The organism is Stenotrophomonas sp. SKA14, assembly GCF_000158575.1.
GTDB classification, from domain to species: Bacteria; Pseudomonadota; Gammaproteobacteria; order Xanthomonadales; family Xanthomonadaceae; genus Stenotrophomonas; species Stenotrophomonas forensis.
Genome location: NZ_DS999412.1, coordinates 2033611 through 2084126 on the forward strand (window position 1 = coordinate 2033611; position 50516 = coordinate 2084126).

Below are 50516 nucleotides of genomic sequence, written 5' to 3' on the forward strand. Positions count from 1 at the left end.
GCCGTATCCGCCTGTCGATGAAGGCCGTGGAAGAAGGCGACGCCGTCAGCGCCGAGTAATCGGCCTCCGGTCGATTACGGTGGGTGTCAACCTTGGTTGACACGCTTCTGCAATCGCTGAAATGAAAAAGCGGGCTTCGGCCCGCTTTTTCTTTGCCCGCGATCTGCGGCTGGCGTGCCGCTATGCTTCGCCCATGGACACCCTTCGCCTGCTCGATCTGGACATTGACCGCCCGGCACAGCGGGTCAGCCGCGCCGGCCAGATCCTGCCGGTCAGCGGCCTGAGCTGGACGCTGCTGGACGTGCTGCTGGCGCACGGTGCCGAGGTCGTCGATTTCGACACCCTCGCGGCGCAGGTCTGGGCACCGGCAGTGGTCGGCGAAGACGCGGTCAGCCAACGGGTCAAGCTGCTGCGCCAGGCGCTGGGCGATGACAGTCGCCGGCCGCGCTACATCCGTTCGGTGCGCGGGCGCGGCTACCAGCTGTGCGCGCAGCCGTTGCCGGGTACCGCACAGCCTGCCCGGTCGCATTGGCGCGGCAGGGCAGGGCGGGGCCTGATGGCGGCCGTAGCGCTGGGCGTCGCCGCAATGACGCTGGTGTGGTGGTCACGGTCGACTGCGCCTGGTGCGGCGCAGACGGCGCTGCAGAGGGCCGATTACTACGCCGGCATCGGTCAGGCCAGCAACAACGAGCGGGCGATCAGCCTGTACCGTCAGGCGCTGCAGGTCGATCCGGAGTCCGCGCCGGCGCGGCGGGGACTGTCGCGTGCGTTGGCGGCGCAGGGCTGCCTGTTCAACGGCTCGCCGGGACAAGTGAAAGAGGCGCTGGCCCTGGCCAGCGAGGAGCGCAGGCGGGCGCCGCGCGATGCTGCCGCCCATGCGCTGTGGGGCTATGCGCAGGACTGCCTCGGCGACATGCCGCACGCGATGGCGGGTTACGTGCGCGCCCTGGAACTGGATCCCGCCGACGAACGCAGCCGCGCGTCGCTGGCGTATCTGCGGCAGGAGCGCGGCCAGCTGGTGACGGCGCTGCGCGAGAACCTGTCATTGAAGGCGCCCGGGCGCGTGCGTTTCCGCGACGTGCAGGTGGCGCGCGAGCTGGAACTGCTGGGCTTCACCCAGGCTGCAGCGCAACGCCACGCGCGCAACTTTCAGCTCTACCCGGACAACGTCTTCTCCAATATCGCCTGGCCGCGCAGCCTGTATCTGGCCGGCGCGCCGCAACAGGCCAGGCAGGCGCTGGACGAGGCGCTGGCGCGGGGCACGCCGCACCCGCAGCTGCTGCGGATGAAGGGCGAGCTGGCGCTGCTGGCCGGTGACCCGGTGACTGCAGCAGCGGCGTTCGAGCACGGTCGCCAGCTGCGGCCCCAGCAATCACTGGGGCAGACGCTGGCGGGCCTGTACGGCGCGCAGCCGGCGCAGGCCGCGTGGATCGGGCAGCGTCTGCAGCAGCTCGATGCCAGCGGCAGCGACGGCTGGTCCGACACGGGCGTGGAGCGGGCACTGCTGCTGCAGGCGGCTGGACGTACAGATGCGGCCGTCGCCGCATTGCATCAGGCCGTCGATGATGGCTTCCGTGACGTGGCATGGCTGCGTGCCACGCCGCTGCTGGTGCCCCTGCACGGCGCCCCGGGCTGGCCCGCGTTGCTGGAGCGCATCGATACCGACATCGCCCGGCAGCGCGCGCAGGTGCTGGCCGCCGCCTGGCGGCCGGAGGACCTGGCCGCCCTCAGCGCAGCGCCGGCAGCAGGAACTCGGTGAGGATGCGCCGCGACTGCGGATGGGCGAAGGAGCGGTTGAAGGCCTGGCTGGTGACCACGGCCACCACGCGCTGTTCGGGCAGCACGAACACATAGTTGCCGCCATTGCCGGACATCGCCCACACGGTGCGCGACGAACCCTGCACATCAAGCTTCAGGCCCCACCACTGGTAGCCATAATCGCTGCCATCGGGGGTGGTCGCCTGCGCCTGCACCATCGCCGCGATGTAGTCCCTGGGGACCAACTGGCGACCCTGCCAGCGGCCACCGTCCAGTACCAGTTGGCCGAACCGTGCCAGGTCGCGCGTGCGGTAGCGGGTGCCGCCGCCGCCCATGCCGATGCCCTCCGGCGAACGGTTCCACTGGCTGTGGGTGATGCCCAGCGGCTGCTCCAGAACGCGTGCGGCATAGTCGGCCAGCGGTTGGCCACTGGCCTGTTCAAGCACGGCACCGAGCACGAACGGGTTGGCGGTGCAGTAGGCAAACGCGCGGCCATGCGGGCTGTCCTGCGGCCGCTGCATCCATGGCGCAAAGCCCTTCACCGGCAGCGCCAGCGCGAAGTCCAGCCACCGCTCGGTGACGTACATGCGTTCTTCGTGGCCGGCCGAGAACGGGTTCTCGTCATCGCACTCCCACAGGCTGCTCATGGTCAGCAGGTCCTGCAGGGTGGTGGCGCGCAGGCGCGGGTCGACCGCGTGCTGCGCGGTGAACGCCGGGAAGTAGTCGTACACCCGGGCCTGCACGCCGGGCACGCGTCCCTCGCCGATGGCAGCGCCCACCAACAGTGCTGTCACGCCCTTGCTGGCCGATCGCACGTCGTGCAGGGTCTGTGCGTCGGCGCCATTGAAGTAGCCCTCGTAAACCACCTGGCCATCGACCTGCAGCAGCACGCTGCGGATCTGCTTTAGCTCATCGCGGGCGATGGCCTGCTGCAGCGCCAGCAGGCGTGCCGGATCTGGCGGCGCGGCACGAGCGGTGAAGGTCGCGGCACACAGGGCGCAGAGCAGGGTGAGAACGGGCAGGATCGAACGCATCGGCGGGCTCCATCGAAAGGGAGCCCGATTGAGCCAGCACCGCATCTGAAGTGCTGGAAAGCCGCCTGAAGAATTCTGAAGCCCTTGTGCCAGAAGGCGTTTCGATCCGGTAGGTGTCAACCTTGGTTGACACGCTCGAGCCCCGGGTGGGTGTCAACCTTGGTTGACACGCTGTTGGAGGCATCGCCGGAGTCGAACACGCTCGGCGTTACCGGGCATCTTCTTCCTGCTCTTCCTCCCCCAGCCACCAGACCTGGCCCGGCTCGGGCTCACTCAGCAGATGCTCGCGCTGTTCGATGGCTTCCAGCACGCGTCCCGGTGCCGCAGCGGCCCACGTTGCCAGCAGTTTTTCCACCGCGGCACGCCCTTGCGCGGCAATGCCGAGATCGCGCGCGCGCGCCCAGCCATCCGTGCGCCCCGCTGCGTCATCGTCCTGGTGCGGCGTACCGTAGCTGCAACGGCGGCACAGCCTGCGCACGGTCGCGCTCCAATCCTCGACCATGCCGATCCCGGGCAGGTGCATGGCTTCCAGGGCAGCGATGTCATCGGCGGAATCACACTGCACGAACACGGTGAAGGTGGCCATGTCCGATGGCTGCAGGCGCTGCATCGCATTGAACACCGGCACACTCTGCTCCCGGTAGCTGCGGTGGCCGGTCGAGGCGCCGTCATGCAGCACGATGTCACCGAAGCGGAAACCGCTTTCCGGCAGCGGCACATTGTCGATGCGGGCGCGCACCGGATCGATGCGGCGCATGTAGACCACCTCGGCGGCAGACCACGGCGCCAGGCGCAGGCAGGCCACGCCGAAATCGCCGTCGATCGGCCCCGCGTCGCCGGGAACGGTGATGCCGCAGCGGCTCCATTGGCGCCGCGCCTCGGTCCAGTCGCCCAGTGCAGTGGCGGCGATACCGGCATTCCATGCGGTGGCTACATCGAACGCGTCGCGCAGCTGTTCCGACTGCAGGTTGTCCCGCAGCGAGGCCGGCCAGTCGCGCAGGTACTTGTGGGCGAGCCCGCGCATGTAATGCAGGTAGGGAGCCTCCGGGGCATGCCCGGTCAATTCACCGAACAGGGCCACGGCCCGGGTGAGGTCGCCTTCGTGGAATGCATCATAGGCACGGGCTTCCAGTACCTGCAGTTCGTCGAGGGGGGCGTCATCCAGCCGTGCGCCGTCGTCGCTGTTGTCGTGGTCGGTGCTCATGTCCATGCGGGGTTGAAGATCCGCGGCTACCTTAGCCGATGCAGGGGAGGGAGAGCGCGGCGTCGGCGGCTGTCCTGTTGCGGCGCAAGATGGCAGTGGTGTGACCGCTGGGGTGTCGTCCTGGGCGGGAGCGCGCGTGTCCACTGGACGACATGCCGCGACATCCGTACCGCAGGCACATCGGTTTGCTAACGTGGCTGCGCCTTCGAACCGGGAGATCCCATGTTGCGCCAGACCGTGGCTGTCCTTGCCGTGCTGATTGCCGGCGCCCTGCCCATCGCTGCACACGCCGCTGCGGCACCGCAGGCGCCGATCTTCGGTGCCTACTATCCTGGCGGGTCGGCCGAGCGCTATCCGGTGTCGAGCATTCCGGCCGAACGCCTGACCCACCTGTTCTATGCGTTTTCCACCATTGAAGACGGGCGCTGCACGGTCGGTGCCGAAGCGCCGGACAACTTCGCTGCGCTGGCCGAGCTGAAGAAGGCGCATCCGCACCTGCGCACGTTGATTTCCATCGGCGGCTGGGGGGCGGGCGGTTTTTCCGATGCGGCACTGAGCGAGGCCAGCCGCAAGCGCCTGGTCGATTCCTGCATGGCGCTGTTCTTCGATCGCCACGCCGGCAGCTTCGATGGCGTGGACATCGACTGGGAATTCCCGGTCAGTGGTGGGCCGAAGGAGCTGGCGCACCGCCCGCAGGATCGCGCCAACCTGACCAGGCTCGCGCAGGCGTTCCGCGTCGCACTCGACGCGCGCGGGCGCAAGCAGGGGCAGCCGATGCTGCTGACCGCCGCGTTGGCCGCCGGTCGCCTGCAGACCGATGGCCCCTACGATCCGGCGGCCAGCTACTACCTGCCGGCGCTGGCCAGGGTGTTCGATTTCATCAACCTGATGAGCTACGACATGGGCACCGGCTTCTCGGCGGTGTCGACCTTCAACGCCCCGCTGCATGAAGTTCCATCCGATCCGCTGGCACCGGAACTGCGGCGCTGGAACAACGTGGCCGGCGCGGTGCAGTACTACCGCGACCACGGCGTGCCGGCCCACAAGCTGGTGCTGGGCGTGCCGTTCTATGGCCGTGGTTTCAAGGTCACCGGCGACGCCGCCGATGGGCTGTACCAGTCGTACAGCGCTCCGGCCGACGCGGGCGACTGGCGGGTGATCAAGGCGCGCTATCTCGACCAGCCCGGCTGGACGAAGCACTGGCAGCCGCAGGCGCAGAGCCCGTGGCTGTACAACCCGCAGCAGAAGATCTTCATCAGCTACGAAGACCCACGCTCGATCGGGCTGCGCGCGCAGTTCGCCCGCGAGCAGGGCCTGGCCGGGGTGTTCATGTGGGAGCTGACCGGCGATGACGAACAGGCCAGCCTGCTCAACGCCATGCTTGGCCCGTGGCAGAAGGCCCGCATCGGCGATTGAGGGTTGGCAGTAGCGCCGGGCCATGCCCGGCGCTACCTCAATTGGCCCAGACGCTGTTGGGATCGCCGTTGCGCGCGCGACGCTGGCTGGCCAGGGCCAGCCGGGCAAAGCCGAACGCCATGGCCAGTGCGATCGCATCGACCCAGAACAGCGGCCAGTGCCCATGCGCGGCCGCGCGCCACAACCAGTCACCGCTGAGGGCGCCATGCAGCACCGGCACCAGCGCGGTGCTGATCGCGGCGGCCCAGAGCAGCTCGCGTGCCGCCTGGGCCGGGCGGCGCAGTGCCGCCCACAGCGCGCAGGCGGCCCAGCTGCCGAAACAGGCCCAGCGGATGCCGTGATCAACGGCGGACGGTGCCACCCGTTCCAGCACCAGGGCGCTGGCGAACGCGACCGAGATCGCCACGCACAGGCCGATGCACACGCCCACCGTGGCCCGCGCCATGTTCACCCCGGAGCGCGGCTGCTGTGGTTGCCGGCGCTTGCGCCGCGATTCGATCCACAGCAGGTTGCCCGAATAGAACAGGAAGGCACCGCCCAGGCCCAGCAGGAAATACAGCCAGACCACCACGCCGTTGCCGAACTCACCGAAATGCAGCGCATAGGCGGCGCTGAGCGTGGCGTGGTTGGCATCGCGGTGGCCGGGCAGCTGGCTGGCCAGCAGGCGGCCACTGGCGACGTCCAGCGCGACCGAGCCAAGCGGGCCGAGGGTGCCGCTGGATTCACCGGTGATCTCGATGGTGGCATTGGCGTCACCGCCGTTGGCCAGTTTCAGGTAGGCCGGTTCGAAATCGGTCACGCCCTGCGCGCGCGCCACTTCCAGCGCGCGCGCATGCAGTTCGCGCAGGCTGCCCGGAGCGGCCGGCACACCGCTGGCGGCGCGCACGGGCGCGGTGTCCATCGCCGTCGGCACCGCCTGCATGGCCTTGCCTTCGAAGATGAGCGGGTTGAGCAGGGCGATCTGGATGAACACCAGGCAGAGCAGGGTACCGGTCACGGCGAACATGAGGTGGAACGGCAGGCTGAGCACACCGATGACGTTGTGTGCGTCCTGCCACAGCTGCTTGAGGTTGCGGCCCGGACGCAGCGCGAACAGGTCGCCGAGCAGTTTCGGCAGATGGATCACCAGGCCACTGAGCAGGGCCATGCCATACAGCAGGCTGACGATGCCCATCACGTAGATGCCGGCCACCGGCAGGCCCAGGCTGTAGTGCAGCTCGTTGACCAGTTCGGCCAGGCCCGACTGCGGCGGCGTCGGGCTGCCGGCGGTCTGCCCCGGCCAGGCATAGCGCCACCCCCCGTCGTCGGCCTGCCAGTAGGCCAGCGGCTGCGGATGCTCGGCACCGGGGAAGGTCATGCCGACATGCCGGCGTGCTTCCGCATGCGCGGTCAGCACGTCCTCCAGCAGGTACTGCGCGTCATCCAGGCTGGCGGGCAACGCAGTGGCCGCGCCCGGTGTCTGCCACAGCGGCAGGTCGTGGTGGAACAGGGTCAGCGCACCGGCATAGAAGGCCACGAACAGCCCGAAGCCGGCCACCAGGCCGACCCAGGTGTGCAGGGTGGTGAACGTGCGCAGGGTCTGCGAGCTGAACTTCATGCGATTGATCTCATTGCACGGCGCCGGCCATGCGCAGCAGCCCGAGCACAGCGAAGCCGGCCGCCGCGCTGCCGGCCAGGGCCAGCCAGGCATACCCCGCGCGGCGGAAACTGAAGGCCCACAACGCTGCCAGCATCCACAGCGGCACGAAGGCGATCAGCGCAGGCACCAGGGCGTTCTGCCATGGGCCCGGTGGCAGCCAGGTGACCAGTCCGGTGGCTGCGGCCGCCAGGAAGAAGCCGGCGAAGATGCCGGCAAACGCGCGCGCCCACATCACGGTGTCTCCGCGCCGGGGCGATGCCACGCGGCCAGTGCCGGCAGCAGCATCGCCGACAGCATCCACGTGCACAGCATTGCGACCAGGCCAGCGGCGAAGCCCAGCTCGGCCATCCACAGCCACAGCGATGCGGCAGCGGCGACCAGGCCGATCTGGTGGCCGAGGCGTCCTGCGCGGCGCAGGCGCGGCCAGCGGCAGTGCGGCGAGGCGGCATAGAAGGCCAGCGCCGAGAACATCGCCGCCAGCATGCCCAGGCTGCAGAATCCCAGCGTCGACAGGCCTACCGTGATCATCGCGGGCTCACCATTGGTAGCGCAGGCTGGCAGTCACGGTACGCGGGTAGCCGTAATAGCACCAGGTCGCGCTGTTGCAGGCCGACACGTACTTCTTGTCGGCGGCGTTGGCGGCATTGACCTGCAGGCGCCACGGGCCGCGGTCGTAATGCACGCTGGCATCGATGAGGGTGAACGACGGCGTGTACCAGTCGTTGTAGATGTCGCCGTAGATGCCGCCGCTGTAGCGGACGCCGGCACCGAAGCCGAACCCGCTCAGCGCGCCGGCGGTGAAGGTGTAGTCGGCGCCCAGCGACGCGCTTTCCTTCGGCACCAGCGCCACCCGCTTGCCCACCGAAGCGGCATCGGTACTGCGCCGGACCTTGGCGTCGAGGCGGGTGTAGCTGCCGTACACGCTCAGGCCCTGGCCGATGTTCCAGCGCCCTTCCAGCTCGGCACCGCGCACGCGGGTCTGGCCCTGCTGGATCGAGAACAGGGTGTGCTGCGGGTCGACGGTGAGCGTGTTGTCCTGCTCGATCTGGTATGCCGCCGCAGTCAGCAGCAGGCGGCCCCCCTCGGGCTGGTACTTCACGCCGGCCTCGAACTGCTCGCCGGTGGTCGGCACGAACGCGCGCCCCGCGTAGTCGGTGCCGATGGTGGTCTGGAACGACTGCGACCAGCTCACATAGGGGCTCACGCCATTGTCGAACAGGTAGTTCACGCCGACACGGCCGGAGAACCTGTCATCGCTCTGGTGGGCGCGGCTGGCGGTACCGATGCGCTGCTCGGTATCGGTACCGACCCAGTCCTGGCGGCCGGCCAGCGTGACCAGCCAGCGGTCGATGCGGATCTGGTCCTGCAGGTACAGGCCCAGCGTGCTCTGTGTCTGCACCTGGCGCGAGGTGTAGTCGGGCACCTGCACCGGTGCGCCGTACACCGGGTTGTAGGCATCGATGCCGGGCGCGCCGAACAGGAACGCCGAGGCGTAATCGTTGCGCGCGCGACGGTAGTCGAGCCCGGCCAGCACCGTGTGCTCGGCACGGCCGGTGCGGAAGCGGAAGGTCAGGTTGTTGTCGATGGCCACGCTTTCGGACTTGTCCAGGCGCGGGTAGTAGTAGCGCACCAGCTCGGTGCTGTCCGGCGACACCAGCCCGAACAGGCCCAGGCTGCCGCGGCTGGCGTCCACTTCGGCCCAGCTGTAGCGCGCGTTCTGGTTGAACACGGTGCCATCGCCGAAATCGTGGCGGAACTCATAGCCGAGCGCGGCGCTTTCCTTGGTGTAGTCGTTCACACCCGGCTCGCCGCTGAAGAAGTGGCGGGAGATATAGCGGCCGTTGGCGCCGGGCACCACCGTGCCCTGGTAGGGCAGGAAGCCACCGGTCTCAACCGTGTCGTTCTTCTGGTAGCGGGCCAGCACGGTCAGTGCGTTGGCATCGTCCGGCGTCCAGGTCAGCGAGGGGGCGAGGTAGTAGCGATCGTCATGGACGTGGTCGATCACGTTGTCGCTGTTGCGGGCCAGGCCGACCAGCCGGTACAGCACGCTGCCGCTGTCATTGAGTGCACCGCCGATGTCGAAGGCGGCCTGCTTCAGGCCATAGTTGCCAACCTGCAGTTCCACTTCCTGCAGCGGGTTGGCGTGCGGCCGCTTGCTGACGAAGTTGATCAGGCCGCCCGGCGGCATCGCGCCGTAGTTGACCGAGGCCGGGCCCTTCAGCACGTCGATGCGCTCCAGGCCATAGGGCTCCAGGCGCGATTCGCCGGTCCAGGTGCCTTCCACCATGGCCAGGCCATCGAGGTAGCGGGCCGGATTGAAGCCGCGGACCAGCAGCCAGTCGCTGCGCGTGTCCTCGCCGAACTGGCCGCCCTGGGCGCCGGCGGTGTACCACACCGCCTCTTCAACGCCATGGATGCCGCGGTCGCGCATCTGCCGGTCGGTGATGACCGAGATCGACTGCGGGATCTCGCGCAGCGGGGTATCGGTCTTGGTCGCGCTGCCGCTCTCGGTGGCGATCGGGGCGGTCACCTGCACGGTGTCGAGCGTACGCGCCTCGTCGGCCGCGGCCAGGCCCGGAAGCATGCCGGAGACGGCAAGGGCGAGGGCGGAGAGTGGGGCACGGAGCAGGCCGGCACGGGCCGGCAGCGACAGCGTATACATGGGTGGGTCCAGGGCCAGGAAGGGGCGCGCCACACGCGAGTGAGAAACGCCTGCGTATGGTAATCATTGATATTTGGCCCCGCCAGCGACGGCCATTCAGCCGCGTTTGCCGGCGGCAGGCCCCGGTCGGCTTGGGCTTTCCTCCCTGCTGGTTTAAGATCGTCGCAGACCCCTGACTGGAACAAGGTGGCCCGCGCCCAGCGCCGGCCGAGCGTGCGACATGAGCACTACCACCGCCCACTGTTGACCTGCCCCCGAAGGCCCTGTGTTCCAGGCGCCCTCGCGGCGCTTTTTTATTGCCCGGGCCATGGCCCGGGAACGCTTTCCAGCCCGCCCGGCGGGCCCCGCACGAAGCCACTGCGATGATCAATATCACCCTTCCCGACGGCAGCCGCCGCGAGTTCGAAAACCCCGTCAGCGTCATGGACGTCGCCCAGTCGATCGGCGCCGGCCTGGCCAAGGCCACCATCGCCGGTGCGGTCGATGGCGTGCTGGTCGATGCCAGCGATGTCATCGACCACGATGCCAGCCTGCGCATCATCACCGCCAAGGACGAGGAGGGCGTGGAGATCATCCGCCACTCCTGCGCCCACCTGGTCGGCCACGCCGTCAAGCAGCTGTACCCGGACGTCAAGATGGTGATCGGCCCGGTGATCGCCGAGGGCTTCTACTACGACATCTACTCCGAGCGCCCGTTCACCCCGGAAGACATGGCGGCGATCGAGAAGCGCATGGGCGAGCTGATCGCCCAGGACTACGACGTCATCAAGAAGATGACGCCGCGCGCCGAAGTGGTCGAGATCTTCAAGGCCCGTGGCGAGGACTACAAGCTGCGCCTGATCGAGGACATGTCCGACGACATCCAGGCGATGGGCATGTACTACCACCAGGAATACGTTGACATGTGCCGTGGCCCGCACGTGCCGAACACCCGCTTCCTGAAGGCCTTCAAGCTGACCCGCATCTCCGGCGCCTACTGGCGCGGTGACGCGCAGAACGAGCAGCTGCAGCGCATCTACGGCACCGCCTGGGCCGACAAGAAGCAGCTTGAGGCGTACATCAAGCGCATCGAAGAAGCCGAAATGCGCGACCACCGCCGCATCGGCAAGCAGCAGGACCTGTTCCACCTGCAGGAAGAGGCCCCGGGCCTGGTGTTCTGGCACCCCAAGGGCTGGGCGCTGTGGCAGGTGGTCGAGCAGTACATGCGCAAGGTCTATCGCAAGACCGGCTACGGCGAAGTGCGCTGCCCGCAGATCCTGGACGTGAGCCTGTGGCAGAAATCCGGCCACTGGGACAACTACCAGGACGCGATGTTCTTCACCGAATCGGAGAAGCGCACCTACGCGCTCAAGCCGATGAACTGCCCGGGCCACGTGCAGGTGTTCAACCAGGGCCTGCACAGCTACCGCGACCTGCCGATCCGCTATGGCGAGTTCGGTGCCTGCCACCGCAACGAGCCGTCCGGCGCGCTGCACGGCATCCTGCGCGTGCGTGGTTTCACCCAGGACGACGGCCACGTGTTCTGCACCGAAAACCAGGTCGAGGCGGAAGTGACCGCGTTCCACCAGCAGGCGCTGGCGGTCTACCAGCACTTCGGCTTCGATGAGATCCAGGTCAAGATCGCCCTGCGCCCGGAATCGCGTCTGGGCGACGACGCCACCTGGGACAAGGCCGAAGGCGCGCTGCGCTCGGCACTGTCCAGCAATGGGGTCGAGTGGCAGGAACTGCCGGGCGAGGGCGCCTTCTACGGCCCGAAGATCGAGTACCACCTGAAGGACGCCATCGGCCGTACCTGGCAGCTGGGCACCATGCAGGTCGACTTCATGATGCCGGGCCGCCTGGGTGCCGAGTACGTGGACGAGAACAGCCAGAAGAAGCACCCGGTCATGCTGCACCGGGCCATCGTCGGCTCGATGGAGCGCTTCCTGGGCATCCTGATCGAGCACCACGCCGGCCAGTTCCCGGCCTGGCTGGCGCCGACCCAGGTGGTGGTGGCCAACATCACCGACGCCCAGGCTGAATACGTCTCGGGCGTGACCAAAACCCTTGCGGAGCAAGGCTTCCGCGTCAGCTCGGATTTGCGTAACGAGAAGATCGGCTATAAAATCCGCGAGCATACGTTGCAGCGCGTGCCGTACCTGCTGGTCATTGGTGACCGCGAGAAGGAAAACGGCGCTGTAGCGGTGCGTACGCGTTCTGGCGAAGACCTGGGCAGCATGAGCCTGCAGGCCTTCATCGAGCGGCTCCACGCCGAGGGCGCGTAAGCAAAGGTCCGGTCCGGGCGCACAGGCACCCGGACCGGTTCGATACCCTTGGGAGAACGTAATATCAGCACCCCTGACAACAAACAGAACCGCAAGAATCAGGAAATCCGTGTGCCGCGCGTCCGCGTGATCGGCAGTGACGGAGAAATGATCGGCGTGTTGTCGCGCGACGAAGCGCTGTCCATGGCCGAAGATGAAGGCCTGGACCTGGTCGAGATCCAGCCGCAGGCCGATCCGCCGGTCTGCAAGATCATGGACTTCGGCAAGTTCAAGTTCGAAGCGCAGAAGAAGGCCAACGAGGCCAAGAAGAAGAGCAAGCAGGTCGAGATCAAGGAAGTGAAGTTCCGTCCGGTCACGGACGAGGGCGACTACCAGATCAAGCTGCGCAAGATGCGTGAGTTCCTCGAAGATGGTGACAAGATCAAGGTCAACATCCGTTTCCGTGGCCGTGAAATGAGCCACCAGGAACTGGGCCGCGAAATGGCCAACCGGATCGAGGCCGATCTGGGCGAGGACATCGTCATTGAATCCCGTCCGCGCCTGGAAGGGCGTCAGATGGTCATGATGATCGCGCCGAAGAAGAAGACCTGAGGCCTGACCGGCCGCCTTCCGGGGCGCCTGGCTGAATGGTTCAGGGTGAGGGGGCGCCGATGGCGTCCCTTTGCTTTTGCGGCATCCCGGTGAATTGCCGGTGAAAGGGTTGCAGGGGCTGGTGACAGGGCGGTTTTGCCTGTATCATGCCCGGCTCGACCCACCCAGGACGGGTCGTACGCCGATCATGGCAGGACGGAAAGAGCGGCCCAGGCCGCCGCCAGATCAGTCAGAAACCAGGGTCAAATCCCATCAAGGACATTGCAATGCCCAAGATCAAGACCAACCGGGCAGCGGCCAAGCGTTTCCGCAAGACCGCCTCGGGCAAGTACAAGTGCGGCCACGCCAACCGTAGCCACATCCTCACGAAGAAAGCGACCAAGCGTAAGCGTAATCTGCGTCAGACGGGCCATGTCCGTGCAGAAGACGCAGGCCGTCTGGACCGCATGCTCCCTTACCTCTGAGGAACTGAAAAATGGCACGAGTTAAGCGTGGCGTACAGGCGCGTCGCCGCCACAAGAAAATCCTGGATCTCGCCAAGGGCTATTACAACGCCCGTCGCAAGGTCTTCCGCGTCGCCAAGCAGGCGGTCATCAAGGCACAGCAGTACGCCTACATCGGCCGTAAGCAGAAGAAGCGCAACTTCCGTTCGCTGTGGATCACCCGTATCAATGCGGCTGCCCGCATCAACGGCCTGAGCTACAGCCGCTTCATGAACGGCCTGCTGAAGGCCGGCATCACCCTGGATCGCAAGGTCCTGGCTGACATCGCCGTGCACGACGCAGCCGGTTTTGCCGCGCTGGCCGAAAAGGCCAAGGGCGCGCTGGCGGCATAAGTCCTTCCCGATGCCGTAACCGTTCACTCGGAACGGTGTCAGGTCAAGGCAATGCATGGGGAAGGGCGCAAGTCCTTCCCCATTCTTTTTTGGGTCCCGGCGCGGCCACAGCGGCAGCGCAGGGACGGCGGTGGCGACAGGGGTCGGCCCTTCGCGCATCGCGATGGCAGATCGACTGGAGTTCCGGCCCCCCATGAGCGACATCCAATCCCTCACCACCCAGGCGCTGGCCGATGTGGCCGCCGCACAGAGCCCCGACGTGCTGGAACAGCTGCGCGTGGCCCTGCTTGGCAAGAGTGGCAGCATCACCTCGCAGCTCAAGCAGCTCGGCGCCCTGCCGGCCGACGAGCGCAAGGCAGCCGGTGAAGCCATCAACCAGGCCCGCGATGCGCTGACCCGCGCGCTGGGCGAGCGCAAGGCGCTGCTGGAAGACGCGGCACTGGATGCGCGCCTGGCCGCCGAAGCCATCGACATCACCCTGCCGGGCCGCAATGGCGATCGCGCCGGCCTGCACCCGATCACCCGCACCCTGGAGCGCATCACCGGCATCTTCGGCCGCCTGGGCTACGAGTTGTCGGAAGGGCCGGAGATCGAGGACGACTGGCACAACTTCGAGGCGCTGAACTTCCCGCCGCACCATCCGGCGCGCGCGATGCATGACACCTTCTACTTCGGCGACGGCCGCCTGCTGCGCACGCATACCTCGGGTGTGCAGGTGCGCTACATGGGCGACCACGCGCCGCCGCTGCGCATGATCGCCGCGGGCAAGGTGTACCGCAGCGACAGTGACCAGACCCACTCGCCGATGTTCCATCAGGTGGAAGGCCTGCTGGTGGACGAGCATTCGACCTTCGCCGACCTGAAGGGCACGCTGGCCGAGTTCGTGCGCGCCTTCTTCGAGCGCGATTTCGAAATGCGCTTCCGGCCCAGCTACTTCCCGTTCGTTGAACCGGGCGCGGAAGTGGACATCGCCTGGCAGCAGCCCGATGGCAGCACCCGCTGGCTGGAAGTGCTGGGCTGCGGCATGGTGCATCCGAACGTGCTGCGCAACGTCGGCATCGATCCGGAGCGCTACACCGGCTTCGCCTTCGGCATGGGCGTGGAGCGCTTCGCGATGCTGCGCTACGGCGTCAACGACCTGCGCGCGTTCTTCGAGAACGACGTGCGCTTCCTGAAACAGTTCGCGTAAAACGACAGCTTCCAAATTCGCAGGCCCAGGCGCATGCGCCGGGCCCACCAGGGTGACACCATGAAATTCTCCGAAAACTGGCTGCGCAGCCACGTCCCGACCAGCGCTTCGCGCGATGAACTGAGTGCGGTGCTGACCGCCATCGGCCTGGAAGTGGAAGAGGTGACCGCGCTGGGCGAAGGCCTCGATCACGTGGTCGTGGCACGCATCGTCGAGGCCGTCCGCCATCCGGAAGCCGACCGCCTGCAGGTGTGCAGGGTCGATGCCGGGCAGGGCGAGTTGCTGCAGATCGTCTGCGGGGCGCCGAACGCGCGCCCGGGCCTGGTCGCGCCGCTGGCGATGGTCGGCGCGCAGATCGGCGAACTGAAGATCAAGCCGGCCAAGCTGCGCGGCGTCGAGTCCAACGGCATGCTGTGCTCGGCCAAGGAACTGGGCCTGGACAACGATGCGTCCGGCCTGCTGGAACTGCCCGATGACGCTCCGGTCGGCCAGGCCCTGGTCGAGTACCTGGGCCTGCCCGATGCCAGCATCGAGATCAAGCTGACCCCGAACCGCGCCGACTGCTTCAGCCTGCGTGGCATCGCCTTCGACGTTGCCGCTGCGACCCGCAGCGAAGTGCTGGATTTCGCCGCCGACGCCATTGCGGCCGTCGGCAGCCGTGAACTGTCGATCCAGCTGGATGCCGGTGCCGAAGCGCCGCGTTACCTCGGCCGTGTCATCGAGGGCGTCAACGCTGCGGCCAAGACCCCGCTGTGGATGGCCGAGCGCCTGCGCCGCAGCGGCGTGCGCCCGGTGTCGCTGCTGGTCGACATCACCCAGTACGTGATGCTGGAGCTGGGCCAGCCGATGCATGCCTATGACCTCGGCACCCTGCAGGGCAGCATCGCCGTGCGCCGTTCGCGCGCGGACGAGACGCTGAAGCTGCTGGACGGCCGCGATGCTGCGCTGGACGACAGCTTCCTGGTGGTCACCGACGCCGACCGCGCAGTCGGCCTGGCCGGCCTGATGGGCGGCTTCGACACCCGCGTCACCGACGCCACCACCGCCGTGTTCCTGGAAGCCGCACACTTCGCGCCGGCCGCGATCATGGGCCGTGGCCGCAAGCTGGGCCTGCACACCGATGCCGGCCATCGCTTCGAGCGCGGCGTCGATCCGGCACTGCCGCGTACCGCCATCGAATACGCCACCCGCCTGGTGCTGGACCTGGCCGGTGGCATCCCGGCACCGGTCACCGAGGCCGTGCGTGAGGCCGATCTGCCGCAGCCGGCAACCATCGCGCTGCGCCGCGCGCGCATCACCCGCGTGCTCGGCATCACCATCGAAGACGCTGAAGTCGAGCGCATCCTGCGCGCGCTGGGCATGGACGTGAGCGCGACGGCCGAGGGCTGGCAGGTGGCCGCGCCGAGTCGTCGCTTCGACATCGCCATCGAGGAAGACCTGATCGAGGAGCTGGCCCGCATCCACGGCTACGAGCAGATCCCGACCACGCTGCCGGGCGGTGCCTCGCGCGTGGCGATGCCGAGCGAAACCCAGCTGGATGCGCTGAGCGTGCGTCGCCAGCTGATCGCCCGTGACCAGCAGGAAACCGTCAATTTCGCCTTCGTCGACGACGCGCTGCTGACCCAGTGGCAGCTGCGCGATGGCCTGGTGCCGCTGGCCAACCCGCTGTCGGCCGAACTGGCGGTGATGCGCCCGTCGCTGCTGCCGGGCCTGGTCGCCACGCTCGGCCGCAATGCCGCCCGCCAGCTGGGCCGGGTGCGCCTGTTCGAGCTCGGCCGGGTGTTCGCCCAGCAGGCCGGCGACGCGTCGCCCGGCGAACGCCGGCCGGCACCGCTGGAAACCCCTCGCGTGGCCGCCGCGGTCTGTGGCGATGCGCAGGCGGTGCAGTGGGGCCTGCCGAGCCGCAAGGTCGATTTCCATGACCTGAAGGGCGACCTGGAGTCGCTGGCCGCCGCCAGTGGCGCGCAGCTGGAGTTCCGCCCGTCGGCCCGTGCCTACGGCCACCCGGTGCGTTCGGCCGAGGTGCTGCGCGATGGCGTGGCCATTGGCTGGATCGGCCAGATCCACCCGCGCCTGGCCAAGGCGATGGAGATCGAGGCCGATGTCTATGCCTTCGAGCTGGACCTGGAGCCGTTGACCGCCCGCCGCCTGCCGCGTGCCGGCGAGCTGTCGCGCTACCCGGCGGTGCGCCGTGACCTGGCGTTCCTGGTGCCTGAACAGGTGGCCTGGGCCGATCTGGCCGCCACCGTCCGCCAGGCGGCCGGGCCGCTGCTGCGCGACCTGAACCTGTTCGACCGTTATGTCGGCCAGGGCGTCGAGCCGGGATTCAAGAGTCTCGCTATGGGCTTGATTTTGCAGGACAAGTCGCGCACTCTGACGGACCGCGACGTGGATGCGGTGGTGGCCGAGGCGGTCACTGCCATCGAGCGTGAACACCACGCCCGGATCCGCGGCTGAGCGGGCAGCACTCGGGGGTAGCAGGCAATGGCATTGACCAAGGCGGAGATGGCGGAAAAGCTGTTCGACGAAGTCGGTCTGAACAAGCGGGAAGCCAAGGAATTCGTCGACGCGTTTTTCGATGTGCTGCGTGAAGCATTGGAACAGGGACGTCAGGTGAAGCTGTCGGGCTTTGGCAATTTCGACCTGCGGCGCAAGAACCAGCGCCCGGGTCGCAACCCCAAGACTGGCGAGGAAATTCCGATTTCCGCCCGTACGGTGGTCACCTTCCGTCCGGGCCAGAAGCTCAAGGAGAGGGTGGAAGCTTATGCTGGATCCGGGCAGTAACCGCGAACTACCGCCGATCCCGGCCAAGCGCTACTTCACCATCGGTGAAGTCAGCGAGCTGTGCGACGTCAAGCCGCACGTCCTGCGCTACTGGGAAACCGAGTTTCCCAGCCTTGAGCCGGCCAAGCGCCGAGGCAACCGTCGCTACTACCAGCGCCACGACGTGCTGATGGTGCGGCAGATCCGCAGCCTGCTGTACGAACAGGGCTACACCATCGGTGGTGCACGCCTGCGCCTGGACGGTCCCGATGCCCGCGAGGAATCGGCGCTGAGCAACCAGATCATCAAGCAGGTGCGCATGGAGCTGGAAGAAGTGCTGCAGTTGCTGCGCCGCTGATCCCATTTCCTTCGCAATCCGCTATACTTCACGGCCCGCCGCACTGGCGGGCACATCGCAGCATCAGTCGGGGCGTAGCGCAGCCTGGTAGCGCATCTGCCTGGGGGGCAGAGGGTCGTCGGTTCGAATCCGGCCGTCCCGACCACTGTGATGAATCAAGAAGCCTGCGCAGCGATGCGTGGGCTTTTTTGTGCGCGTGGCGCAGCGCGATCAATCACCCTCGAAGCGGTAGATCCGTTCCGCATCGCCCTCGTCCAATCCGTGCACGATGCCGCTGTCGACGAAGCCCGACGCAGCAAGCAGGCGCTGCATGCTGCTGTTGGAGCTGTTGGTGGAGGTGAACAGCTTGCCGCCGCCGCGTCGCGCAATGGCGTGGCGAAGCAGGGCGGCACCGATGCCTTGGCCGCGCCGTGCCGGGCCCACCATCAGCATTTCAACGAAGGCTTCGCCGAAGAAGTGGTGATGGATGACCAGGTAGCCGACAGCCACGCAATCCTGCTCCGCCACGTGCACATGGCCCTGCGCAAGCCACTGGCCGATCTGCGTCGCCCGTCGCGGATCATGTGCCGCCACACTGTCCAGCGCGATCAGCGCGGCGGCATCGCCGGGGCGGGCGTCGCGGATCTGCAGCCTCGTCGTGGAGGGATCCGGCGGTGTCATCAATCGTTCCTCGGGCGGTTGCATGCAGTCTATCGGTCACGCCGGTTGCGATCACTGATCCGCCGCAGCCAGCGCGTGCTCGGCAGTCAATAGACCCGGAACTCGGCACGGCAGCCGTCGCTGACCCAGATGCCACGGCGGTCCCAGCCCCAGTTGCGGTCCTCGACACAGGTCGTCACCGACTTCTGCTTGACCAGGCGCACTTCGTGGCGCACGCGGATGCGGCATTCCTTGTCCTTCTTCTCGTACGACTCGCAGACCAGGCGTTCGCCCTCGTCGTCGCGATCACGACCGCGCCCGGGCCAGCGACCGTACTCGTCGGCGACGAACTCGGCGCGGCAGCCGTCAGTGACCCAGAGCATGCGGCGGCGCTGGCCCCAGTTCTGGTTCTCCACGCAGCGGGTGACCGACAGCTGCCGGGCCAGCCGCATCGGGCCTTCGATGGCGCACTGCTGGGTCTTGTTGAACTGCGATTCGCAGCGCAGCGCTGGAACGTGATCCGTGTCGTAGTCGTGGGCGGCCACGGCGGTGGCAACCAGCAGCAGGACAAGTGCGGCGGCGGTGATCGGCAACAGCAGGCGGTGGGTCATCAGGGGCCTCGGGTGGGGGATCGGGCGGCAAGAATGACCCAGCCCGGGGCCGCCGGAACGCACCGTTCCGGAACGGGCTCAGTGGGGGTTTAGTAGTACGCGCGGGCCCATGCAAAGGCTTACATCCCGTATCATCGCTGCACATCCGATCGCATCGGTTTACACCTTCTTACATGTCTTCCACGCCTGTCGGCGCAGCCTGCGGCTGCCGTCACTGGTGTGCGGGCGGCCTGTGGGGGAGGATGCGCGGACCACGACGACCACAGGGGGTTGCGTTGATCAGCAGTACTGTCATTCATCGCTCGGCCGACACCGGCGCCGAGGTGCAGGTCCTGGACACCACGTTCAAGGGCAAGCATGTGTTCATTGCGTGGGGCCTGCGTGGGCCGGAACTGACCCGAAGCGCGGACCCGGCCACGACCGTGGCCGCCCGCAAGGCGTTGCATGCCGTGGCCGGGCACAGCGAAGGGCCGCGCAGCCCGGAAGTGTTCATCGCCAACCAGTCGGCGGTGGCGATCACGGTGTATCGCCTGCTCACCGAAGCGCGTTCCGGCGATGCCATCTTCTTCCTGTGCGATTCGCAGGCGGTGGTCGACTGGTTGATCACCGCGCTGGAAGTGCAGGGCGCGGACTGATTCCGCGCCGCATCGCAGGTGGGGTCAGGCTAGCGCCGCGTCCACCGCGGCCCGCGCATGCAGGGTGGTGGTATCGAACAACGGCACCGCGCTGTCCTCCGGCCGCACCAGCAGCATGATCTCGGTACAGCCGAGGATGATCGCCTCCGCGCCGCGCGCGATCAGGCGCGCGATGACCGCGGCATAGACCCGCCGTGACTGCTCGCTGACCACGCCGGCGATCAGCTCCTGGTAGATGATGTCGTGCACGCTGCGACGATCTTCGGCATCGGGCACCAGCACCTCCAGGCCGAAGCGCTCCTGCAGCCGGCCGCGGTAAAAGTCCTGCTCCATGGTGAAGGCGGTGCCGAGCAGGCCCACCCTGCGCGCACCCGCCTGCACGATCGCGTTCGCGGTCGGGTCGGCGATATGCAGCAGCGGCAGGGGGCAGGCGGCTTCGATGCGATCGGTCAGCTTGTGCATGGTGTTGGTGCAGATCAGCAGCAGATCGGCGCCGCCGGCCTGCAGGCGCCGTGCGGCATCGGCCATGTGGTCGCCCAACGCATCCCAGTCGCCGTCGTGCTGCAGCTGCTTGATGCCGGCGAAATCCACCGACCACAGCAGCAGCTGTGCCGAGTGGGCGCCGCCGAGGCGATCACGGATCTCCTCGTTGATGAGCCGGTAGTACTGCGCTGAGCTCTCCCAGCTCATGCCGCCGATCAGGCCAAGGGTCTTCATGCACCGCTCCATGCCAGGGGCCTCCATTGCAGCACAGAAGGCGCGCGGCTGCCGATCCCGGAATCTGTAACCACTGCATCCACGGTGGGCTGTATGTTCCGTGCGTTGCGCGCACGCCCTATGCTGGTGCGGTCTTCTGGAGTGGATGTGCGCGATGGCCCTGCATACCTGGTGGTGGTTCCTGGCCACCGTGTTCGTGCTGTGTGGCACCCCGGGGCCGAACATGCTGCATATCCTGGGCCGCAGCGTCGGGCTTGGTTTCCGTGGCAGCGTGCCGGCAATGGCGGGCTGCCTGCTGGCGATGCTGCTGGTGCTGGCTGCGTCCGCGGCGGGCCTGAGCGCGCTCTTGCATTCCTCGCCGATGCTGTTCGAAGGGCTGCGTTACCTGGGTGTGGCCTACCTGGCCTGGCTGGGGCTGAAGGCATGGCGTGACAGCGGCCGCCCGGCGCCGCCGGTGACCGTGGATGCAGGGCTGGCGGTCGCGCCGGCACTCGGCGCATGGGCAGTGTTCCGCGGGGGACTTCTGGTCGGCCTGAGCAATCCCAAGCTGCTGCTGTTCGCGACGGCATTCCTGCCACAGTTCGTCGACCCCTCGCGCGGCCAGGCGTTGCAGTACAGCGTGCTGGTGGCCACCTTCGCCGGCTGCGAGCTGTTCTGGTACGTCATGTATGCGGCCGGTGGCCATGGCCTGCGCCGCTGGCTGGCAAAGCCGTTTGCACGGCGCTGGTTCGAGCGGCTGGTGGGCAGCGTGTTCCTGGCGTTCGCGGTGGCCCTGCTGCGTTTCCGCCCGCGCTGATTCACGCCGCGCACGCGGCCTGTTCACGAGTGCCGCATCGGCCACGGCCTAGCCTGATCATCCAGTACGCAGTCCCCGCGGGGAAAGGTTTGACATGATCAAGTGGGCCATCATCTTCGCCATCATCGGCGTCATCGCAGGCGTGCTCGGCTTCGGCGGCATTGCCGGCGCGGCGGTCGGCATCGCCAAGTTCCTGTTCTGGGCCGGCATCATCATCGCCGTGGTGCTGTTCCTGCTGGGCATGACCGTGGCCAAGAAGGTCAGCTAGCGCGCGTCGCGCGGCAGCGTGCTCAGTGTGCGCTGCTGCGCGAGAACAGGTTGATCACCAGCACGCCGGCGCAGATCAGCCCGATGCCGATCAGTGCCGGCGCATCCAGGCGCTGCTTGAAGACCACCAGCCCGATCACCGAGATCAGCACGATGCCGATGCCGGACCAGATGGCATAAGCGATGCCGGTCGGTATCGATTTCATGGTCACCGACAGCAGGTAGAAGCACAGCCCATAGCCGACCAGCGCACCGAGCGTGGGCAGCAGCCGGCTCATGCCGTCGGAGGCCTTGAGCAGCGACGTGGCGATCACTTCCAGCACGATCGCGGCGGCGAGGTAGACGTAGGGATTCATCGCAGGCTCCGGCTCACAGAGGATCACACAGCTTCAGGGCCTGCTCGGCCATGGCCAGTGCATTGACGCGTTCTTCCTCGTCCAGCGGCCGGCCGTAGGCGGTGGCCCAGTAGCCGTCGGCAACACAGCGCGCCGCATACAGGCGGGGATTGGCGGCTTCCTCCGGGAACTCGGCCAGCATGCGCCGCAGCCAGGCGCCCCACTGCGCAAGCAGTGCAGGTTCAAGCATATTGCCCAGGGTCAGTCCGATGTCGTTCACCCGTTCCTGCTGCACCAGGTGGTCGAAGTTGGCGCGCACATAGGCACGACTGAAGCAGCCGTAGTGTGCGCTGTCTGCCATCAGGGCACGTACCTGCGCTTCGAATTCGGCGATGAGCGTGGCGATGGCGGCATCGACCAGCGCCTGCTTGCTGGCGAAATGATGGAACAGTGCGCCCTTGCTGACGCCAGCCGCCTGTGCGATGTCCTGCACGGTCACTGCGGCCAGTCCCTGCCGTGCGATCACGTCGATGGTGGCCTGCAGCAGCGACTGGCGCACGCTGTCGGGCGCCTTGCGGCGCGAGCGGGAGGAAGATGCGGACATGGCGGGAAGAAACCGACTGGACGGTACGATTGTAACGCAGGCCTGGCGCCGGGCAGCCACTGCCGGCCGCGGCCGGCAATGCGGATTCAATCGTCGATACGCGCGAAGCGCGGCTGCGGGCCGTGTTCGCCGGGTACCTGCTCGACGAACATCGGGTAGGGGCGCACCCACAGCCCACCTTCGCCATAGAGCGCCCGGTACAGCACCAGCGGCTCCAGCGTTTCGCTGCTGCGGACGATGTCGATCACTTGGTACTCGCCGCCCTTGAAATGGCGGTAGCGGCCGGGTGCAAGGGTGGGCAGCGGACTGAGCTCAGCCATGGTGCGCGCGGCTCACTTGCGCGCCGGACTGGCCGGCTTCGCACAGTAGGCATCGATCGATTCGGCGGTATTGGCCAGCCCCTGGGCCTGCGCCAGTTCCCACGGCCGCTCGCAGCGCTGGCTGTATTCGCACCACTGGTAGCCGGCCGAGCCGATGCAGCCATGGGCGTCGCGATCAGCGCCGACCGTCGGCGTGGCCGGCGAGCTGGCTGCGGCATCGGCGCTGGCGGCCGCCTGATGCTGGTTGGCGCAGGCGGACAGGACCAGCAACGCTGGAATCAGAAGAAGCACTTTCATCGGGCGAACTCCATGCCTTGAAGCAACAGTTTCTGCTGGCGCGGTGCTGCCAGCAAGCACTCAATGCATGGCGGCGCGGATCAGTTCTTCGATCAGCACCAGATAGCTGGCCACGAAATAGAACTTGAGCAGCGTCCCGCGCTGCTGCGAGAAGAAGGTGCGCATGTGGAAGGGGCCCCTGTTAGTGACGGTAGTGTGAAGCTGAACCGACTCCGTGACAAGGATCACGGAATGAACAGGCTAAACAGGCTCAGGGATGTGATGAGCGTGGAGTTCTGACACCCGGGCGCGGCTTTTTCGTACTTATCTGATAGGACCGCGCTGGTGGGCTGGCTACGGTGACGTCATCAGCAGAGGGTCTTGCGCCCCTGCGCCGTTTCCCCACAAGGAGCCTCCCATGGTCATTACCGTCAAGTGCAGTGCCGCACAGTGGTCCCTGCTGGACCCCGCCGCAGGCGTGGCCGAAGCCTTCAGCAGCGGCGCCGCCGCCTTCGATGCCGCGGTTGGCCGGGCCAGCGCCCACCACCGCCGCACCGGCCAGGGCAGCACGGTACGCGTGGAAGCGCTGGGCAACAGCGTGGAAGCCGTGCATTTCGAGGCACTGCCCGCCGCCGCCGCGCCGGTCAGCGGGCGGCATCCTGCGCCGGTGGCGTAACGCCCGTCGATTCATCGCGCAGTGCCTGGCTGATGAAACGGCACAGCCACAGTGGGTTGACCGTCTTCGCATAGACGTGCCCGACCTGGGCTGGCAGGGCGCGATCCTGCAGCAGGCGCAGGGGTTGCTGGGCCAGGACCAGGATGAGCAGGTCCCTGCGCAGGCAGCAGATCTGGCGCAGCAGCGGCATGCCATCGGTCTGGCCCACGGTGGGCATGCACGGATCGATGACCAGCACCTTGCAGTGGCGGTTGGCGATCTGCACCAGAACCTCGGCGGGCGAGCGGGCTTCGCTCAGCGCCTTGCCATCCAGATGGGGCTGGACGCTGCGCACCAGTTCACGACGGACCCAGGGGTTGGGATCGGCGATGACGAGGGTGGGGTCTGGCAACGCAAATCCATTACGGGTGCTGCTGCCTGAAGCAAGCGGATCTTCATTGACTGCTCGAAGCGTGGGCATCTTGGCGCTTGGAGGGCGCTCTGCGAACCGCTTGTTGAATATATCCATACGGTCGAGGAGGTCCGTGGCTGGATAATCCCAGCCCGGTGGCTGCAAGGGTGTGGTGGGCCTGTCTGTGGCGGGTCTTGATCACATGCGTGTCGAGTTCCAGCGATGGAAGCCGCGCCAAACCTGGATGGCGCGGCGCCATGATCAGGTTTTGCATTCGTTGGGCAGCAGGCTCTTGTCGGCGACGTTGCTGGTGCAGCTCCACGCTCCATCGCTATCACGATTGAGTGACAGCCTTTCCGAGTCCTGGTCGCCATACATCAGCGCGCAACTGATCTCTACACGTGAATAGTCGGACGGGTCCACGTTGACATCTATTCTGGCGCAGCGTTTGGTATAAAGGCGGATGCCAATTTTTGAGTAATAGATACCCGGCGAGACGCCTCCCTCCGCGAGAAGGACTTCGAAGCCTGCCTTGCCCGGCGCAATCTCTGCCAGGGCAGCAGTGAATTTGGCCTTGGTCGCGAACTTCTGATACTGCGGCAATGCGATCATGGCAAGGACGCCAATGATGGCCACTACAACCATCAGTTCGATGAGTGAAAATCCGCGTTGAGTTGAGCCGGGCGATGTGCTGCGGCATTCGGGGGTGATCGACATGATGGATTCCTGTCATTCGCGGGCGTGCGAAGAAGCAGGGACCGCAATTCGCTTATGCACTGCCCCTGCTCCTGCTTAAAAGGTCTAGGCCTTGCAGGCTTCCGGCAGAACGGTCTGCTCATAGATCGAACTTGAGCACGTCCAGCGGCCCTCCAGGTCTCGCTCCAGGCTCAGCGTCTGGCTCTTGCCGTAGTTGGCGTCGTCCGTCAGATTGCAGGTGAGGCTGCCCTCGCCAGCGTCATTCACACTGACATCGAAGCTCGAGCACCTCTTGGTGGAATACCCCGGCATTCCCAGTGCTACTGCGTCCACATTCTTGAAGTCTGAACCTTCAGCCAGCAGTGCTTCAACGCCAATCTTGCCGCTTGCCAGCTCGGCCAGTGCCGCAGCGACTTTCGACTTGGTCGAGAATTTCTGGTACTGCGGCAGCGCGATCATCGCCAGGATGCCGATGATCGCCACCACGACCATGAGTTCAACAAGGGAGAAACCTTTTTGCCGGGAGGCGCGCATGCCTGTGCGCGGGGCTGGGCCGAATACGGTATTCATGATAATCCTCTGTGACGTGGGTGATTCATGGGTCATGGCCGCGAATAGATGCTTCGTGGCGCAGCCCTAGAAAATCACGAATGCCGCGATGGGGATATTCCACAATTCGTAAAATGGAATGGATCAAGTGTCTGGGATTGCTTTTTACAAATAATCAGACGCCGCGCTCTCATTCCGCAGGGCACTCCAGCGGAATTGGACGCACGCCGGGAACGCGCGCACTGCACCGCCACTCGCCGGAAGCGGTGCGCGACCACCGGACGCTGCCGCGCAGGGCGGCCGTTTCGCGCAGCTCGCAGGACAGCACGGCATGTCCTGTATCCGGCAGCGAAGCGCGCAGATGGCTGCAGTACGCGGCACTGGCAGGCAAGCCCAGGTGCTGGTCGGTCAAGGTGAGATCGCCCGCGGCGTAACTGGCTTCGACGGTGGTGATGGCACGGCCCAGCGCGTTGGCCGCATCACGCAGGCGCACGCGGCTGGCATGACCGTCCACGGCGGGAGCAAGCAACAGAATCGCGTAGACGGCCACCAGCGCGACGGTAATGCCCGTCGCGGCCCAGGGCGGGTAGCGCGGTGACACGTCGCGCGCTGCGTGCGCTGACGATCCAGCTGGCATGCAAGGGATTCCCGATGGTGAGTGGGGTGTGCGGGGCGCACTCGCAGGCCGGGGCCGCTCTCCCCAGAGCAGCCCCGGCGTTTCCATCCCCTGTCTGTCGTTGCCGTGTGTTACAGCGCTAGCGAACTTTCCACGTCCAGCACCATGCGCCGGGCGAGGGCCAGGTTGGCCTTCTGGCGGTCCAGTACCACGTAGAAGAACAGCCCCTTCTTGGCCGACACCGGGCGCAGCACGTGGTACGCACGTCCCAGCGTGATCAGCACGTCTTCGATGTTGTCGTTGAGGTTCAATGCTTCGGCGGTCTTCATTTTGGCGCGCAGCACTTCGGTGTTTCCTGCGGCCGCCAGTTCCATGTCCACGCCCGAGCCGGCTTCACCCAGCAGCATGCCGCTTTCGTAGTCGACCAGGGCAACGGCTTGCGCGCCGTTGATCTGCATGAGCGTGTCCAGGCATTTGTTGATGGCGATATTCATTTCAGTGGTCCGTTGCGGTTGTGAGGGGGTGAACAGGCGTCTGAGCAGTGAGAGGGACATGCATCAGTTCGTGCTGTCGGCCAGGGCGCGCACGCACTGCTTGGCATGCCAGAGCACGTTGCCGATGACACAGCGGTGGTCGCACGCGGTCATCAGCAGGCGCGGTTGCTTCCCGGGAATGGCGAGCATCAGTACCTTGCCGTCCGCGGCGTCGAGGATCAGCGTGTCGAGCTCACCGAAGTGCAGTTCGCGGCCCAGTGCGCTGGCCAGGCCGAGCATCGAACTGGTCATCGCGGCCAGGCGATCGGCGACATGGCCCTGCGGGCCGGCCTGGGCCAGCGCGAAGCCATCGGTGCTGGCAACGACGAGGGCCTGGATGCCGGTGACGTCGCGTACCAGCGCGTCCAGGGGTGAAATGCGGCCGATGTCATGCATGGGTGACCGCCATGGCGTTGCATTCGATCTGGCTCATCAGCAGATCCATCGCGGTGATGGCCTGTGCCATGTCGCGTGGGTCCAGTGGCAGTGCCGGCAGGTGCGGTGCATGGTCCTGCAACCAGTCCTGCCAGTGCGGCTGTACCGGGTCATCGGTGCTTCCGCATCGGGTGAAGCCGATGACCACCGGCAGGCCCGGTGCGCTGTCTGCGATGGCTCTCAGATGCTGCCCGGCCAGCGTGCTGTCCACGCCGGCGCTGCCATCGATCAGGACGATGGCACCTTCGGCACCGGCCAGCAGGATCGGCCAGATGTATGAAAAGCGTTCCTGCCCGGGCGACCCATACAGGCGCAGGCGGTCACCACCGGGCAGGTCGATGTCGCCATAGTCCATGGCCACGGTGGTGTACTGCTTGCCCACGGCGGGGTCGGTATTGCGGGCCTCGGTCACCACGGCCTTGCCCCGGGTCAGGGTCTGTACCAGGGTGGACTTGCCCGCGCCGAGGGGGCCCATCACTACGATCTTGTGCTCACGCACGGTCATGCACTCCAGCGGATGCGAAGTTGTCGCCACAGATTGACGAGGCCGTCGGTGGGCGAGGGGCGCACGGGCGCGTCCTCGCCCACCACGGGAAAGGCGTAGGCGGTGAGGAAGGCCGCATTGAAGAACGACTGCACGCTTTGGCGGGGCAGGTCGAGGATGGCGGAGCACGCCTGCACGGACGCGCCCTGCTTGATCAGCAGCGCACACAGCCGGAAGTGATCGGGACGATGGGCCAGGATGCGGAAGTCCGGCCAGCGCCGAAGGCGCAGCTTGGTGCCGTCATGCAGGGGCTGCATCGGCGTGCCATGCCCGGAAGTGGCCAAGGCGATGTTCCACAGCGTCAGGCGCAGTGGAATGTTGCTGGACACCGTCGCACGCTGCACGAACACATCCTGCGACACCGGCACCAGACTGAGCGCAGGGTCTGCATCGCCCAGCAGCTTCTGCAGCAGCGTCAGCGTGATCGGCGCGGGTGCAGTGGTCATCATCCGATCGTTCCTGGCATCCAGCCAGCACACGGTGGCGCCGTCATGGATGATCGCGGCATGGGCCGGGCGTCGTTGCAGCGCGCCGTCGCTTGCCAGGTGCAGGCGCAGCTGCTGTACGAACGGCAATGCGGCCGTTGGCAGGGCTGCCGGCGTCAGCGGTTCTGCTGCAAAGGGCTCTTGCAGATCCTCAAAAGGTCGACGACGGAAACGGACCATGGGGTGTCCAGTGCAGCGAGTGATCGGAGGTGACTATGTAAGCGGCGCTCCCGGTTTTCTGGAATGAAACTATTGGGAAAATTGCAGTGCCGTCCGTGTTTATGCAGCTGGCTGCAACTAATGGAATTGGCCGGTTGATGCTGCTGCGATGACATCAATTGCAGTGCGTGATTGTTAAGTTGACGTGGCCTGGAATGATTACTAGCGTCTTCGCTGCGCACTGCGGCGTGACTATTGACGGGTAATCAGCATGCTCACTCGAATTGCCATTGCGGATGATCATCCACTGGTCCTGCTTGGCACGCGCATCGTGATCGAGGCCGGTGGCCGCCATCGCGTGGTGGCCGAGGCGCGATGCGCGGAAAGCCTGCTGGCGGTGCTGGCCGAAGAACCGGTGGATCTGGTGGTGACTGATTTTTCGATGCCCGATGGCGGGCGCTCGGACGGCCAGGCGATGCTGCAGGCGTTGCGTCGCAATCACCCCAAGGTGCCGGTGATCCTGGCCACGATGGTCACCAATGCCACCACCTTGAACATGGCCATGCGCACCGGAGTGCGTGGGCTGGTGTGCAAGGGCAGTGGCGTGGATGGCATCCGCAGGGCGGTCGATACGGTGTTGAGCGGAGGGATCTACCTGGACCCCGAATTGGCGCACTGCCTGCAGGATGCCGGGCGCGAGCGGTCGCTGTCGGTGCTGTCACCGAAGGAGCTGGAAGTCCTGCGGCTGTATGTGTCGGGGCCTTCGATCACCGAGATCGCCGCGCAGTTGCGGCGCACGGTCAGTACCATCAGCCGGCAACGCATTTCCGCGATGAGGAAACTGGGCATCAGCAATGACGCCGAACTGTTCGCCTATGCGTTCGAGGAACGGCTGGGCAATGCCAGTGGCATGGGCAGCGGGGCCGAGAACGGCGGTCCATGAGGCCACGTCGGTCCAGTCAGGTCCGGTTGGGTTGTTTGAATGGAGGAAAAACTGCCGTTACGTTTCCCACTGTGCGGCGCGCCGCGAATCCCGGATGCTTGCGCCATCGTATTCATCTGGAGATCTCGATGGGCAAGGCACTCAGCTGGCGCACCCTGGCCTGCACCCTGCTGCCAATGCTGGCGGCCGCAGGCGGCGCCCAGGCGCAGAGCTATGGCTACGGCTATGACGATGACCGCTATGGCGGCCGCGAGGGCGGCGGCATCGTGCGTTGCGAATCGATCAAGAACCGCAGCAACGAGTGCCGCCTGGAAGGCCGGGCGCGGATGATCCGCCAGCTGTCCGGATCGCCCTGCGTGGAAGGCGAGACCTGGGGCCAATCGCGCAGTGGTGTATGGGTTACCCAGGGCTGCCGTGCCGAGTTCGTCGGCGAGTACCGGCGGGGCGGCTGGGGCGGCGGCCGAGGCAACGGCTGGGGCAACAATGGCAATGGTTGGGGCGGCGGTGAGGTGATCGCCTGCCATTCCAATGGGCATCGCCAGGAATACTGCGATGCGCGTATCCGTCGTGGCGTGCGCCTGGTCCGCCAGGATTCGCGCAGCGCGTGCATTGAAGGCCAGACCTGGGGTTGGGATCGCCGCGGCATCTGGGTGAGCGACGGCTGCCGTGCCCAGTTCCAGGTGAATTGAGCGTTCCTCTCGAAAATCAGAATAATCTGATACAGCTCACATTTTGAACGTCGTATCGTCTGCGATCAGGGGCACCTCCGCGTGCTCCTGATTCGTCGCGACAAGGCCTGCCGCAATCAGCATGCCCGTCCCGCCCCCGTCGATACGCTGTCTCAAGGAGTGAGCCGCATGTTGATCCGCCTGCAATGCGAGCAGCGCCAGTGGCGCGTGCTGCACCCGGATCGGCCGGAGCCGATCGATTTCCGCGACGGTGCCCGCGCCTTCGATTTTGCTGAAACCCTCGCACGCCTGCACTTCGTCGACACCGGGCAGCGCGCAGCCGTGCGCGTGGAGGCCAGTGGCGCCTTCGTGGAAGCGGTCAGCTACGGCTGAGCACGGGGGCCGCGCCAGATCATTCTTGCCGGCGCGTCATCCACGCAGGGCGTGGATCGGTCTCCGTTTCGCTGTAGATCCACGCCATGCGTGGATCCACCGGGCCTGCAGCGGCCTCAGCCTGCCGCGCTGAGCGGCGGACTGCCCACGGCCAGCTGCGGCCAGCGCTTCAGCACCGCGGCGCGGATGCCCGCCGCGTCGATACCGGCTTCGGCCAGCAGGTCCTCACGGCTGGCGTGGTGCTGGTAGCTGTCGGGCAGGCCCAGGTGCAGGATCGGGCGCAGCACGCCTTCGGCATTGAGCAGTTCGCCAACGCCGGAACCGGCGCCGCCGGCCACCACGTTGTCTTCGATCGTCACCAGGCCTTCGTGCCCGGCGGCCATGGCCAGTACCAGCTCGCGGTCCAGCGGCTTGATGAAGCGCATGTTGACCACGCTCAGGCCCAGCTCGCGGCCGACCTGTTCGGCGGCGGCCACGGTGCTGCCGAAGGCGAGCAGGGCGATACGGCTGCCCGGCAGGCGCAGCTCGCCCTTGCCGATCGGCAGCGTGGACAGGTCGGTACCGGCGGCAACGCCGGTGCCGGTACCGCGCGGATAGCGCACCGCGGCCGGGCCCGGATGCTGCAGGCCGGTGCTGAGCATCTGCCGGCATTCGGCTTCGTTGGACGGCGCCATCACCACCAGGTTCGGCACGCAGCGCAGGAAGCTCAGGTCGAGGTTGCCGGCATGGGTCGCGCCATCCGGGCCGACCACGCCGGCACGGTCGATCGCGAACAGCACGTCCAGGTCCTGGATCGCCACGTCATGCACCAGCTGGTCGTACGCGCGCTGCAGGAAGGTCGAATAGATCGCCACCACCGGCTTGCCACCCTGGGTGGCCATGCCGGCGGCGAGGGTGACCGCGTGCTGTTCGGCGATGGCCACGTCGAAATAGCGCTGCGGGTACTCCTTGCTGAAGCGCACCAGGCCCGAGCCTTCGCGCATCGCCGGGGTGATGCCGAACAGGCGCGGCTCGGCGGCCGCGGCGTCGCACAGCCAGTCGCCGAACACATCGGTGTAGGTCGGCTTCCTGGCGCCGGACTTGGCCACCAGGCCCTTGTCCGGATCGAACGGGCCGACCGCGTGGTAACCGATCTGGTCGCCCTCGGCCGGCTCGTAGCCCTTGCCCTTGGTGGTCATCACGTGCAGCAGCTTCGGGCCCTTGGAGGCGCGCAGCGTCTTCAGCGTGGACAGCAGCGCCGGCATGTCATGGCCATCGATCGGGCCGGTGTAGTGGAAGCCCATTTCCTCGAACATCGTGGACGGCACGAACATGCCTTTCCAGTGCTCTTCCCAGCGCTTCACGAAGCGGGCCGGGTTGTTCTTCTTGTCGCCGAGGATCTTCTTGCCGCCTTCGCGCAGTGCGTTGAGCGTGCGGCTGCCGGTGGCGCGGCCGAGCATCTTGGTCAGGCCGCCGACCGCCTCGGAGATCGACATGTTGTTGTCGTTGAGGATCACCAGCAGGTTCGGCTCCGGTTCCATGCCGCCGGCATGCATCAGCGCCTCGAAGGCCATGCCGGCAGTCATCGCGCCGTCACCGATCACCGCCACGACCTTGCGGTCGTCGCCTTCGGACTGGCGGGCGATGGCCATGCCGAGCGCGGCCGAGATCGAGGTCGAGGAGTGGCCGACGCCGAAGGTGTCGTACTCGCTCTCTTCGCGCTTGGGGAACGGGGCGACGCCGTCCTTCTGCTTGACGGTGTGGATCTCGTCGCGGCGCCCGGTGAGGATCTTGTGCGGGTAGGTCTGGTGACCGACGTCCCAGACCAGCTGGTCCTGCGGCGTCTGGTACAGGTAGTGCAGGGCCACGGTGAGTTCGATCACGCCCAGGCCGGCAGCGAAATGGCCGCCGCTCTTGCCGACCGATTCGATCAGGTAGGCGCGCAGCTCGTCGGCGACCGCCGTCAATTCGGATTCGTCGAACGTGCGCAGGTCATCCGGTGTCTGGATGCGCGCGAGGCGGGGATAGCGGGCAGAGTCGATCATCGTGTTCGCACTTTTTCTGAACGCCCATTTTCGCCCTCAAACGGGGGTGGGGCAAGCAAACGCCGCCGCCCGTGACAGGACGGTGAGGGTTGCATTTTCGGCCGTTCAGGTGCTCAGTTTCGATCGCTTCGGCAATTGCGCCTTCAGGAAGGCCATCTGGTCGGCCAGGATGTTGCGGTTGGACAGGATCAGGTGCTCGATCCAGCTGGGCCGGTAGGGCACGGCCAGCAGGGGCATTCCCGCCTGCTGCGGGGTGCGGTCGCTCTTGCGCGAGTTGCAGTAGAAGCAGGCGGTGACCACGTTTTCCCAGCAGTCCAGGCCACCCTTGGACAGCGGCATGACGTGGTCGCGGGTGAGGGTAGGGCGGTTGAACTGCTGGCCGCAGTACATGCACAGGTGCGCATCGCGGGCGAACAGGGCCGGGTTGGTCAGGTTCGGCGTGGGGTCGATCGCGCGGGAGCGGGCGTGGCCGCGGGCGGCGATGATCGGGTGCAGGTCCATGCCGCTTTGCAGGCCGCTGAAGCGGTTGGTGCCGCCGTGGATGTGCAGGCAGGGATCGCCCAGCGTCCAGGCCACGGCTTCACGGGCGTAGAGGCAGGCCGCATCCTGCCAGGTGATCCAGTCCAGTACGCGTCCGTGGGCATCCAGCGAGAGCAGCCGGACCGAACCGGGGCGATGCAGCGGGGTGACGTTGGGCGATGCTTCGGCGCCCGGAGCAGAAATCGGAGCTCCGGCTTCGATCAGACCCAAGCGTGTAGTGTCTGTCTCCATCGGGAGAACAGCTTATACCTGAATGTTGACGATTTGTGTATCGCCTGTCGGCGATACGCAAATCGTCAACATTCAGGTCCGCGCATTCCTCCTAATCCCCGCGCCGTTGGCGCGCCCCCTTTAACAAAAGGGGGCTTTTCTCCAGAGAGATGATCGAGGGTCGCCAGGTCGCGGTCGGATCCATTTCCGCAGGAAAGGTCTCAGACCCCTCATCCACGCATGGCGTGGATCTACTGGTGGGATGGGCTCAGGCGCCGAAGCGCTCGTCGTCCATCGCCATCAGCGGGGCGGCGCCGGCCTGGATCGCGGCGGCGTGGCTGAGCGTGCGCGGCAGCACCCGGGCGAAGTAGAACCGAGCGGTCTCGCGCTTGCCCTGGGCGAAGGCGGCGCCGTGCGCGCTGGCATCGGCGGCGGCCACGCTGCGGGCCCACCAGTAGGCCAGCACCACGTAACCCGAATAGAACAGGTAGTCGTAGCTGGCCGCACCCAGTTCGTCCGGGTTGGCGGCCGCGCGCTTCAGCACGTCCATCGTCAGCGCGCCCCACTCGGCGGCCTTGGCGCGCAGCGGGCCGATGAACTCGGCCAGCGCCTCGTTGCCTTCATGTTCCTTGGCGAAGGCTTCGATCTCGGCCAGCATCAGCTTCAGGCCGGCGCCCTGGCTGGACGCGGTCTTGCGCCCGATCAGGTCGAGTGCCTGGATGCCGGTGGTGCCTTCATACAGCGTGGTGATGCGTGCATCGCGGGCCAGCTGTTCCATGCCGTGTTCGCGGATGTAGCCGTGGCCACCAAAGCACTGCAGGGCGTTGTAGGTGTTCTCGATGCCCCATTCGGTCTGGCAGGCCTTCGAGATCGGCGTGAGGAAGCTGACCAGGGTGTCCGCGCGCTCGCGCTCGGCGGCGTCCTCGGCGTGGTGGGCCACGTCGATCAGGGTGGCGGCGTGCAGGGCCAGCAGACGGCTGCCTTCGACCAGCGACTTCACCGTCAGCAGCATGCGGCGCACGTCCGGGTGGACCAGGATCGGGTCGGCCGGCTTGTCCGGGAACTTGGCGCCACTGAGTGCACGCGACTGCAGGCGCTCACGGCTGTACTTCAGCGCGTTCTGGTAGGCGCGCTCGGACAGGCCGATGCCCTGCAGGCCGACGCCCAGGCGTGCGGTGTTCATCATGGTGAACATCGCCTGCAGGCCCTTGTGCGGCTGGCCGACCAGGTAGCCCTGCGCACCATCGAAATTCATCACGCAGGTGACCGAGCCCTTGATGCCCATCTTGTGCTCGATCGAGCCGCAGCGCAGCGCGTTGCGCTCGCCGACGTTGCCGTCGCGGTCGACCTTGAACTTGGGGGTGACGAACAGCGAGATGCCCTTGGCGCCCGCAGGGGCGTCGGGCAGCTTGGCCAGCACCAGGTGCACGATGTTGCCGGTCAGGTCGTGCTCGCCGGCGGTGATGAAGATCTTGGTGCCGGTGATGGAGTAGCTGCCGTCGGCGTTCGGTTCGGCCTTGGTCTTGAGCAGGCCCAGGTCGGTGCCGCAGTGCGGCTCGGTCAGGCACATGGTGCCGGTCCAGCGGCCTTCGATCAGCGGCTTGAGGAAGGCCTCGTGCTGCCAGGCTTCGCCATGCTGCTTCAGCGCTTCGATGGCGCCGTGCGAGAGCAGCGGGAAATTGCCCCACGCCAGGTTGGCGGCATTGATCATTTCGTTGAGCGGCACGCCCAGGGTATGCGGCAGGCCCTGGCCACCCAGTTCCGGCGAGGCGGTCAGGCCGGTCCAGCCGCCATCAACGAACTGGTCGTAGGCCTGCTTGAAGCCGGGCGGCGTGGTCACCTCGCCGGTGGCCTGGTCGAGCACGCAGCCGATCTCGTCACCCACGCTGTTGAGCGGGGCCAGCACGGTGGCGCTGAAGCGCCCGGCTTCTTCCAGCACGGCATCGACCACGTCGGCGGTGGCGTCGGTGAAGCCCAGGCGGGCGAACAGGGGTTCGACCTTGAGCACGTCGTGCAGGGCGAAACGGAGGTCGGAAAGCGGGGCGGTGTAGCTGCTCATCGGTACGTCTCGATTGGATCAGGGGCAGGGGAGCGGCGCCGGGCGCCGCGGCGGAAGCGGGGATTCAGCGCAGAACGCCGGGCAGGCCGGGGGCCTGGTTGAGGGTGCTGCGGCTGCTGATGTCGAAGCTGCGCTGCTTCTTTTCCTGCGGCGTGGCGGCCACCGTTCCCTTCAGGCCGTAGGCCAGGGTGCGGTTGCCGGCCAGCGCGTCGGCCACGATCAGGCGCGCGGCCGAGCTGGGCACAAGATCGACATTGATGACGTCGGCCGAGGTGCCGCCGATGGAAATGCCCGGCCTGGCCTGCAGGGTGCCGGCTTCGCTGTCGCCAACGGTCAGTGCCAGCGAAACGTCATCGAAGGTCATCGGCATCGAGCTGAAGTTCTGCAGGCGCAGGGCCACGGTCCAGTTGCCATCGGCGCGCACGGTCAGTTGCTGCAGGCTGGCCGCCGGTTCCGAAACACGCTTGACGATGCCGTTGTTGCAGGCAACAACGGCGAGGGTGCACAGAACGATCAAGGCGATACGGAAACGGTGGAGCATGGGCGCAAGTCCTCTGGAGGGGGTGCGTTGGGATAAGCATACTACGGCGTATGGTTGTTTGGATCGCCGGTGACGACCCGCCGCAGAGGGTAGCGCGTGAAGATGGCGGCCGGGCGTGCGCGGCGCCGGATCGTCCACGTCGGGTGCGCGGCTCGCGCCGCGGTTCACTCGGCGGGCGGTTCGCGCAGCGGTGCCATCTGGCGCAGCGGGCCGAGGTCGTAGCCCATGGATTCGGCCGTTGCCTTGAGCTGTTCGAACCGCGCGCGCTCCATTTCCGGCACGCGCGAGAGAATCCACAGGTATTTGCGGCCGGGTTCGCCGACCAGGGCCCATTGGTAGTCCGGGTCCAGCGCCAGCACCCAGTAATCGGCCCAGACCAGCGGTACCCAGCTCAGCCAGTCCGGCACGAAGCGCACCTGCAGTTGGCCGGGGTGGCCGGGTACCGGGCGCGCCACGCCTTCGGCAACCACGCGCTCGCCTTCGCCGTTGCGGCAGGCATTGGTGACGCTGATCCGGCCGTCGCGGCGCAGCCCGTAGTTGGCGGTGATCTCGCCGACGCATTGCTTCTGGAACGAGACCGGCAGGTGTGCGATCTCGTGCCATTGGCCGGCGTAGCGATCGATGTCCAGGGTATCGACCGCGCGCACCGGCTCGACGGCGAGCGCCGGGGTGGTGGCCAGCAGCAGGCAGGCGAGCAGGGCGGGGCGCAGGTGCATCGACAGGCTCCAGGCAGGAGTCTGGAGCGTAGGTGGCGCGGCAGGTGCCGGTGTAAATGTTTCGTCAATCCGGCGCTGGAGTCCCCATGCGGGCACGTCGCATGGAAGGAAACCGCAGACAAAAAAAGACCTGCATTTCTGCAGGTCTTTGAAGATGGTGGCCGAAGACGGAATCGAACCGCCGACACGGGGATTTTCAATCCCCTGCTCTACCAACTGAGCTACTCGGCCAAATTGTGTGGCAACCGCGATGGATGCGGCTTCCGGAAAAAAAAAGACCCGCATTTCTGCAGGCCTTCGAAAGTGGTGGCCGAAGACGGAATCGAACCGCCGACACGGGGATTTTCAATCCCCTGCTCTACCAACTGAGCTACTCGGCCACATGTTTCGTTGCAGCGAGGTCGCTGCCAAGGAGGCGTATATTACGGAGGTCGGTTGTCTTCGGCAAGGGTTTTGCCAAGATTTCTTCACATTGCCGTCTGCGCGCTCGCAAGTGCTTGATCCTCCGTTGTGGGGCGGGGCGGGCCAATCGATCATCGCCTGCGCTGGAATTCAGCAGGTCGCCGCGATCGCCAAAGCTGCAAGGGCAAGGGTTGCGCCGGAGGTGCGCGGGTCCGGGCAATGGAACGCTGTTTTCGTGGCCGCCACAGGCGGTCGCTGCGGCGTAGTGTCGGCAGTCCTTTCCCGATCCTGGCCACAGCAGAGACCGCCGCCATGTCCGATTCCCCGACCACCTCCCGCATCGTGCTGGCCTCGCGTCCGCAGGGCGCACCGAGCGCGGCGAACTTCCGCCTGGAGCAGGCCGCACTGCCGGCATTGGCAGAGGGAGAGGTATTGCTACGCAATCGCTACCTGTCGCTGGACCCGTACATGCGTGGCCGCATGGACGAGGGTCCTTCGTATGCGGCGCCGGTGGCCGTGGGTGCGGTGATGGAAGGCCAGACCGTGGCGGAGGTGCTGCAGTCGAAGGCCGATGGCGTGTCGACAGGCGAGCTGGTGCTGGCCCCTGGAGGGTGGCAGACCCACGCGGTGCTGCCGGCCAGGGCACTCGGGCGTCGCCTCGATCCGGCCGGGTTGCCGTTGAGCACGGCGCTGGGCGTGTATGGCATGCCGGGGTTCACTGCGTATTCCAGCCTGCATGAAATCGCCCGGCTGAAACCGGGTGAGACGCTGGTGGTGGCCGCCGCAACTGGGCCGGTGGGCGCCACCGTCGCGCAGCTGGCCAAGCTGCAGGGCGCGCGCGTGGTCGCCATTGCCGGTGGCGAAGCCAAGCGCGCCTATCTGCAGACGCTGGGCGTGGACGTGGCGCTGGATCATCGCGCCGCTGATTTCGCCGCGCAGCTGCGCGCGGCGGTGCCCGCGGGTATCGACGTGTACTTCGAGAACGTGGGCGGACACGTGCTGGATGCGGTGTTGCCGCTGCTCAACGACTTCGCGCGCATTCCGGTGTGCGGCACCATCGCCACCTACAACGATCGCGGCATCGAGCAGCCGGGCCCGGACCGGCTGCCGGCACTGTTCAGCCAGATCCTGCGCCAGCGCCTGACCGTGCGGGGTTTCATCGTGCACGACTTCAATCACCTGTGGCCGGACTTCGAGCGTGAGATGCCGCAATGGCTGCGCGAGGGCCGTATCCAGTACCGTGAGGATGTGGTGGACGGACTGGAGAATGCGCCGGAAGCGTTCTTCGGACTGCTGAAGGGGCGCAACTTCGGCAAGCTGGTGGTGAAGCTGGATTGAGTGCTTGGCGGGCGTGCCGATCAGGGTCGGTGGCTACCGGGTGGCGTCAGGCAGTCGAGGCCTTTTCCCGGCGCAGCAGTTCGCGCTTGCGCGCGACGCCCCAGGCGTAGCCGGACAGGTCGCCATCGCGGCGCACCACGCGGTGGCAGGGCACGGCCACTGCCAGTGGATTGCTTGCACAGGCCCTGGCCACTGCGCGGCTCGAGCGCGGTGCGCCGATGCGCGCGGCAATATCCGCATACGAGGCAGTCTGCCCGCGTGGAATCTGTTGCAGCGCCTGCCAGACCCGCTGCTGGAACGCGGTGCCGCGGATGTCCAGCGGCAGCGTGGTGCCACGGGTGGGGTCCTCGACCAGGCCCACGACCTGCGCCACCAGTTGTTCATAGCCGCTGTCGGCGCCGACCAGTTCGGCCTGGCGGAAGCGCTGCTGCAGCGACTGCAGCAGTGTCTCCGGATCGTCGCCGAGCAGGATTGCGACCACGCCGGTCCCGCTGCTGGCCACCAGCACGCTGCCCAGCGAGCTTTCGGCAAGCGCGAAGTGGATGACTTCGCCGCGACCACCTGAGCGCCACTGCTTCGGGGTCATGCCCAGCAGGCGCGGGGCGTTCTCGTAGAAGCGCCCGCTGGAACCAAAGCCGGCGTCGTGGAAGGCATCGGTGATGCGCTCCTGTTGCTCCAACCCGGTGCGCAGGCGGTCGGCGCGCAGCGCGGCGGCGTACTGCTTGGGGGTCAGCCCGGTCGCCTGCTTGAACAGGCGATGCAGGCGCGTCGGGCTGCAGCCGGCGATGTCGGCCAGTTCCTGCAGCGAGGGCTCGTCGAGGCTGGCCTGCAGATGGCGGCAGACCCGTTCGACGCGGGCATCGAGGGTGGTGGTGGCGGTACTGTCCATGGCCGGATTCTGGCATGTGCCGGTTCTGCGGAAACTCCGTTTCCTGCACTGATCGGGCAAGCCCGGAAACGGAGTGTTGGCGAGCCGAAGGCGCGGCATCGTGGCGGCCACTTCACAACCGATACCGCCACCATGCGCCTGAACAACAAGATCGCTCTCATCACCGGTGCCAGCGCCGGCATTGGCCGCGCCAGCGCGCTGCGGTTTGCCGCCGAAGGCGCGAAACTGGTGCTCAACGCACGGCGGCTGGAACCGCTGCAGGCACTGGCCGAGCAGATCCGCGCCGCGGGGGGCGAGGTGGTGGTGCATGCCGCCGACGTGGCCGACCCTGACACCGCGCAGGCGCTGGTCGATCTGGCCCGGCACTCATTCGGGGGCCTGGATATCGCCCTCAACAATGCCGGCATGCTCGGCCCCGGTGTACCGGCCGCGGAATTCCCAGTGGATGCCTGGCGCGAGGTGATGGCGACCAACCTGGATGCCGCCTTCCATGCTGCTCGCGCGCAGCTGCCGGCATTGCTGGCACGTGGCGGCGGCTCGCTGGTGTTCGTCGGCACGTTCGTCGGCCATACCGTGGGCTTCCCGGGCATGGCGGCCTATGCATCGAGCAAGGCCGGGCTGATCGGCCTGAGCCAGGTGATCGCCGCCGAATATGGTGCACGTGGCGTGCGCAGCAACGTACTGCTGCCCGGTGGCACCGATACCGAAATGGGCCGGCAGGCCGCGCCCAGTGGCGACGCGCGTGATTTCGTGCGCTCGCTGCACGCGCTCAAGCGCCTGGCCGAACCGGAGGAGATCGCCAACGCCGCGCTGTTCCTGGCCAGCGATGAAAGCAGCTTCGTGACCGGTACCGCGATGCGCGTGGAGGGTGGGGTGTCGATCACCCGCACCTGAGTGGGGGCATCGGCGAAATCAGGACTGCAGCTGCACACGCTGTTGGCGCAGGACTGACCTGCTGATTACCCGGCGATCTCTAGGGTAGGGGTAGCGTCGGTGTCCCGCCGGCGAAGGAGCGATGGATGAGCGAGCGCGAGAAAGACCAGGGCGACCCGAAGCAGGGCGTGCAGGAAAGCCGCCAGGACAGGAAGCAGGACGATGTGGCCAGGCAGCGGCCGGGGCAGCGCGACCAGCAGGTGCGTGATGCGCATTCGCGCGATCCGAAGCGCAAGGATGGCGGGCAGGATCCCGCCTGAGCGGGCCACTGAAAAGAAAAAACCCGTAGATCGCAGGATCTACGGGTTCTTCTGAAAAGTGGTGGAGCCAAGGGGAATCCCGATAATCGCCGGAACCCTTGGGCTGCAAGGGTTCCGAGACTTTGGGGTCGTGACATGCCCCCAGATATGCCCCCGGCTCATGCAGCCTTGGGTAGGCCGCGCTCATCGACGTTGCGGGCCTCCATTTTGGACCGAATCCACGCGTTAATTTCGTCCTCAGACCAGGCCGAACAGTTGCCGCCGAGGTCAATCTGCGCAGGAAACTCCCCGCGGCGGATCCGATCGTAGATGGTGTTCTTGGCCAGACCGGTCCTCGCGCTGACTTCTTTCAGGCGGAGCAGGTTGGGGACGCGGGGCAGGGTGATGGGGTCGTTCATGCTTCCTCCTTCGGCGCGCCGGCGGCGGCCAGATTGGTGCCGCGGTGGCGGCGTTTCGATACGGGGGCCATGATGCGTTCGGCTTCGGCCCGGTCCCCTCGGGACAGTTCAATCATGGCCAAGCCACGGGCCTCCCAGGCACGCACGGTGGCCTTGCTGGCCTTGCCGAGGTCTACCCCCGACAGGCTGGCCAGCACGTGGCCCACCTCGCGGAAGTCGGGCACGTCGGTGCCCTGCAGCAGGTCGGCGCTCGGGCGGCGGTCCTCCATTGCAGCGGTGAGCAGCTGGTCAGCCATGGGCCTGCTCCAACGGGAATCCGAACAGATCAGCAGCCACAGGCATCGTCGCGCCGGGGCACACATGGCTGGCCTCGGCTGCCATCTTCAGCTCCAGAGCCTCGACCATCGGTGCGTGCAAGTTGAACACTGCGCGGCATGCGCTGCAGAACACCGAGACGGTCCGTTCCTTCGTGCACACGCCCCAGGTGACGAGGCTCATTTGCCCACCGCCTGGCTGTCGAACGCAGCAAATGCAGCCTTGCAGCCCGGTTTTCCGCAGCGCTGGCGGCCAGTGATCGTTTCGGCAGCAACCTCGGTCTCCTCAGTGTGGAACGGGATACCGCAAGCGGGTCCACGGTCTGCCCCCCACTTGTTGCCGGGGCGGTCTACGATGGCGTGCCACTTGGGCGGGCGCGGGTTGTGCCCGTGACCACTTGGGCAGGCGTAGAACGATGCATCGCGCAAGGCGGCCTTCACGATTGCACGTCCTGGCTATCGGCCATCCGCTGTCGCCGGGTGTCGACCACATCCAGCACTGAGTTGCGGCGCACCACGTCGTGCCCATCGATCTGGCCGACCACGTTGACCACGCAGACGGCTCGGCGCAGTTCGTCCAGGTCCACGACCTGCGCGGGCTGCCCGATCACCTTCGTGGCTTCTGCACGAATCGCGGCGCCGATGCTGCATCCGTCCCAATTTTTCGCTACCCGGTCGATCACGGACCACGAGTCCACGGCCTGCGGGGTCGGGGCGGCGTAGAGCGGGATGCTGTATGCGGCATCGATCTTGCGAATCCCGTTGCCGGTCTCACCTTCTTTCAGGGCCTGCTTCGTGCTATCGGAAATCACCATGTGCTCATGGTTCTCTCCGCAGTGCTGCCAACCGACAATCTCACCCACCGGCTGGCGGGCGGCGAGGTGGCGCATGTTCGGGCATTCGGCGGTGTGCAGCTCACCCTCGGGCTGGGCGCAGCATCCGTAGATGCGAACCGGCTGGCGGGCGGCGATGTTGGAAAGGCCGCGCAGGATCGTGCGGCAGTTGCTCGCAGCCTCGTGGAGGTATCCCCCGAAGTCCTCACCCGCATAGGCATAGGGGCCGGTTTGGTAGCCGAGCGACACCGTGCTGAGGATGCTGGAAACGAGCTTATGCAGCTGCTCGATCTCCGGTGCCCACTGGCCACCCGGGGAGGGCTGGGCGGAGAGGGTGCAATGCGGGCAGGCTTCGATGTTCCCGATGCTGCCGCCGCTGTCGTCCACATCCACGTCGACGTCAAAATAGCCTCTGCCCTCGCACTTACTGTAGCGGACGCCATCCCCCAGCCTCACCCTCCCACCGGGCTGCGCGTCCGCCAGGGTCTTGTTGTCGGTGCTCATGCTCGTTTCTCCAGAAGGAAGGTGGGGTCGATCTGCCAGCCGGCCTCGCGGGCTCCCTGCAGGCGGAGTTCGTTGGCATCGAATTCGTCCAGACCGAGCGCCTGTATCGATGCCTCCAGGTGCTCGGGCGCCAGTGGACGGTTCACCGCGAACAGGGAATAGACGGTGTGTGAGCTGCGGCCCCATGCAGGGGCCAGGTCCATCAGCCGCATCCCTTCTTCGCGGAGGTGGCGGCGCAGCAACTCCCGCACGGTGCGTGCGTCCTTGGCGATGACCAGTGGGCGGCCGGTGATCTTCCGGCGCACGTGCATTACCTGGTGGCGGCGAGCGCTCATGCTGCGTCCCTCATCAGGCTCATGGCCAACGCCTTCGCCGTTCGGTTCGGGACCGCGTTGCCGATCTGCTTGGTGATCTCGGTTGCGTTGCCGGCGAAGTCGTAGACCTCGCCCTCGTCATCAAACGACGTGGCCCGGGCCAGCTCGCGCCAGTGGAGCATCCGGTAGTTGATGTCGATGCGGACCTCGTCGGCCACGTCTGCTGCAGCGGCAGCCAGGCCCAGCTCGCCCCGGTTGGCGCCGGTGATGGTCGGCAGGGGCTCATCGACGCAGCGCACGCGCCCGCAGCCGTGGTGGGTGACCGGCATGGTGAATGGCTCGGCCAGCGCCAGGGACTCGGAGCAGGTGATGGTGGGCATGGGCTCGCTGGCCGGCCGCATGTCGCCCGTCCGGCCGGTGCCGACGTTGCCGCGCATGACGATGGGTTCGGCGAGAGCCATCTCGTTCGACCCGGTCAGCGCGGGCATCGGCGCATCAGCGTCCAGCACGCGGCTCACGGGATTGCGGCCGTCGCTGTCGCCATGCCCGGCACGCATCAGCACCGGCTCGGCCAGGCCGAAGCGGGCCTTGGTGGTCACCGACGGCACGGGCTCAGCCACGGACTGCGCGGTGGCCGTGGCTCCGTAGTACTGGGCCACCAGCGGCACAGCCAGCGCCTGGTCGCCGCCCTTGGCGGTGGTCACGGTGCGGATCGGCTCAGCGGCAGAGCGCGGCACGCCGGCGCTGCTGGTGTTCGAGGTCGGAACGATGATGGGCTCGATCAGGTGCGGCCGCGCGCCATTGCCGCCCGTCGTGATCGTGGGGACCGGGTTATCGACGCTACGCGCGGTCCCTCCGCTGGCAGTGGCCATCACCAGCGGTTCCACCAGCTGTGGCCGTGCACAGCCGGGGCGCTCGGCGCCCGCACCGCCGGTGGTGATGGTGGGCAGCGGCTGGTCCAGGTCGCGCGCTGCGCCGCCGCTGCTGGTGGCCAGCACCAGCCCGACGTGGCCGCCGCCGGCGGTGAGCGTGGGCAGCGGCTCATCGGGAGACTTTGCCGTGGACTGGAGGTGCTGCTCGCTAGTCCCGCGCAGGTGGACCAGCACAGGATCCGCGCTGACCAGGTCCAGAGCCACAGCTTCGGCGCGGCTGAACACCAGTCGCGGGGCTTGGCCGTCGAGCAGGGCCTGCACGGCATCGATGTAGGGCCGGGGCCAGCTGTACTTCACTGCACCGGCGAGGATCCGCCGCAGGGTGTTTGGCTTCAACGGCTTCGTGCGGGTGAAGATGCTCTTGCCGGTCATCGTCCAGTCGATGACCTCGCGCGCACCGCGCCAGCGTGGCCGGCTGCCCAGCAGGTCGGTACCGCCCACACGGTCGTGAGTGGGCTCGGGCCAGGACAGGCGCTTGCCGTCGCTGCGGCCGATCAGGAAGAAGCGGCGGCGGGTGGTCGGGTCGCCGAAGTCGGCGCAGCAGACGACCTTCCAGTCGACCTTGAAGCCCACGGCCTCCAACGCGGCGACCCATGCACGGAAGTACTCGCCGCGGCGCGATTTGATCGGCCGGCCAGTGACCAGACTGCACGGGCCCCAGTCCATGAACTCCGGCACGTTCTCCACCAGCACACGGGCGACGCGCAGCTCGGTGCACCAGCGCACGACGTGCCACGGGTCCATGCGCTGCTGGTCGTGCACCGGCCGGCCGCCGCGCGCGCGGCTATGGAAGACGCAGGACGGGGCAGCGGTGAGCAGGTCCAGGCGACCCTCGGGGACGATTGTCAGCGGCAGCGCCGATTCCAGGTCCGCGCAGTGGATGCGGTCGGCGTGCTCCTTGTGGTTGCGGCGGTTGGTTTCGATGGCGACCGGCCAGTGGTTCACGCCGATCATCTGGACCGGCAGGCCCAACTGGCGCATGGCGCGTGCGGTGCCGTTGGACAAGCCGCCGGCGCCGCAGAACAGGTCGGCCACCAGCACCGGGCGGGTCTTGCGTGCTACGTGGATCTCTGGGGCGCGGGAGCCGTCAGCCATGGTGTTCTCCTGTGAGTTCGGCGCGCAGCTGCTCGACGCGCGTGCGCCAGTAGTCGATGGTTTCGTCGCTGCTGCTGCGCAGCGTTTCGTGGTGGCCGAGGGCAGTTGCTGCGGCGACCAGGTCGGTAACCAAGCCCGGCCGTGTGGTGCTGGTGCTGCCGCCGGCGCGCAGCTCGGCCACCTCGGCCTGCAGCTGCTCGATGCGCTCGTTGGCCTGGTTCAGCCACTGGCGATAGGCGTCCTTCGTCGGCTGCCGCATCCGGGCGGGGATGCCCGGGACCTCCGGCGCCGGCACCAGCACCAGGCCGCTCATCCCCGGGCCTCGCGGCGGGCTTCGGCCAGGATCTCGCGCAGGTCGTCCTGCACCTTGCGGTCCTCGCCCTGGGCAACGGCGGCAGCCAGAGCACGCTCCAGCGCGTAGGCGCGGTCGTTCGGATGAATGTAGGTCATGGCAGAATCGGCTCCAGGCCAATAGGGGAGACCACGGGATGGCTTTGGGATTTGCTGAGTGCCTTTCGATGAAGGCGAAGTGCGCGGTGTTTTGGTCCGGTTGGGGAGTTGTTGTGACGGCACTCGTCGGATTGCTGACGCTCGTGGTCGCCGTGCTTGCTTGGAGAACATCTCGACAAGCCGCGAAAATTGCCACACAGCAGCACGAAGAAGCGGGGGCTGCCCGCAATGCACAGGCGCGGATCATCGGACAGCTCTTGCTGCACGAGGTCTCGGCACTTCCCGCGAGGCTTAAGATGCTCTCCATCAACTACAGGCGTGCAGGGGCAACCAGCCTGAATGGCGACGTTTATTGGCCGGCGGTTAAAAGTGCGATTGAGGATTGTCAGGTGCCGCTTCTGCCGAGTGCTGAGAAGCTCGAAGATAGAATTCACAACCTTCCTGATGCACTCGGGGCGGATCTCGCCACGATGATTAGCCACTGCCGGAGCCTTAGTTCGGAGGCGGCGGCTGTGAGCTTGAAGATTCGGCCAGTGCTGCCAATGGGCGAAGTTGGAAAGTCGGGCTTCGTCTATGAAGGAACGACCGTTTTGCTCGACAACGTCAGTATTCATCTCGAGCTCTTCGCTGAAATGTCGATTGGCTTCGCAAACGCATTCCGTGGGTTTGTCTTCGGAGATGGCGCCCCCGATGTGACTCAGTGATGCAGCCGCAGGAAAGCTGGATTTCATGCCGCAATTCCCAGCGCCACGAGGTCGATGTTGTCCACCTTGTCGCGCAGGAACAGTCGCGCGCGGCGCAGGTGGCCGGCGATCACCGGGCGGTCCTCATGGGCGAAGAAGGTCAGAACGTGCATGTGCAGCGCACGGCGGTGGTCGCGGCGGTACAGTCGCCAGGTGACGGCGCTGCCGTCCGTGGTCGGGAACCGGCCCCAGGCGAAGCCCAGCGTTTCCTTCGGCGCGCGGCGGGCGATGTGGCGGCTCATGCGTTGGCCGCCTTCTTCGCGCTGCGGCGACCGTGGCCACCCTCAACCACCTGAAGGCGGCTGATCGTGCTCTTATCGATGCTGCTGGTGCCCAGAACCTGGACCTTGCCGCCGGCGGCCTCGAAGCGTGCGAAGTCGCTGGCCAGCTTCTGCCGGTCCTGCTCCTTCTCGCGATCGGTGGCGCCGCTGAAGACGGGCTTCACGTGGATGCTGGTCATGCTGCTGCTCCTTCGTAGACCCAGCGGCGCACAGTCCCGAACGGGACGCCCAGCGCGGCGCTGATCTGGTTGACGGTGTTGCCGTTTGCCCGGAGCTGCCGGGCGCGGGGTTTGGTGGTGACCGGCGGGCAAGAGCGCTGTTCGCCTGGTGGCCATGGTCGCGCTGACCTACTTTGCGTTCCAGGCGCCGATGCTGGCGGGCTGGCTGGCCAAGGCGGGCTTGTCTGGTGCTGGTCTGGCGGCAGCACGTGCGGGCGTATATCTGGCCGGCAGTCTGTTGATCAACAAAGTACTGCAGCCCAAGCAGCCCAGCGCCGCCGCGCCCGCCGAAAGCACCTTCGCTCTGTCCGCGCCCCGCAACCGCCCACGGCCCTACGAGCCGCTGGGCCTGTTGTTCGGGTCGGTGCGCATCGCTCCGGACGTGGCGAGCCTGCCGTACACGAACTACGAGGGCGATCAGCAGTTCGTCTCGCTGCTGCTGACTCCCGGCATCAACGTCGCCAGAGTGGAAGAGCTCTACAACGGGGATGCGTTGCTCTCCAGCTTCGAAGGGGTGCAGGTCTGGTACCACGGCTTCTCTGGCATGCCCGACCAGGACATCCCGATCTACAGCAACGTGGCTGTGGTCGATGGTGGCCGGCTGCTCGACACCAGTAGCGACCCCAAGAATCGGCCGGGGCAATGGGTGCAGCGTACCGGCGGTGAGCGGACGATCCGCCTGGTGGTGGGCGTCGAGTTCCAGATCTGGGACGTGACGTCGAAGGGAAAGGAAAAGGACAACCGAGAGCAGCTTCAGGTTCAGTACCGGGCCGTCGGCACCGGCAACTGGCTGAGCTTCGGCAACTACAGCGTCTCTGGCCGCACCCAGAAGACCCAGAAGCGCAGCTACACCTTGGATGTGCCCGAGGGGCAGTACGACGTGCGCGTGCGAGTGGCCGGTCAGAACACCGATGGCAGCGGCGCCCAGGCCAACTTCACCTGGACCACGCTGACCAGCGTCCGACGCGAGCCGTCGGGATACCCGGGCATTTCGCGCATCGGCATCCGTATGCGGGCCTCGGGCCAGCTCAACGGTGCGCCTGACGAGATCCGATGTGTGGCGCACTCGGCTCCGATCCCGGTGTGGAAGGGCGATGCCATCGGCTGGGTGACCGAGTCCAGCAACAATCCAGGTGCGCAGATCCTTGCCTATGCCCGAGGCTTCACTGACCCCACCGGCAAGCGCATTGCCGGGATGGGGTTGCCCGACCGTCAGATCGATGTCGAGGCCCTGAAGGCCTTCACACTGCACTGCGCTGCGAACGACCTGACATACGACCATTGGTTGACTGAGGTGCGCAGCCATCAAGGCGTGCTTGACGCGATCGCGCTGGCCGGTTTCGGCCAGATCGCTTGGCCCCGCGGCCGGCTGGCCGTGGTGTGGGCAGCTGACGAACAGCCACTGTCGGGCGTGGTCAACATGGCCACCATCAAGAAGGGGCAATTCCAGGTCGATTACACCCTGGCCAGTGCCGCCGATGGCATCGAGTACAGCTACCTCGACCGCACTACGTGGGAGGCCAAGACGCTGCGCGTGCCAGCACCGGGCGTGACGACCATGCTCAATCCGGCACAGGTGTCCGGCGAGGGCGTCACCAGTGAGGCACACGCGGCACTTCTGGCGCGCTGGCACCTAGCGCAGAGCCTGTATCAGTACAAGGCGATCACCTACAGCACTGATATCGAACACATGTCCTACGGCCGCATGTCGGTGCTGGCGCTTCAGCACGATTTGACGCAGTGGGGCTTCGGGGGCCAGGTGCTGTCCGCATCGATGGGGCCGGGGCGTGCCGTGACGCTGCAGCTCGACGTGCCGGTGCCTGCGCCCGCGCAGGGCAGCGCATACATCGGCCTGCGCATCCCTGGCGAGCGGGTGTACCGCGTACTGCGGGTCGTGCCCTTCACCGGCGATAGCGACCAGCTGAAGCTGGCCGACCCGTGGCCGACCGATGCCGAGCTGCCGGGCAACGGCAATGCCAATCCGGCCTGGGACACTATCTGGATTTACGACTTCAAGCAGACCCCGGGTTACCGCGTGCGCGTGGTCGGCGTACGGCCGGAAAGCGATCTGAAGGGCGCCGCTGTGGATGTTGTACCCGAGACTCAGGAGTTCTGGCACTACGTCAAAACCGGTGAGTACATTCCCCCCGGCAATGGTTCGCAGCTGCAGACGCGGCCAGTCGCCAGCAACCTGAAGATGACCGAACGACAGGTGGTGCAGGGCGATACGGTCTACAGCGAGCTGCAGGCCTCGTTCGACATCTCTGGTCCGGTCGGAGACATCGTGGTGCTGAGCGATCTCGACGGCAACGCCGCGTTGGAGGAAGTTGCGCGCACCGTCACCCGTTCGGCCAGCTGGCGCATCCCTGCGGCAGGCACCTATCCAGTTACCGTGCGGCCGTACAGCCCCGACGGACTGGCGGGTGTTGCGGTCAGCCTGATCTACAACACCATCGGTGCAGACGTGCCGCCGGTGCTGGTGGACCTGTTCGACGTGGAGGAGCTGAGCGGCGGCGTGCGCCGTTACACGTGGGGATTCCTCAGTGACACCATTCAGTCGGCAGACTTCGTCGGCGTAGAGATCCGCTACATGCCAGGCCTGATCGCTTCGCCGGCCTGGGACCAGATGACGCCTCTGGGCGATACCGGCTATCACGCTGCTGCCTTTGAGGCAGTGCTGCCGAGCTCGGGCGAATGGACGTTCGCTTGCCGATCGCGCAACACCAGCGGCGCGCTGTCCACGGGAATGCGGGTGCTGTCCCGGTCGCTGGGGAACAACCTCGGCGAGCAGCTGCAGGAGACCTGGGAAGAGGCGGAGCGGGCCAACCAGCGGGTAGGGCAGGAGATCATCGATCGACTGGCCGGCGATCTGGCTGCGATCAACGAGGCTGTGGGCAAGGCGCATCAATACACGGACGAGCAGGTCGCCGCACTTAACGGCATCCTGGAGGACATTGTCGGCGCCGACGAATGGGTGGCCGGCACGACCTACCCGGCCGGTGACTTCGTGCGCCACGATGGGACTCTGTATCGGGCGCTGGCCGAGAACGTCGATGTGGAGCCGGGCACTGATCCGGCGGTGTGGGAGGCCATCGGCGACTACACATCGGTGGGCGATGCGCTGGCGGCGGCCATCAGCATGTCCACGAAGAATGCCAGCGACATTGCGGCAGAGGTCACGCGGGTGGACGCCGTGGTGGCGAAGCTCCCGGCCGATGGTGGCCAGGCTGCTAGCACTGGGCAGGTTGCCAGCGAGGTAAAGGCTCTGGCTGAGGCGGATGCGGCTCTGGGCCTGCGCCTCGACAGCACCAACGCCGCCTTGGGTGACAAGGCCAGCACGGCGAGCGTGAATGCAGTCGATCGGGCCAGTGTCAGTCGCGACGCCGCGCTGGGCGAGCGGCTCAACACGACCGACGCGGCTTTGGAAGGGAAGGCGTCAACAGGCTCGGTTCAGCTGTTGAGCAGCGAGCTGGGCGTCCAGAAGGGGCGCATTGACGCGCAATCGCAAGCGCTGACACAGGTGAATGCGAAGCTCTCTGGTTCTCCCCTGGAAATTATCCGCACGGGACGTTTCACGGCGAGCACTGGCGTTGGAGCGTGGCAAACAGGCCTCGTGCAGTCTGATCCGGGACACTCGTCTGGGTATGTGCTGCGCGTTGCTACAAACAACGGTTATGAAGGTGGCATTGCGGATGCCGTCCCGTGCTCGCCGGACGAGATCATCGACATGCGCGCAGATTGCTACGGCGGCTATATGCCAGCTGGGACAGGCAGCTACTTCGCATTGCACTTTATAGACGCAGTTGGCGGGACCGTCAGCCATGTCTATCCCATCTACTGTGCCGGTGGCTCGGGGTGGCGCTACGGGGTCGCCGCTTCAGTCCCGGTGCCGACGGGCGCCTGCTATGTACGCGGTGTGCTCTTCAGCGGGTCCAGTGGCTATGCGTTCTGGCAGGACTTGAGTGCGAAGCGGAGGACGGTGTCCGAGGCGGCTAGTGCAAGCGCTACCCAGGCGCTGTCGGTGCGTGCCACGCAGCTAGAGAATGGGCAGAGCCAGCTGCAGGCGTCCTACACCTGGGCACTGGACGTCAACGGCCGGGCCATAGGCATGACGTCGGTCAACAACGGCACTATCGGTCAGATCAACTTCGTTGCTGATCGATTCGGCATCGTTGATCCGAACAACACCGGTAGCACGACGTTCGAGGGCGGCCGCTGGGTCACCCGATCCGGGGCCTACATGATGGTGCACGGCAAGCCGTTCGGCGTGTCCAACGACCTGATGATGTGGTTCGGTATTGGTTCCAACCCGGCCAATGCGAGCAAGGCGAATGCCCTGTTCTGGATAGACAACCAGGGTAGTGGCTACTTTGGTGGCAGCCTGTCGGCCGGCGTGCTCAAGAACGCTGTGCAGACCACTTCGACCAGCGGCAACGCCGAGATCATCAACGGGCCGTTCTCGACCCTGGGGCGCGCCAAGAACGTCGTGGTCAGCTACGACATGACCAAGACCGACACGGC

The 50516-nt window shown here is 66.6% G+C and carries 60 protein-coding genes and 3 tRNA genes (1 of these 63 running past the window's edge); 24 read left to right on the plus strand and 39 right to left on the minus strand.

The features are described 5' to 3' along the window. Together pnp and SSKA14_RS09205 are read left to right on the plus strand one after the other, a co-directional pair. On the plus strand, nucleotides 1-59 hold the 3' end of the coding sequence (gene pnp / locus SSKA14_RS09200; RefSeq protein ID WP_006458359.1) for a polyribonucleotide nucleotidyltransferase. It extends 2050 nt beyond the left edge of the window; the window shows 59 of its 2109 coding nt (coding positions 2051-2109); its start codon lies beyond the left edge, outside the window; the stop codon is at nucleotides 57-59. A 134-nt stretch (nucleotides 60-193) separates the two neighbouring features. Next, nucleotides 194-1759 (plus strand): winged helix-turn-helix transcriptional regulator, encoded by a 1566-nt coding sequence (locus tag SSKA14_RS09205; RefSeq protein WP_008267428.1) that lies wholly within the window; start codon nucleotides 194-196, stop codon nucleotides 1757-1759. On the opposite strand, the gene SSKA14_RS09210 is transcribed toward SSKA14_RS09205, so the two are convergent. Together SSKA14_RS09210 and SSKA14_RS09215 are read right to left on the minus strand one after the other, a co-directional pair. Beyond that, complete coding sequence (locus SSKA14_RS09210; RefSeq protein ID WP_008265209.1) at nucleotides 1728-2792, minus strand: serine hydrolase; 1065 nt, start codon at nucleotides 2790-2792, stop codon at nucleotides 1728-1730. The two genes, SSKA14_RS09205 and SSKA14_RS09210, sit on opposite strands and share 32 nt — an antisense overlap. A 208-nt stretch (nucleotides 2793-3000) precedes the next feature. Then, nucleotides 3001-4002: a hypothetical protein gene (locus tag SSKA14_RS09215; protein ID WP_008266806.1), complete on the minus strand. Its 1002-nt coding sequence runs from the start codon at nucleotides 4000-4002 to the stop codon at nucleotides 3001-3003. 216 nt (nucleotides 4003-4218) lie between these two features. Here SSKA14_RS09215 and SSKA14_RS09220 point away from each other — a divergent pair, with 216 nt between their 5' ends. After that, a complete protein-coding gene (locus SSKA14_RS09220; RefSeq protein ID WP_008268150.1) occupies nucleotides 4219-5412 on the plus strand; it encodes a glycoside hydrolase family 18 protein in 1194 nt (397 codons plus the stop codon). 37 nt (nucleotides 5413-5449) lie between these two features. On the opposite strand, the gene SSKA14_RS09225 is transcribed toward SSKA14_RS09220, so the two are convergent. Genes SSKA14_RS09225 through SSKA14_RS09240 form a run of 4 tightly spaced genes read right to left on the minus strand, consistent with a single transcriptional unit; the run spans nucleotide 5450 to nucleotide 9713 of the window. Continuing rightward, nucleotides 5450-7009 carry a PepSY-associated TM helix domain-containing protein gene (locus SSKA14_RS09225; RefSeq protein WP_008266883.1) on the minus strand — a complete coding sequence of 520 codons (1560 nt, stop codon included), beginning with the start codon at nucleotides 7007-7009 and terminating at the stop codon, nucleotides 5450-5452. A gap of 10 nt (nucleotides 7010-7019) precedes the next feature. Next, entirely contained in the window at nucleotides 7020-7283 is a 264-nt protein-coding gene (locus SSKA14_RS09230; protein ID WP_008266569.1) for a hypothetical protein, read from the minus strand. Continuing rightward, nucleotides 7283-7579 carry a hypothetical protein gene (locus SSKA14_RS09235; protein ID WP_040007368.1) on the minus strand — a complete coding sequence of 99 codons (297 nt, stop codon included), beginning with the start codon at nucleotides 7577-7579 and terminating at the stop codon, nucleotides 7283-7285. Before SSKA14_RS09235 ends, SSKA14_RS09230 begins: the two co-directional genes overlap by 1 nt. Nucleotides 7580-7586: 7 nt before the next feature. After that, nucleotides 7587-9713, minus strand: a complete 2127-nt coding sequence (locus SSKA14_RS09240; protein ID WP_008268643.1) for a TonB-dependent siderophore receptor — start codon at nucleotides 9711-9713, stop codon at nucleotides 7587-7589. Nucleotides 9714-10075: 362 nt separating this feature from the next. Here SSKA14_RS09240 and thrS point away from each other — a divergent pair, with 362 nt between their 5' ends. From thrS to SSKA14_RS09280, 9 genes are all read left to right on the plus strand, one after another. After that, the gene (thrS, locus tag SSKA14_RS09245) at nucleotides 10076-11977 is read left to right on the plus strand and encodes a threonine--tRNA ligase (protein WP_008266374.1); all 1902 of its coding nucleotides are present in this window, start codon (nucleotides 10076-10078) and stop codon (nucleotides 11975-11977) included. Nucleotides 11978-12025: 48 nt separating this feature from the next. Next, nucleotides 12026-12568: a translation initiation factor IF-3 gene (infC, locus tag SSKA14_RS09250; protein WP_080357233.1), complete on the plus strand. Its 543-nt coding sequence runs from the start codon at nucleotides 12026-12028 to the stop codon at nucleotides 12566-12568. A gap of 266 nt (nucleotides 12569-12834) precedes the next feature. Beyond that, nucleotides 12835-13032: a 50S ribosomal protein L35 gene (gene rpmI / locus SSKA14_RS23330; RefSeq protein ID WP_005410436.1), complete on the plus strand. Its 198-nt coding sequence runs from the start codon at nucleotides 12835-12837 to the stop codon at nucleotides 13030-13032. An 11-nt stretch (nucleotides 13033-13043) separates the two neighbouring features. Further along, complete coding sequence (gene rplT, locus SSKA14_RS09255; protein ID WP_005410435.1) at nucleotides 13044-13403, plus strand: 50S ribosomal protein L20; 360 nt, start codon at nucleotides 13044-13046, stop codon at nucleotides 13401-13403. Between the two features lie 193 nt (nucleotides 13404-13596). Continuing rightward, a complete protein-coding gene (locus SSKA14_RS09260; RefSeq protein ID WP_005417865.1) occupies nucleotides 13597-14592 on the plus strand; it encodes a phenylalanine--tRNA ligase subunit alpha in 996 nt (331 codons plus the stop codon). A 60-nt stretch (nucleotides 14593-14652) separates the two neighbouring features. After that, nucleotides 14653-17049: a phenylalanine--tRNA ligase subunit beta gene (gene pheT, locus SSKA14_RS09265; RefSeq protein ID WP_040009519.1), complete on the plus strand. Its 2397-nt coding sequence runs from the start codon at nucleotides 14653-14655 to the stop codon at nucleotides 17047-17049. Nucleotides 17050-17076: 27 nt separating this feature from the next. Further along, entirely contained in the window at nucleotides 17077-17376 is a 300-nt protein-coding gene (locus SSKA14_RS09270) for an integration host factor subunit alpha (protein WP_005410432.1), read from the plus strand. Then, nucleotides 17357-17713: a MerR family transcriptional regulator gene (locus SSKA14_RS09275; protein ID WP_005410431.1), complete on the plus strand. Its 357-nt coding sequence runs from the start codon at nucleotides 17357-17359 to the stop codon at nucleotides 17711-17713. The genes SSKA14_RS09270 and SSKA14_RS09275 overlap by 20 nt, the downstream gene beginning before the upstream one ends. A 68-nt stretch (nucleotides 17714-17781) precedes the next feature. Next, nucleotides 17782-17858: transfer RNA gene (locus SSKA14_RS09280), tRNA-Pro, on the plus strand. Between the two features lie 65 nt (nucleotides 17859-17923). On the opposite strand, the gene SSKA14_RS09285 is transcribed toward SSKA14_RS09280, so the two are convergent. Together SSKA14_RS09285 and SSKA14_RS09290 are read right to left on the minus strand one after the other, a co-directional pair. Continuing rightward, nucleotides 17924-18373 (minus strand): GNAT family N-acetyltransferase, encoded by a 450-nt coding sequence (locus tag SSKA14_RS09285; RefSeq protein WP_008265860.1) that lies wholly within the window; start codon nucleotides 18371-18373, stop codon nucleotides 17924-17926. A gap of 86 nt (nucleotides 18374-18459) precedes the next feature. Then, nucleotides 18460-18963 (minus strand): DUF3011 domain-containing protein, encoded by a 504-nt coding sequence (locus SSKA14_RS09290; RefSeq protein ID WP_008266204.1) that lies wholly within the window; start codon nucleotides 18961-18963, stop codon nucleotides 18460-18462. A 242-nt stretch (nucleotides 18964-19205) separates the two neighbouring features. Between SSKA14_RS09290 and SSKA14_RS09295 the strand changes: the two genes are divergently transcribed. Further along, nucleotides 19206-19598 carry a hypothetical protein gene (locus SSKA14_RS09295; RefSeq protein WP_040007370.1) on the plus strand — a complete coding sequence of 131 codons (393 nt, stop codon included), beginning with the start codon at nucleotides 19206-19208 and terminating at the stop codon, nucleotides 19596-19598. 24 nt (nucleotides 19599-19622) lie between these two features. On the opposite strand, the gene SSKA14_RS09300 is transcribed toward SSKA14_RS09295, so the two are convergent. Beyond that, complete coding sequence (locus tag SSKA14_RS09300; RefSeq protein WP_008265990.1) at nucleotides 19623-20315, minus strand: aspartate/glutamate racemase family protein; 693 nt, start codon at nucleotides 20313-20315, stop codon at nucleotides 19623-19625. A 154-nt stretch (nucleotides 20316-20469) separates the two neighbouring features. Between SSKA14_RS09300 and SSKA14_RS09305 the strand changes: the two genes are divergently transcribed. Beyond that, nucleotides 20470-21111, plus strand: a complete 642-nt coding sequence (locus SSKA14_RS09305) for a LysE family translocator (RefSeq protein ID WP_040007371.1) — start codon at nucleotides 20470-20472, stop codon at nucleotides 21109-21111. Nucleotides 21112-21205: 94 nt separating this feature from the next. Then, the gene (locus SSKA14_RS23335; RefSeq protein WP_006380555.1) at nucleotides 21206-21379 is read left to right on the plus strand and encodes a DUF1328 domain-containing protein; all 174 of its coding nucleotides are present in this window, start codon (nucleotides 21206-21208) and stop codon (nucleotides 21377-21379) included. A gap of 22 nt (nucleotides 21380-21401) precedes the next feature. Here the strand turns inward: SSKA14_RS23335 and SSKA14_RS09315 are convergent, their stop codons facing one another. The 4 genes from SSKA14_RS09315 to SSKA14_RS09330 form a co-directional block, all read right to left on the minus strand. Then, nucleotides 21402-21734, minus strand: coding sequence for an SMR family transporter (locus SSKA14_RS09315; RefSeq protein ID WP_006457753.1), 333 nt, complete (start codon nucleotides 21732-21734; stop codon nucleotides 21402-21404). Nucleotides 21735-21747: 13 nt separating this feature from the next. Continuing rightward, nucleotides 21748-22317 carry a TetR/AcrR family transcriptional regulator gene (locus tag SSKA14_RS09320; RefSeq protein WP_008266606.1) on the minus strand — a complete coding sequence of 190 codons (570 nt, stop codon included), beginning with the start codon at nucleotides 22315-22317 and terminating at the stop codon, nucleotides 21748-21750. A gap of 86 nt (nucleotides 22318-22403) precedes the next feature. Continuing rightward, nucleotides 22404-22637, minus strand: coding sequence for a DUF1653 domain-containing protein (locus SSKA14_RS09325; protein WP_008264949.1), 234 nt, complete (start codon nucleotides 22635-22637; stop codon nucleotides 22404-22406). A gap of 12 nt (nucleotides 22638-22649) precedes the next feature. Next, on the minus strand, nucleotides 22650-22934 hold the full coding sequence (locus SSKA14_RS09330) for a hypothetical protein (RefSeq protein WP_008264898.1): 285 nt from the start codon (nucleotides 22932-22934) through the stop codon (nucleotides 22650-22652). Between the two features lie 397 nt (nucleotides 22935-23331). Between SSKA14_RS09330 and SSKA14_RS09335 the strand changes: the two genes are divergently transcribed. Beyond that, the gene (locus SSKA14_RS09335; protein ID WP_040007373.1) at nucleotides 23332-23589 is read left to right on the plus strand and encodes a hypothetical protein; all 258 of its coding nucleotides are present in this window, start codon (nucleotides 23332-23334) and stop codon (nucleotides 23587-23589) included. Here SSKA14_RS09335 and SSKA14_RS09340 read toward each other — a convergent pair. The 8 genes from SSKA14_RS09340 to SSKA14_RS09375 form a co-directional block, all read right to left on the minus strand. Next, complete coding sequence (locus tag SSKA14_RS09340; RefSeq protein ID WP_040007374.1) at nucleotides 23558-23980, minus strand: response regulator transcription factor; 423 nt, start codon at nucleotides 23978-23980, stop codon at nucleotides 23558-23560. The two genes, SSKA14_RS09335 and SSKA14_RS09340, sit on opposite strands and share 32 nt — an antisense overlap. A 261-nt stretch (nucleotides 23981-24241) precedes the next feature. After that, nucleotides 24242-24697, minus strand: a complete 456-nt coding sequence (locus tag SSKA14_RS09345) for a pilin (protein WP_050413360.1) — start codon at nucleotides 24695-24697, stop codon at nucleotides 24242-24244. Nucleotides 24698-24781: 84 nt separating this feature from the next. Further along, nucleotides 24782-25246, minus strand: a complete 465-nt coding sequence (locus SSKA14_RS24260) for a pilin (RefSeq protein WP_083797329.1) — start codon at nucleotides 25244-25246, stop codon at nucleotides 24782-24784. A 169-nt stretch (nucleotides 25247-25415) separates the two neighbouring features. Further along, entirely contained in the window at nucleotides 25416-25862 is a 447-nt protein-coding gene (locus SSKA14_RS09355; RefSeq protein ID WP_083797331.1) for a pilin, read from the minus strand. A gap of 110 nt (nucleotides 25863-25972) precedes the next feature. Beyond that, on the minus strand, nucleotides 25973-26299 hold the full coding sequence (locus tag SSKA14_RS09360; RefSeq protein ID WP_197563404.1) for a hypothetical protein: 327 nt from the start codon (nucleotides 26297-26299) through the stop codon (nucleotides 25973-25975). A gap of 99 nt (nucleotides 26300-26398) precedes the next feature. Continuing rightward, nucleotides 26399-26770 (minus strand): roadblock/LC7 domain-containing protein, encoded by a 372-nt coding sequence (locus SSKA14_RS09365; RefSeq protein WP_008267147.1) that lies wholly within the window; start codon nucleotides 26768-26770, stop codon nucleotides 26399-26401. Then, complete coding sequence (locus SSKA14_RS09370; RefSeq protein WP_050413361.1) at nucleotides 26763-27314, minus strand: GTP-binding protein; 552 nt, start codon at nucleotides 27312-27314, stop codon at nucleotides 26763-26765. The genes SSKA14_RS09365 and SSKA14_RS09370 overlap by 8 nt, the downstream gene beginning before the upstream one ends. Further along, on the minus strand, nucleotides 27311-28018 hold the full coding sequence (locus SSKA14_RS09375; RefSeq protein ID WP_040007376.1) for a hypothetical protein: 708 nt from the start codon (nucleotides 28016-28018) through the stop codon (nucleotides 27311-27313). The genes SSKA14_RS09370 and SSKA14_RS09375 overlap by 4 nt, the downstream gene beginning before the upstream one ends. 250 nt (nucleotides 28019-28268) lie before the next feature. On the opposite strand from SSKA14_RS09375, the gene SSKA14_RS09380 reads away from it, so the two are divergent. The 3 genes from SSKA14_RS09380 (at nucleotide 28269) to SSKA14_RS09390 (ending at nucleotide 30001) form a co-directional block, all read left to right on the plus strand. Then, entirely contained in the window at nucleotides 28269-28940 is a 672-nt protein-coding gene (locus SSKA14_RS09380; protein WP_008267742.1) for a response regulator transcription factor, read from the plus strand. 128 nt (nucleotides 28941-29068) lie between these two features. Continuing rightward, nucleotides 29069-29629, plus strand: coding sequence for a DUF3011 domain-containing protein (locus SSKA14_RS09385; protein WP_040007377.1), 561 nt, complete (start codon nucleotides 29069-29071; stop codon nucleotides 29627-29629). Between the two features lie 168 nt (nucleotides 29630-29797). Beyond that, nucleotides 29798-30001, plus strand: a complete 204-nt coding sequence (locus tag SSKA14_RS09390; RefSeq protein WP_005410416.1) for a hypothetical protein — start codon at nucleotides 29798-29800, stop codon at nucleotides 29999-30001. 116 nt (nucleotides 30002-30117) lie between these two features. Here the strand turns inward: SSKA14_RS09390 and dxs are convergent, their stop codons facing one another. From dxs to SSKA14_RS09425, 7 genes are all read right to left on the minus strand, one after another. After that, nucleotides 30118-32025 carry a 1-deoxy-D-xylulose-5-phosphate synthase gene (dxs, locus tag SSKA14_RS09395; protein ID WP_008266901.1) on the minus strand — a complete coding sequence of 636 codons (1908 nt, stop codon included), beginning with the start codon at nucleotides 32023-32025 and terminating at the stop codon, nucleotides 30118-30120. A gap of 105 nt (nucleotides 32026-32130) precedes the next feature. Continuing rightward, entirely contained in the window at nucleotides 32131-32796 is a 666-nt protein-coding gene (locus tag SSKA14_RS09400) for an HNH endonuclease (protein ID WP_040007378.1), read from the minus strand. Between the two features lie 247 nt (nucleotides 32797-33043). Continuing rightward, the gene (locus tag SSKA14_RS09405; protein WP_008267239.1) at nucleotides 33044-34834 is read right to left on the minus strand and encodes an acyl-CoA dehydrogenase C-terminal domain-containing protein; all 1791 of its coding nucleotides are present in this window, start codon (nucleotides 34832-34834) and stop codon (nucleotides 33044-33046) included. A 64-nt stretch (nucleotides 34835-34898) separates the two neighbouring features. After that, nucleotides 34899-35375: an LEA type 2 family protein gene (locus SSKA14_RS09410; RefSeq protein ID WP_008268154.1), complete on the minus strand. Its 477-nt coding sequence runs from the start codon at nucleotides 35373-35375 to the stop codon at nucleotides 34899-34901. Between the two features lie 164 nt (nucleotides 35376-35539). Then, a complete protein-coding gene (locus tag SSKA14_RS09415; RefSeq protein WP_008267836.1) occupies nucleotides 35540-36091 on the minus strand; it encodes a lipocalin family protein in 552 nt (183 codons plus the stop codon). 155 nt (nucleotides 36092-36246) lie between these two features. After that, nucleotides 36247-36322 (minus strand) — tRNA-Phe (locus tag SSKA14_RS09420). Nucleotides 36323-36395: 73 nt separating this feature from the next. Further along, nucleotides 36396-36471, minus strand: a tRNA-Phe gene (locus SSKA14_RS09425). A 334-nt stretch (nucleotides 36472-36805) separates the two neighbouring features. Here SSKA14_RS09425 and SSKA14_RS09430 point away from each other — a divergent pair. Further along, nucleotides 36806-37831 (plus strand): NADP-dependent oxidoreductase, encoded by a 1026-nt coding sequence (locus SSKA14_RS09430; protein WP_008266826.1) that lies wholly within the window; start codon nucleotides 36806-36808, stop codon nucleotides 37829-37831. Nucleotides 37832-37877: 46 nt separating this feature from the next. Here the strand turns inward: SSKA14_RS09430 and SSKA14_RS09435 are convergent, their stop codons facing one another. Next, complete coding sequence (locus SSKA14_RS09435; RefSeq protein ID WP_008267609.1) at nucleotides 37878-38720, minus strand: methylated-DNA--[protein]-cysteine S-methyltransferase; 843 nt, start codon at nucleotides 38718-38720, stop codon at nucleotides 37878-37880. A gap of 132 nt (nucleotides 38721-38852) precedes the next feature. Between SSKA14_RS09435 and SSKA14_RS09440 the strand changes: the two genes are divergently transcribed. Both SSKA14_RS09440 and SSKA14_RS23965 read left to right on the plus strand, forming a co-directional pair. Next, nucleotides 38853-39614 (plus strand): SDR family oxidoreductase, encoded by a 762-nt coding sequence (locus SSKA14_RS09440; RefSeq protein ID WP_008267423.1) that lies wholly within the window; start codon nucleotides 38853-38855, stop codon nucleotides 39612-39614. A gap of 125 nt (nucleotides 39615-39739) precedes the next feature. Beyond that, nucleotides 39740-39913 (plus strand): hypothetical protein, encoded by a 174-nt coding sequence (locus tag SSKA14_RS23965; RefSeq protein WP_008268700.1) that lies wholly within the window; start codon nucleotides 39740-39742, stop codon nucleotides 39911-39913. A 158-nt stretch (nucleotides 39914-40071) separates the two neighbouring features. On the opposite strand, the gene SSKA14_RS09445 is transcribed toward SSKA14_RS23965, so the two are convergent. From SSKA14_RS09445 to SSKA14_RS23785, 8 genes are all read right to left on the minus strand, one after another. After that, the gene (locus SSKA14_RS09445) at nucleotides 40072-40311 is read right to left on the minus strand and encodes an AlpA family phage regulatory protein (protein ID WP_008267028.1); all 240 of its coding nucleotides are present in this window, start codon (nucleotides 40309-40311) and stop codon (nucleotides 40072-40074) included. Then, nucleotides 40308-40607 carry a hypothetical protein gene (locus SSKA14_RS09450; protein ID WP_232281374.1) on the minus strand — a complete coding sequence of 100 codons (300 nt, stop codon included), beginning with the start codon at nucleotides 40605-40607 and terminating at the stop codon, nucleotides 40308-40310. The genes SSKA14_RS09445 and SSKA14_RS09450 overlap by 4 nt, the downstream gene beginning before the upstream one ends. Beyond that, the gene (locus SSKA14_RS09455) at nucleotides 40600-40809 is read right to left on the minus strand and encodes a hypothetical protein (protein WP_008265233.1); all 210 of its coding nucleotides are present in this window, start codon (nucleotides 40807-40809) and stop codon (nucleotides 40600-40602) included. The genes SSKA14_RS09450 and SSKA14_RS09455 overlap by 8 nt, the downstream gene beginning before the upstream one ends. A 253-nt stretch (nucleotides 40810-41062) precedes the next feature. Further along, nucleotides 41063-41962, minus strand: coding sequence for a hypothetical protein (locus tag SSKA14_RS09460; RefSeq protein ID WP_008268810.1), 900 nt, complete (start codon nucleotides 41960-41962; stop codon nucleotides 41063-41065). Continuing rightward, complete coding sequence (locus SSKA14_RS24095) at nucleotides 41959-42297, minus strand: hypothetical protein (protein WP_229766891.1); 339 nt, start codon at nucleotides 42295-42297, stop codon at nucleotides 41959-41961. Before SSKA14_RS24095 ends, SSKA14_RS09460 begins: the two co-directional genes overlap by 4 nt. Continuing rightward, on the minus strand, nucleotides 42294-44303 hold the full coding sequence (locus SSKA14_RS09470; protein ID WP_050413362.1) for a DNA cytosine methyltransferase: 2010 nt from the start codon (nucleotides 44301-44303) through the stop codon (nucleotides 42294-42296). The genes SSKA14_RS24095 and SSKA14_RS09470 overlap by 4 nt, the downstream gene beginning before the upstream one ends. Next, nucleotides 44296-44616, minus strand: coding sequence for a hypothetical protein (locus SSKA14_RS09475; protein WP_008265634.1), 321 nt, complete (start codon nucleotides 44614-44616; stop codon nucleotides 44296-44298). The genes SSKA14_RS09470 and SSKA14_RS09475 overlap by 8 nt, the downstream gene beginning before the upstream one ends. Beyond that, the gene (locus SSKA14_RS23785) at nucleotides 44613-44753 is read right to left on the minus strand and encodes a hypothetical protein (protein WP_157635933.1); all 141 of its coding nucleotides are present in this window, start codon (nucleotides 44751-44753) and stop codon (nucleotides 44613-44615) included. Before SSKA14_RS23785 ends, SSKA14_RS09475 begins: the two co-directional genes overlap by 4 nt. A 38-nt stretch (nucleotides 44754-44791) precedes the next feature. Between SSKA14_RS23785 and SSKA14_RS09480 the strand changes: the two genes are divergently transcribed. Next, complete coding sequence (locus tag SSKA14_RS09480; protein ID WP_040007379.1) at nucleotides 44792-45457, plus strand: hypothetical protein; 666 nt, start codon at nucleotides 44792-44794, stop codon at nucleotides 45455-45457. Between the two features lie 23 nt (nucleotides 45458-45480). Here SSKA14_RS09480 and SSKA14_RS09485 read toward each other — a convergent pair whose 3' ends face one another. Further along, a complete protein-coding gene (locus tag SSKA14_RS09485) occupies nucleotides 45481-45738 on the minus strand; it encodes a hypothetical protein (protein ID WP_008267716.1) in 258 nt (85 codons plus the stop codon). Continuing rightward, a complete protein-coding gene (locus SSKA14_RS09490; RefSeq protein ID WP_040007380.1) occupies nucleotides 45735-45956 on the minus strand; it encodes a hypothetical protein in 222 nt (73 codons plus the stop codon). The genes SSKA14_RS09485 and SSKA14_RS09490 overlap by 4 nt, the downstream gene beginning before the upstream one ends. Nucleotides 45957-46110: 154 nt before the next feature. Here SSKA14_RS09490 and SSKA14_RS09495 point away from each other — a divergent pair. After that, nucleotides 46111-50516 (plus strand): host specificity factor TipJ family phage tail protein (locus tag SSKA14_RS09495; protein ID WP_198283600.1); only part of this gene is annotated, 4406 nt, incomplete at its 3' end.

What these genes read in the sequence shown, in the direction of transcription:
- SSKA14_RS09205 (WP_008267428.1), top strand. Translation starts at nt 194, where the DNA reads ATGGACACCCTTCGCCTGCTCGATCTGGACATTGACCGCCCGGCACAG.
- SSKA14_RS09210 (WP_008265209.1), bottom strand. Translation starts at nt 2,792, where the DNA reads ATGCGTTCGATCCTGCCCGTTCTCACCCTGCTCTGCGCCCTGTGTGCC.
- SSKA14_RS09215 (WP_008266806.1), bottom strand. Translation starts at nt 4,002, where the DNA reads ATGGACATGAGCACCGACCACGACAACAGCGACGACGGCGCACGGCTG.
- SSKA14_RS09220 (WP_008268150.1), top strand. Translation starts at nt 4,219, where the DNA reads ATGTTGCGCCAGACCGTGGCTGTCCTTGCCGTGCTGATTGCCGGCGCC.
- SSKA14_RS09225 (WP_008266883.1), bottom strand. Translation starts at nt 7,009, where the DNA reads ATGAAGTTCAGCTCGCAGACCCTGCGCACGTTCACCACCCTGCACACC.
- SSKA14_RS09230 (WP_008266569.1), bottom strand. Translation starts at nt 7,283, where the DNA reads ATGTGGGCGCGCGCGTTTGCCGGCATCTTCGCCGGCTTCTTCCTGGCG.
- SSKA14_RS09235 (WP_040007368.1), bottom strand. Translation starts at nt 7,579, where the DNA reads ATGATCACGGTAGGCCTGTCGACGCTGGGATTCTGCAGCCTGGGCATG.
- SSKA14_RS09240 (WP_008268643.1), bottom strand. Translation starts at nt 9,713, where the DNA reads ATGTATACGCTGTCGCTGCCGGCCCGTGCCGGCCTGCTCCGTGCCCCA.
- thrS (WP_008266374.1), top strand. Translation starts at nt 10,076, where the DNA reads ATGATCAATATCACCCTTCCCGACGGCAGCCGCCGCGAGTTCGAAAAC.
- rpmI (WP_005410436.1), top strand. Translation starts at nt 12,835, where the DNA reads ATGCCCAAGATCAAGACCAACCGGGCAGCGGCCAAGCGTTTCCGCAAG.
- rplT (WP_005410435.1), top strand. Translation starts at nt 13,044, where the DNA reads ATGGCACGAGTTAAGCGTGGCGTACAGGCGCGTCGCCGCCACAAGAAA.
- SSKA14_RS09260 (WP_005417865.1), top strand. Translation starts at nt 13,597, where the DNA reads ATGAGCGACATCCAATCCCTCACCACCCAGGCGCTGGCCGATGTGGCC.
- pheT (WP_040009519.1), top strand. Translation starts at nt 14,653, where the DNA reads ATGAAATTCTCCGAAAACTGGCTGCGCAGCCACGTCCCGACCAGCGCT.
- SSKA14_RS09270 (WP_005410432.1), top strand. Translation starts at nt 17,077, where the DNA reads ATGGCATTGACCAAGGCGGAGATGGCGGAAAAGCTGTTCGACGAAGTC.
- SSKA14_RS09275 (WP_005410431.1), top strand. Translation starts at nt 17,357, where the DNA reads ATGCTGGATCCGGGCAGTAACCGCGAACTACCGCCGATCCCGGCCAAG.
- SSKA14_RS09285 (WP_008265860.1), bottom strand. Translation starts at nt 18,373, where the DNA reads ATGACACCGCCGGATCCCTCCACGACGAGGCTGCAGATCCGCGACGCC.
- SSKA14_RS09290 (WP_008266204.1), bottom strand. Translation starts at nt 18,963, where the DNA reads ATGACCCACCGCCTGCTGTTGCCGATCACCGCCGCCGCACTTGTCCTG.
- SSKA14_RS09295 (WP_040007370.1), top strand. Translation starts at nt 19,206, where the DNA reads ATGCGCGGACCACGACGACCACAGGGGGTTGCGTTGATCAGCAGTACT.
- SSKA14_RS09300 (WP_008265990.1), bottom strand. Translation starts at nt 20,315, where the DNA reads ATGAAGACCCTTGGCCTGATCGGCGGCATGAGCTGGGAGAGCTCAGCG.
- SSKA14_RS09305 (WP_040007371.1), top strand. Translation starts at nt 20,470, where the DNA reads ATGGCCCTGCATACCTGGTGGTGGTTCCTGGCCACCGTGTTCGTGCTG.
- SSKA14_RS23335 (WP_006380555.1), top strand. Translation starts at nt 21,206, where the DNA reads ATGATCAAGTGGGCCATCATCTTCGCCATCATCGGCGTCATCGCAGGC.
- SSKA14_RS09315 (WP_006457753.1), bottom strand. Translation starts at nt 21,734, where the DNA reads ATGAATCCCTACGTCTACCTCGCCGCCGCGATCGTGCTGGAAGTGATC.
- SSKA14_RS09320 (WP_008266606.1), bottom strand. Translation starts at nt 22,317, where the DNA reads ATGTCCGCATCTTCCTCCCGCTCGCGCCGCAAGGCGCCCGACAGCGTG.
- SSKA14_RS09325 (WP_008264949.1), bottom strand. Translation starts at nt 22,637, where the DNA reads ATGGCTGAGCTCAGTCCGCTGCCCACCCTTGCACCCGGCCGCTACCGC.
- SSKA14_RS09330 (WP_008264898.1), bottom strand. Translation starts at nt 22,934, where the DNA reads ATGAAAGTGCTTCTTCTGATTCCAGCGTTGCTGGTCCTGTCCGCCTGC.
- SSKA14_RS09335 (WP_040007373.1), top strand. Translation starts at nt 23,332, where the DNA reads ATGGTCATTACCGTCAAGTGCAGTGCCGCACAGTGGTCCCTGCTGGAC.
- SSKA14_RS09345 (WP_050413360.1), bottom strand. Translation starts at nt 24,697, where the DNA reads ATGTCGATCACCCCCGAATGCCGCAGCACATCGCCCGGCTCAACTCAA.
- SSKA14_RS24260 (WP_083797329.1), bottom strand. Translation starts at nt 25,246, where the DNA reads ATGAATACCGTATTCGGCCCAGCCCCGCGCACAGGCATGCGCGCCTCC.
- SSKA14_RS09355 (WP_083797331.1), bottom strand. Translation starts at nt 25,862, where the DNA reads ATGCCAGCTGGATCGTCAGCGCACGCAGCGCGCGACGTGTCACCGCGC.
- SSKA14_RS09360 (WP_197563404.1), bottom strand. Translation starts at nt 26,299, where the DNA reads ATGCAGATCAACGGCGCGCAAGCCGTTGCCCTGGTCGACTACGAAAGC.
- SSKA14_RS09365 (WP_008267147.1), bottom strand. Translation starts at nt 26,770, where the DNA reads ATGCATGACATCGGCCGCATTTCACCCCTGGACGCGCTGGTACGCGAC.
- SSKA14_RS09370 (WP_050413361.1), bottom strand. Translation starts at nt 27,314, where the DNA reads ATGACCGTGCGTGAGCACAAGATCGTAGTGATGGGCCCCCTCGGCGCG.
- SSKA14_RS09375 (WP_040007376.1), bottom strand. Translation starts at nt 28,018, where the DNA reads ATGGTCCGTTTCCGTCGTCGACCTTTTGAGGATCTGCAAGAGCCCTTT.
- SSKA14_RS09380 (WP_008267742.1), top strand. Translation starts at nt 28,269, where the DNA reads ATGCTCACTCGAATTGCCATTGCGGATGATCATCCACTGGTCCTGCTT.
- SSKA14_RS09385 (WP_040007377.1), top strand. Translation starts at nt 29,069, where the DNA reads ATGGGCAAGGCACTCAGCTGGCGCACCCTGGCCTGCACCCTGCTGCCA.
- SSKA14_RS09390 (WP_005410416.1), top strand. Translation starts at nt 29,798, where the DNA reads ATGTTGATCCGCCTGCAATGCGAGCAGCGCCAGTGGCGCGTGCTGCAC.
- dxs (WP_008266901.1), bottom strand. Translation starts at nt 32,025, where the DNA reads ATGATCGACTCTGCCCGCTATCCCCGCCTCGCGCGCATCCAGACACCG.
- SSKA14_RS09400 (WP_040007378.1), bottom strand. Translation starts at nt 32,796, where the DNA reads ATGGAGACAGACACTACACGCTTGGGTCTGATCGAAGCCGGAGCTCCG.
- SSKA14_RS09405 (WP_008267239.1), bottom strand. Translation starts at nt 34,834, where the DNA reads ATGAGCAGCTACACCGCCCCGCTTTCCGACCTCCGTTTCGCCCTGCAC.
- SSKA14_RS09410 (WP_008268154.1), bottom strand. Translation starts at nt 35,375, where the DNA reads ATGCTCCACCGTTTCCGTATCGCCTTGATCGTTCTGTGCACCCTCGCC.
- SSKA14_RS09415 (WP_008267836.1), bottom strand. Translation starts at nt 36,091, where the DNA reads ATGCACCTGCGCCCCGCCCTGCTCGCCTGCCTGCTGCTGGCCACCACC.
- SSKA14_RS09430 (WP_008266826.1), top strand. Translation starts at nt 36,806, where the DNA reads ATGTCCGATTCCCCGACCACCTCCCGCATCGTGCTGGCCTCGCGTCCG.
- SSKA14_RS09435 (WP_008267609.1), bottom strand. Translation starts at nt 38,720, where the DNA reads ATGGACAGTACCGCCACCACCACCCTCGATGCCCGCGTCGAACGGGTC.
- SSKA14_RS09440 (WP_008267423.1), top strand. Translation starts at nt 38,853, where the DNA reads ATGCGCCTGAACAACAAGATCGCTCTCATCACCGGTGCCAGCGCCGGC.
- SSKA14_RS23965 (WP_008268700.1), top strand. Translation starts at nt 39,740, where the DNA reads ATGAGCGAGCGCGAGAAAGACCAGGGCGACCCGAAGCAGGGCGTGCAG.
- SSKA14_RS09445 (WP_008267028.1), bottom strand. Translation starts at nt 40,311, where the DNA reads ATGAACGACCCCATCACCCTGCCCCGCGTCCCCAACCTGCTCCGCCTG.
- SSKA14_RS09450 (WP_232281374.1), bottom strand. Translation starts at nt 40,607, where the DNA reads ATGGCTGACCAGCTGCTCACCGCTGCAATGGAGGACCGCCGCCCGAGC.
- SSKA14_RS09455 (WP_008265233.1), bottom strand. Translation starts at nt 40,809, where the DNA reads ATGAGCCTCGTCACCTGGGGCGTGTGCACGAAGGAACGGACCGTCTCG.
- SSKA14_RS09460 (WP_008268810.1), bottom strand. Translation starts at nt 41,962, where the DNA reads ATGAGCACCGACAACAAGACCCTGGCGGACGCGCAGCCCGGTGGGAGG.
- SSKA14_RS24095 (WP_229766891.1), bottom strand. Translation starts at nt 42,297, where the DNA reads ATGAGCGCTCGCCGCCACCAGGTAATGCACGTGCGCCGGAAGATCACC.
- SSKA14_RS09470 (WP_050413362.1), bottom strand. Translation starts at nt 44,303, where the DNA reads ATGGCTGACGGCTCCCGCGCCCCAGAGATCCACGTAGCACGCAAGACC.
- SSKA14_RS09475 (WP_008265634.1), bottom strand. Translation starts at nt 44,616, where the DNA reads ATGAGCGGCCTGGTGCTGGTGCCGGCGCCGGAGGTCCCGGGCATCCCC.
- SSKA14_RS23785 (WP_157635933.1), bottom strand. Translation starts at nt 44,753, where the DNA reads ATGACCTACATTCATCCGAACGACCGCGCCTACGCGCTGGAGCGTGCT.
- SSKA14_RS09480 (WP_040007379.1), top strand. Translation starts at nt 44,792, where the DNA reads ATGGCTTTGGGATTTGCTGAGTGCCTTTCGATGAAGGCGAAGTGCGCG.
- SSKA14_RS09485 (WP_008267716.1), bottom strand. Translation starts at nt 45,738, where the DNA reads ATGAGCCGCCACATCGCCCGCCGCGCGCCGAAGGAAACGCTGGGCTTC.
- SSKA14_RS09490 (WP_040007380.1), bottom strand. Translation starts at nt 45,956, where the DNA reads ATGACCAGCATCCACGTGAAGCCCGTCTTCAGCGGCGCCACCGATCGC.